We start from the raw sequence: 56,284 nt of genomic DNA on the forward strand, positions 1-56,284 counted from the left end.
CTCGCCGGTGAGCAGGGACTCGTCGATTTCGAGGCCGTCTGCTTCTACGCACTCGCCGTCCACGACGATCTTGTCGCCGGGGCCGATCTCGATCAGGTCCCCGAGGACGATCTCGGAGTTGCTGACCTCCGAGGCCACGCCGTCGCGGCGGACCGTCGGTTTGGCCTCGCCGATCACGGCGAGGGAGTCGAGGGTCTTCTTCGCCCGCCACTCCTGGATGATGCCGATGCCGGTGTTGGCGAGGATGACGTAGCCGAACAGGGTGTCCTGGAACGGGGCGACGAACATCATGATCAGCCAGAGGACGCCGATGATCGCGTTGAACCTGGTGAAGACGTTCGCGCGGACGATCTCGGAGATGCTACGGCTGCTGCGTACCGGGACGTCGTTGACCTCGCCGCGGGCGACGCGTTCGGCTACCTCGGTGGTGGTGAGGCCGGTGGCGCGGGGGGTGCTGCCGCGGGGCGTGCCGGGCAGGGGCAGGGGTACGGGGTGCACAGGATCGAGTTCGGCGCCGGCGTCGATGTGCGTCATGTGTTCGACGGTACGGGTGGATTTGGGGCTTCACCCGCTGAGTGCGGCAAAGATCCGACCTGGGGAGGAGGGGTGGGGTGGGAAATGGTGCGGTGGTTGTAGTCGGGGGTGTGTAGGGGGTGCGGGTCGTAGGGTTTTCGCCCCCGCCGCCCCTACCCGTCCCATCCCGTTCCTGGGGGCTGCGCCCCCAGACCCCCCTGTCGCGCTGAACGCGCTCGTCCTCAAGCGCCGGACGGGCTGGAATGGGACCGTCTGATCGCCGCGTCCCGTTTCCGGACGTACCAAATCCCGATCAGGCCCAGGCCCGCCCCGGCAAGGCACGTCCAGACCCACCACTCGTGGTTGTGGTCCGCGTACCAGCCGTAGAAGGGGAGCTGGGCCAGGAAGAGGACGAACCAGAGGATCGTGCCGCCTGTGATGGTGGCGACGACGGGGCCCTCCAGGGGTGCCGGCGCCTCGTGCTTCGGTGTCCACTTCGCCATGGGCACAGCTTACGAGGCCCGATTCGTCAATCCGGCCTCATATGTTCATACTGAAACGACTTGAGCCTGGCTCATTTCTTTCGTACGAAACGCCAACAGAAACATGAGCGCGCATGTCCACCTCGGCCCCCGCCACGGCCGCCCTCGACCGCTATTTCAAGATCTCCGAGCGGGGCAGCACGCTGTCCCGGGAGGTCCGCGGCGGGTTCGCCACCTTCTTCGCGATGGCCTACATCATCGTGCTGAACCCGATCATCCTCGGCAGCGCCAAGGACATGTACGGCCATCAGCTGGACAACGGTCAGCTGGTCACCGCCACCGCCGTGACCGCCGCCTTCACCACACTGCTGATGGGTGTTGTCGGCAACGTGCCCATCGCGCTGGCGGCGGGGCTCGGGGTCAACACCGTCGTCGCGCTCCAGCTCGCACCCCGTATGTCCTGGCCGGACGCCATGGGGATGGTCGTACTCGCGGGTTTTGTTGTGATGCTGCTTGTTGCCACCGGCCTGCGTGAGCGTGTCATGAACGCCGTGCCGCTCGGGCTGCGCAAGGGCATCTCCATCGGCATCGGGCTGTTCATCATGCTGATCGGGCTCGTCGACTCCGGGTTCGTGAGCCGGATTCCGGATGCCGCCCAGACCACCGTTCCGCTCCAGCTCGGCGCCGACGGTCATCTCGACGGCTGGCCGGTTCTCGTCTTCGTGCTGGGTGCTCTGCTCACCCTCGCGCTCATCACCCGCAAGGTGCCCGGCGCGATCCTCATCTCCATCGTCGCCATGACCGTGCTCGCCGTGGTCATCGATGCCGTCGCTTCCGTGTCCTCCTGGGGGCTCACCACCCCCGAGTGGCCCGGCAACCCGGTCGCCAGCCCCGACTTCGGGCTCATCGGCAAGGTCAGTCTGTTCGGCGGGTTCGACAAGGTCGGTGTGCTGACCGGCACCCTTTTCGTGTTCACCGTGCTGCTCTCGTGCTTCTTCGATGCCATGGGCACGATCATGGGCGTCAGTGACGAGGCCAGGCTGACGGACGCGCAAGGCAATATGCCTGGCATCAACAAGGTGCTCTTCGTGGACGGTGTTGCCGTTGCCGCCGGTGGCGTGAGTTCCTCCTCCGCCACCACCTGCTTCGTCGAGTCCACCGCCGGTGTCGGGGAGGGCGCGCGGACCGGGTTCGCGAACGTCGTCACGGGGGCTCTTTTCGCCGTCGCGCTGTTCCTGACCCCTGTGGCCACCATGGTTCCGTCCCAGGCCGCCACCCCTGCCCTGCTCGCCGTCGGCTTCCTGATCCTGGCCGGCTCGGTCAGGGAGATCGACTGGGCCGACCACACGATCGCCGTTCCGGCCTTCGTGACGATGGTGATGATGCCGTTCACCTACTCGATCACCAACGGCATCGGCATGGGCTTCATCACCTTCGTCGTGCTGCGACTGGCGGCCGGGCGGGGGCGTGACGTCCCGGTGGCCATGTACGTCGTCGCCGCCGTCTTCGGGTTCTACTACCTGATGCCCGCCCTGGGTCTCACGTGACCTCCGCTCACGTGACCCCGTAGAACCTCTCCGTCTCCTCGACCGCGGTCTGGAACCGCTCGTCGAAGTCGTCCCGGACGAGCGTCCCGACCACGTAGTCCTGGACGCTCATTCCCCTTTTCGCCGCATGGTCCCGGAGCCGGTCGAGCAGCTCCCCGTCTATCCGCAGGCTGAGCACACTGGTCCCCATGGAACGAGGGTCGCGGGCGGGTGCGGGGCGATGGGGGGCTTTTTGCGTTCGACTCACTCGTATGGGTGATGTGGAGATTCAGTGGCCCTTGTCACGGGCATCTCGGCGCGTCGTGAGTGGTCTTTAGTCAGGGTAATGAGTTATGCTAAAGAACATGCCGGACCTAACCCATGGCGACGACGCTGCCGCCGTGAACTCACTGCGCTCCGCCGTGATGCGCCTGTCGCGCCGACTCAAGCACCAGCGGGTCGACGAGTCGCTGAGCCCCACCGAGATGTCGGTGCTGGGCACCCTCGCCCGCTGCGGCTCGGCCACGCCGGGTGAGCTTGCCCGCAAGGAGCATGTGCAGCCGCCCTCGATGACCCGTATTGTCGCGTTGCTGGAGGGCAAGGGACTGGTCAGGCTGGAGCCGCACCCCGAGGACCGGCGGCAGAAGGTCGTCACCCAGACCGAGACCGCCGAGGCGATGCTCGAAGAGAGCCGCCGCAGGCGCAACGCCTGGCTGGCCGGCCTGGTCGAAGACCTCGACGAGGACGAGTGGGCCAAACTGCGCGCCGCCGCCCCCGTCCTCGAGAAGCTCGCGCATCTGTAGCCCGCGCATCTGTAGCCCGTGCGGCTGCAAGCAGGACCCCAGCAGGACCCCCAAGCAGGACCCCGCAAGGAGGCGAACCGTATTGAGTTCGGGACCCGGAGCAGATTCCGCCCCCGCACCAGCCACCCACGACTCCCCGCCCACCCCCACCCCCACGCCTGCCCCCACCGGACGCACCCGCAAGTCCGAGATGTTCAGCTCGCTGAAGGTCCGGAACTACCGCCTCTTCTTCCTCGGCCAGGTCGTCTCCAACACCGGCACCTGGATGCAGCGCATCGCCCAGGACTGGCTGGTCCTCAGCCTCACCGGCTCCTCGACCGCCGTGGGCATCACCACCGCGCTCCAGTTCCTGCCGATGCTGCTCTTCGGCCTGTACGGCGGTGTCCTCGTCGACCGGCTGCCCAAGCGCCCCACGCTGCTCGTCACCCAGACGCTGATGGCCCTCACCGGCCTCGCGCTCGCCGTGCTGACCCTCTCCGGCGACGTCGAGGTCTGGCACGTCTACCTCGCCGCCTTCGCCGTCGGTCTCGCCACGGTCGTCGACAACCCGGCCCGGCAGTCCTTCGTACCCGACATGGTCGGGCCCGAGCTGCTCCAGAACGCCGTCAGTCTCAACTCCGCGAACTTCCAGTCCGCCCGCCTCGTCGGACCCGCCGTCGCCGGTCTGCTGATCACCGGCGTCGGCACGGGCTGGGCCTTCCTCGCCAACGGGCTGTCCTTCGTCGCCCCCATCGCCGCCCTGCTGCTCATGCGCACCCGCGAACTGAACGCCGTGGAGCGGGCGCCGCGTGCCAAGGGGCAGCTGCGCGAGGGCCTGCACTATGTCGCCGGGCGGCCCGAGCTGATCTGGCCGATCGTCCTCATCGGGTTCATCGGCACCTTCGGCTTCAACTTCCCGGTCTTCCTGTCGGCGTACGCGGACGACGTCTTCCACGCGGGCGCCGGCGCGTACAGCCTCTTCAACACGCTGATGGCGGTCGGTTCGCTCACCGGCGCCCTGCTCGCCGCCCGGCGCGGTACGGCGAAGCTGCGCGTCCTCGTCGCGGCGGCCGTGGCCTTCGGCGCACTGGAGATCGTGGCCGCGGTGGCCCCGTCCCTGTGGCTGTTCGCGCTGCTGATGATCCCGATCGGGATCGCGGGCCTCACGGTCAACGTCACCGCGAACACCTCGGTCCAGATGGCCACCGACCCCGCCATGCGAGGCCGGGTCATGGCCCTGTTCATGATGGTCTTCATGGGCGGCTCGCCGCTGGGCGCGCCGATAGTCGGCTGGATCACGGACACCTACGGTCCCCGGGTCGGCCTCGCCTTCGGCGGCATCGTCGCGACGACCGCCGCCCTGACGATCGGCCTGGTCCTCACCCGCGTGGGCGGTCTGCGGGTCTCGGTCGTCTGGAACTCCGGGCGCCCGCGGGTCCTTCTCCTCAAGCGGGAGCCGCAGCAAGAAGGACAGCAACAGGACCAGCAGGAGGAGGAGTTGCGGGAGTCGGTTCCCTCGGCCGTACGCGTCAAGTGATCGACTTCATGCGTTCCAGGGCCAGTTGGAAGGCTGCCGGGTTCACCTTGAGGGTTTGGAGCTGTTGCCGTCGGCGCGTGCTCAAAGGTGTTCTGGTGAGCGGGAGTGGGTGCCGGAGGTCGGTGTCGTGTCGCGCGCCTCGGTCGGGGGTCGATTTTCGGTGGGGAACTGGTGTTCTTTCATCGAATGCGTGACCTTCACGGATGACGCTCGTTTCCCATGGCGGCGGGATCTTCGGGTGGGGGTGATGGAGTGGGGGAACTGAGGAGTGTGGCGGTACCGTTCGTCGCGTCCGGCCCGCATGGTGTGGCCGTCCGGACCCGCCTCAAGCAGCTGACGCCGGACGATGAGAAGGTGCTGCGGCTGGTGAGTGCGCATCTGGGGGCGCTGGCCTCGAAGGACCTCAAGGCCCGCTGCCGGGACGGCCTGGAGCACTCCGCTGAGATGTGGGCGGTGCGCAAGCGGGAACTGACGCCCCTCTCGTCCTCGCGGTGGGCGGGCAGCATCACCAAAGCCACGCATGACCAGTGGGCGCTGGCCCGCCGCTGCCAGTCGGCGCACATCCAGAACCTGGAAGCGGGCATCCGCACCATCGAGCACCGGTTGTCCCAGCAGGTCGGGCAGAAGGGAACCAAGAAGTCGCCCGGGGGTTATCGATCGCAGCGGGAATGGCATGCGAAGTCCCGGCGGCTGCGGGTGCTTCAGGACCGGCTGGCCGCCGCGCGGGCGGACCGCGAGGCCGGACTCGTCCACGTTGTACGGGGCGGCAAGCCTCTGGCCCGAACACGGCACCATCTGGACGTCGCCGGGCTCACCGAGTCCGCGTGGCGCGGGCGTTGGGAGGCGGAACGCTGGTTCTGCCAGGCCGACGGGGAGTCCGGCAAGCAGTACGGCAACGAGACGATCCGTATCAGCCCCGACGGGGTAGTGAGCCTCAAACTCCCCGCACCTCTCGCGCATCTGGCCAACGCCCCACGCGGGCGCTACGTACTCGCCTCCCGGATCACGTTCGCGCACCGGGGCACCGAGTGGGCCGACCGCGTCGCGGCCAACCGGGCGATCGCCTACCGCGTCCACCTGGATACGGGCCGGGGCCGCTGGTATCTGACAGCGTCCTGGCAGATCCCGCCCACCCCGACCATCCCGATCGAGGCAGCGCTCGCCCACGGTGTGATCGGTGTCGATATGAACGCCGATCACCTGGCCGCCTGGCGCCTTGATGTCCACGGCAACCCGACCGGCAGCCCGCGCCGTTTCTTCTACGACCTGACCGGCATCGCCGGACACCGTGACGCCCAGGTCTGCCACGCCCTCACCCGCCTGCTGCACTGGGCCCGCCCCTGCGGCGTCAAGGCGATCGCGGTGGAGGACCTGGACTTCGGCGCGGAGAAGACCCGGGAGAAGCACGGCCGCAGGAAACGGTTTCGGCAGCTGGTCTCCGGCATGCCCACGGGAAAGCTCCGCGCCCGGCTGACGTCCATGGCGGATCAGACAGGGGTCGCGGTTATCGCCGTCGACCCGGCCTACACCAGCAGGTGGGGCGCCCAGCACTGGCAGAAACCCCTCACCACCACAACCCGCAAGACCACCCGCCACGACGCAGCCGCCGTGGCGATCGGAAGGCGCGCCCAGGGACACCCGATCCGGCGACGGACGGCACCGCCCCCACACGACCGGAGTGATCGTGCGGGGCATCGGACCGCTCAGGCCGGACCAGGAGTCCTTGGGCGTGAGGGAACCCGCCCCCGCATCCCCGGACCACGGACACGATCCGTGCCGCCCGGACGCGGAGCGAACGCGGGCAACCAGAACGCCCAACACCGTCCGGGGCGTTCGGCTGAGCATGAGACCTGGCAACAGGACTCACTCCCGCTCAGTTCTTAGGAACGGTCCGCTGAACGGGTAGTTGAACAGACGATCAGCAGCATCACGCCCACGACGAACGTCAGTGAGAAGACCACGCCCGCGTGGGCGCGCAGGCTCTCCACGCCGAAGAGGTGGACGAACCCGACGGTGACCAGGGCGCCGAGGAGCAGAGCCGTCCACAGCAGGGCGGGTACGCCCGCCGTCGCCGCCTCGTTGACGCGCTCGCGGCGGGCCGTCCCCGAGCTGGGCGACGGCCTCCAGGGCACGGACCTGGTCCGCGCCCGTCTCCGGCTCCTGCGTGTTCACTAGGGAGCGGATCTCCGTGAACTGCTGCCAGGCCGCCGGATCGTCCCGCTGCTCGGCCAGCAGCGGCCACTCGTCGTCGATCACCGTGCCGGTGTACCGCTCGACCAGGGTGCCCAGGCGGGTGCGGTCGGGCTGGGGCAGCGAGCTGCTGTACCAGGTGAGCTGGAGCAGTGTGTTGGTCTCCGTGTACGTGTTCTCGTGGGCCTGCGAGCGGGTCTCCCACACACCGACGACGACCATGGCCAGGACGACGGCGTAGATCACGCCTATCTCCGCGTACACGAACCCGAGGACGTCGTTGTGGACCTTGCGCCGGGCCACCGGCACGAGCCGCGCGACCACGAAGACCGCCGCCGTCGCCATCGCCGAACCGCTCAGGAGCAGCACGATTCCGAGAATGGGCATGCAGACGTCCCCCGTTCCCCGGCTTCCGTTCCCCGGCTCCCGTTCCCCGGCTCCCGTTCCCCGTTCTCGGTCCATCTCCATGGTGCGGGTGGCTCGCCGGATGATCCATTCCCTGGAAGGGTGACGCGCATGAGACTCTTCGCCGCCGTGCTGCCCCCGGAGGACGTGACCCGTGAACTCGCCGCCGAGGTGGCCGGGTTGAGGAACCTGGCCGGTGCGGACGCGCTGCGCTGGACCGGCGTGCCCGGCTGGCACTTCACGCTCGCCTTCTACGGCGAGGTCGACGAGGACGTCGTACCGGAGCTGTCGGAGCGGCTGGAGCGGGCCGCGCGCCGTACGGAGCCGTTCGCGCTGGCGGTGCGCGGGGGCGGGCAGTTCGGGCACGGGCGGGCGCTGTGGGCGGGGGCTGCCGGTGAGCTGGACGTGTTGCGGCTGCTGGCCGGGCGGGCGGAGGCGGCGGGTCGGAAGGCGGGTGTCGAGATGGGGGAGCACCGGCACTACAAGCCCCACCTCACCGTGGCTCGCAGCCGCGACGCCTTTGAGGTGGGGCCGTACGTCGAGGCCCTGGACGCGTATACGAGCCGCACCTGGACGGTGGGCGATCTGGCGCTCGTGCGTAGCAATCTGCCGAAGTCGGGGGTGCGGGGGGAGCAGCCGCGGTACGAGGTGGTCGGCCGGTGGCCGCTGGGGTCTGGCCTGCGGGGTGGGGTGTAGGGGGGGTGTTTTTCGCCCCCGCCGCCCCTACCCGTTCCCATCCTTCTGGGGGCTGCGCCCCCAGACCCCCCTTTCGCGCTGAACGCGCTCGTCCTCAAACGCCGGACGGGCTGGAGGGTGGTGCAGGTGGGTGGGTGGGGAAGTCGTGCTGAACGGCCTCGTCCCTAAACGCCGGGCGGGCTGAGTGGGTGCCTGGGGCGGGCGGGGAGGGGGGAGAGGTGGCCCGTTAGGCTCGGGCGTGTGAATCCGAAAATCCGGAACCGGGTGATGGCCGGTGCGCTCGTGCTGATGTTCGTGGTGGTTGCCGTGGCGGCGGCGGTCGGGAAGTGATGGCCTAGCCCTGAGCCTGGCTCGCCTCGCGACCGCCGCCCGCCTGCTGCGGCTTCCTACCAGGCGAACGCCTCCGGGGACGGGCCCGGGCCCGGGAAGATCTCGTCCAGTGCGGTCAGTAGTTCTGGGGTCAGCTCCAGTTCGGACGCCCGTACCGCCGACTCCAGTTGCTCGGCCGTGCGGGGGCCGACGATCGGGCCGGTCACTCCGGGGCGGGTGAGCAGCCAGGCCAGGGCCGCCTCGCCGGGCTCGATGCCGTGCTTGTCGAGCAGGTCCTCGTACGCCTGGATCTGGGCGCGTGAGGTCGGGTCGGCGAGGGTGTCCGCGGCGCGGCCACTCGCGCGTCGGCCGCCCTGGACTTCCTTCTTGATGACCCCGCCGAGCAGTCCGCCGTGCAGCGGCGACCAGGGGATGACCCCGAGCCCGTACTCCTGCGCGGCCGGGATGACCTCCATCTCGGCGCGTCGCTCGGCGAGGTTGTAGAGGCACTGCTCGCTGACGAGGCCGATCGTGCCGCCGCGCCGGGCGGCGGTCTCGTTGGCCTGGGCGATCTTGTACCCCGGGAAGTTGCTCGAACCGGCGTAGAGGATCTTGCCCTGCTGTACGAGTACGTCGATCGCCTGCCAGATCTCCTCGAAGGAGGTCGAGCGGTCGATGTGGTGGAACTGGTAGACGTCGATGTAGTCGGTCTGGAGTCGCTTCAGCGAAGCGTCCACCGCGCGGCGGATGTTGAGCGCGGAGAGCTTGTCGTGGTTGGGCCACGCGTCGCCGTCGGCCGCCATGTTGCCGTACACCTTGGTGGCGAGGACCACCTTGTCGCGGCGGTCGTCGCCCTTGGCGAACCAGTTGCCGATGATCTCTTCCGTACGGCCCTTGTTCTCGCCCCAGCCATAGACGTTGGCGGTGTCGAAGAAGTTGATGCCGGTGTCCAGGGCCGCGTCCATGATCGCGTGGCTGTCGGCTTCGTCGGTCTGGGGGCCGAAGTTCATGGTCCCGAGCACGAGCCTGCTGACCTTGAGTCCTGTGCGTCCGAGCTGCGTGTACTTCATGACTCCTCAGCCAACGTCGTGGAGTGCGCTCTAAGCAAGGGTGGGCTGGGCGGCCACATCGGACCTTGACGCTAACTTGTGGTTAGTGCTTACGTATGCACAGCGTTACTCGCTTTAAGTTTCAATATCTTAAGGACTCTGTGTATGCCTGCACGCCGTACCTTCCTCTCCGTGCTCGCCGCGTCCGCGCTGCTGGGTGTCGCCGCCGTGCCCGCCGCCGCCTCGCCGTCCGTCGGTGACGGCGCCCGGCTCGACTACCAGAAGGGGGTCGTCGTACGGGTCCTCAAGGGCGTGTTCGAGCGCGGGGACACCGCTGTCGTGGACCGGTTCGTGCGGGCCGACTACATCCAGCACAACCCCCTCGCGGCCGATGGCGCCGAGACGCTGAAGGGCCTGGCCGCCGGGGTGCACCAGCAGTTCCCCGAGGCCAGGTACGACATCGAGCGGGTCATCTCCGAGGGCGACCTCGTCCTCGTGCACTCCAACGTCGTGCTGACGCCGGGGAGTCGGGGCTCGGCCGTCTTCGACATCTTCCGGTTCCGGGGTGGGAAGATCGCCGAGCACTGGGACACCGGGCAGAACGTCCCGGACAGCAGCGTCAACGGCAACGACATGTTCTCGACGGTCAGTTGGCCGCGGAGCGGGCAGCCGGGGCCGCGGTGGCTCACCGACCACAACAAGCGGCTCGTGACCAAGGCGTTCGACCGGCTCATCGTCGACAAGGACCTGTCCGCGCTGAACGTGTACTGGGGGTCCGAGTACCACCAGCACAATCCCGGCATCGCGGATGGTGTGGCCGGTGTGCGGGAGGGGCTCGGGGCGTACTTCCGGGCGTTCCCCGAGTTGGCCGTCTCCCGTAAGCGAGTTGTGGCGGAAGGGGATCTGGTCGCCGTCCACAGCCACTACGTCAACGCGCCCGGCGAGCGTGGGCAGGCCGTCGTGGATCTGTTCCGGGTGCGGGGCGGGAAGATCGTCGAGCACTGGGACGTGCTCCAGGACGTTCCGGCCACCTCGGCCAACGACAACACCATGTTCTGACGGCGGTACGAGGTTCTGGGTTCTGGGTTCTGAGTTCTGACGGTCGTCGGGCGACGCCAGTGTGGCCGGCGTCGCCCGATCGCGTTCGTCCTGGCCGGAGTTGGGCCCAGGCTGTGCTCAGAGCTGGGCGAACATACCGGGCTGGTAGTCGCCGGCCGGCTGCTGGACGATGACGTTCATCCGGTTGAAGGCGTTGATGAGCGTGATGGTGAGGACCAGGGCGGCGAGCTGCTCCTCGTCGTAGTACTTGGCGGCGTTCGCCCAGGCCTCGTCCGTGACCCCGCCGGCCGCGTCCGCGATACGGGTGCCCTGCTCGGTCACTTCCAGGGCGGCGCGCTCGGCGTCGGTGAAGACCGTGGCCTCACGCCAGGCCGCGACCAGGTGGAGGCGCTGCGCGGTCTCGCCGGCCGCGGCGGCGTCCTTGGTGTGCATGTCGGTGCAGAAACCGCAGCCGTTGATCTGGCTGGCGCGGAGCCGTACCAGCTCCTGCGTCGCGAGCGGCAGGGCCGAGTCCGTGGCCGCCCTGCCCGCCGCGACGAGGTGCTTCGTGGCCTTGGTCACGACCGGGTTGGCGAAGAGGTTCAAGCGGGCTTCCATGGTGGGCTCCTCCGTCTTTGTGCTGCCTCTGTCGGGCGTTACACATGAACGACGGAACGGCTCACGCGGACGTGACATGGATGGATGTGACGTGGGTCACCGCGGGGTCGGTCTGGGTGGAGGGGGCGGTGGGGGAGGCGGTGGAGGAGGTGGAGGCGGTGGCGGTGGCTCGTTGCGGAGCAGGGGGATCGGCGCGCGCAGCCGCATCGTGCCGGGGAGGTCCAGCCGTCCCTGTCTTTCGGCCAGCACGATCCGCTGCACGGTGAGCGTGCCGTCGATCGTGCACTCCCCGCTCCGTACGCGGACCAGACAGGCGTCCCGGACGACGGCGACGAGCCCCGCGACCTGGTAGCGCAGGGTGAGTTCGACGTCCAGCGTGCCGATTCTGGTGCCGTCCACGAACACGTCCACGAACGGGCGGTGGCTGGAGGTGATGCCGTGTGTCGCCAGCGCGACGACCTCCTCGCTGCCCGGCACGGAACGGGTGCGCCGTGCGGCGGCCGTCAGCTCCGCGTGCTTGCGCCAGCCGCCGGACGCCAGGTCGAGCAGGTCCAGGCCGAGGAAGCTGTCGATGACGGTCGCCAGTTCGCGCTCGACCGCCTGGTCGGCCGCCGGTGTCAGGGAGGGCACTCGGCTGAGGAGGGTGCGGGCCAGCCCGTGGGAGCGGACCGGGTCGACGAGCGCGTCGGCGGAGTCCTGCCGCCCGTCCGAGTCGAGCAGGAAGGCCCGTACGGTCAGGGGTTGCAGTGCGTGGGTCGTGGTCATGGCGTCGCCTCAGCCTCTGTCGGTGCCGTCGACGCTCTGGTCGCCGGGGTCGAGGTGCGGTTCGAGCCGTACGGTGCGGGTCGGTGGACCGGTGTCGTACGGCTCACGCACGGCGGACCTCGCGGTGCCGGGGCGCAGTGCGGTGCTGACGTGGTCGTGGACCCAGCGCGGGCCGCGTTGGCGGTGGCGCACCAGGGCGAGTCCGGCGGCGGCCAGGAGCAGTACGCCGCCGAGGGCGGGCCCGACGACCAGTCCGACGGGGGTCGAGCTGTCCACGGAGCCGGTCCCGCCGACCGTACCGCCGTCGCTTGTACCGCCGTCGCTGGTGCCGCCGACCTGACCGTTGGTGCCTGTGCTGGTCTCGCCGTTGGTTTCGCCGGTGGTGCCTGTGGTGGTTTCGCCGTTGGTTTCGCCGGTCGTGCCTGTGCTGGTCTCGCCGTTGGTTTCGCCGGTCGTGCCTGTGCTGGTTTCGCCGGTGGTGCCTGTGGTGGTTTCGCCGTTGGTCTGGTTGCCGCTCGTGGTCTCGTTCGTCGGGGAGGTGAGCACCGTGAAGTCGGCGTCGTCATCGCCGTACTTCGCGTAGTCCGTGCAGACGGCCCGCACGGTGTGCGTGCCTTCGGACGCCCCCTCCGGGACCTGGAGCCGCTCGGTGAACGTTCCCGTTTCGGACACGGGGACGGCGGTGGCGAGTGATTCGGTGTCGTCCCATGCCACATCCACACTGGAGCAGTTGAATGCGGAACCGTCCGCGACGAACTCCGCCTCCGGGCGGCCTTCGGCGGGATCGAGGGTGAGGGCGGCCTCCTCCTTGGTGTCAACGGTGAAGGTCTTCTCGGCTTTGCTGTACGGGCCGGTGACGCATTCGGCTGTCACCTGGTGATCGCCCGGCTCGGCGTCGTCCGAGACCGTGAGGCTGGACTCGAAGGTGCCCGCCTCGGCGGTGCTCTCCGGGTCGTTGACGGATACGTGGGTGGCGGGAGCCGCGTCGCCCATGGAGAGTTCGACCGTGCCTGGCTCCCAGTCGGTGGTTTCTCCCTCCGAGTCCTCGTCGCTTTCCGGATAGCAGTCGTCGAAACCCCCGCCCCGAACGCCGATGACTGTCCCCGGCGGTCCATGCGTCTCGTTGATCTCGATGTACGCGCCCGGCGCTGCCATCGCGCCCGGCCCCGAGAACGCGGTCGGGCCCAGTGCGACCGCGGTGCTCAGCAGCACCGCTGTCAGCAGTCGGCCGAGGGTTCGCGCGACGGAGGACATGAGTCACGGAGCAGGGGAGGAGGGAGAAGGGGGAGAGAAGGAGCTGACGCGGCACGAGAGGGCCCGGGCGTTGGGCCCGGATCGCCGCCCTTCGCGCATCACCCCCCATTCTCCTCCGCCCTCCCGGTATTCGCTCGTCGTCCGGTGCCGGCTCCCGGCGCTGATGCCGCATCAGTCCGTGCCCGGTCGGGCCGAACTCGGCGCACCGGAGCGGCCCTTCGGGGAGTTCGTATGTCTCCTGCTCCGGAATGCGATCACGTACCGGGGCGCGGAGACTGGAGGTATCGCCCATGCGCCGGGCCCGCTGCGGCCGTCCACTTCACGGAGGCGCGGAACGGAGGCGCAGAGATGCCCGCAGAGACGCCCGTGGTGTTCTTCGACATCGGCGCGACACTCGCCGACGCCGCCTTCGAAGTTGACGGTTCATTGACTCTGCGGCCGCGGCCTCGTGTCTTCGAGGTGCTCGACGCGCTCGCTGGGGTGCGCAGGGGAATCGTGTCGAATCCGGGTGAGGGGGCGGCCGCCCGGGCCCGTGCGAAGGCCGCGCTGGACGAGGCCTTCGCGGGCCGCTTCACCGACGACGGCCTCATCCACTGGGGTCCGAAGACCGCGCGCGGGATCTTCGACGACGCGGTGACGGGCGCGGGTGTCGCGGCCGACGACTGCGTCTTCGTGGGTGAGGACGCCGACGAGCGCGCGGTCGCCCGCGAGGCCGGTCTGCGCACGGCGGCCCATCCGGTCTTCGCGCGTGCGGCCGTCGAGGGCCGGCCCGTCTTCTGGGCGAGGATCGAGCTGCCGGAGGGACGGAGCCTGGCCGACCTGGAAGCGGTGGCGGGCGGCGCCGAGGTCGTTCCGGTGCATGTCGCCGACGGCGGGCTCGTCCTCGCCATGACGACCGTGCGGGGTGTGGAGGCGCTCGAACAGGGCGGTTTCACGGTCCGCCTCCAGGACCAGGTGGAGGAGACGGCGGCCTTCCTCGTACGGGACGACCGCCCCGTCGTGCCTGCTGCGCCCCTCGCGGACACCTCGGCCGAAGGGCGGGCGCGGGTCGAGGCGGACCTGCGGGCCTCGGCCGCGTTCGACTTCGTCGCGAGCGAACTCGCCGGGACGGGGCGGGCCGGAGGGCCGGGGCGAGGCCTGCGGGACGAGCGGACGGTCGTGTCGCTCGGGCCCGCCCCGGGCGGTGTCTACCTCGCCGCGGCGGCCGGTGTCCCCGTCGAGCAGGTGCACATCGAGGGCGCGAAGCCCGGCCACACTGAGCGGCTGCTGCCCGACCCGGCGCTGCTGTCCCGCCCGGGCGAGCCGGATGCCGAGGGGCTCGTCCAGCGGGCCCGGGGACTCGCGCCGGCCGCCGGACTCGCCGGCGCGCCCTCCGCCGCGACGGTCGCCTCGGTACGCGCGGCCGTCACCCCGGATGTCATCCGTGCCCATGTCGCCCGGGTCTCGGGCGCAGCCCCGCTGGTCGACGACGGGCCGTGGAGGGTCCGCAGCCGTGACGCGGCGAGCGACGACAACCCGGTCGTGGCCGACGCACTCGCCCGCCGGCTCCACGACCTCGGCCTCACGGTCAGGCTCCACCGGTTCACCTGGCGGGGCCACCGGCTCACCAATGTCGAGGCCGAGTTCCCCGTCGAGGGCTCGGACGGCGCCGTACTCGTCACGGCACACCTCGATTCGACCGCCGACCAGGGCGAGTACGTCGACGAGAACGGTCGCCGGCGCCCGTACGACCCGGCCATGGACCCGGCGCCGGGTGCCGACGACGACGGGAGCGGGGTGGCGGCGGTCATGGCGGCGGCGGAATGCCTGAGCGCGATCGTCAAGAGCGACAGGAAGCCGACCCGGACCGTGCGGTTCGTGCTCTTCAACGCCGAGGAGCAGGGGCTCGTCGGCAGCAAGGTCTACGCACGTGCGGCGGCAGCGGCCGGGGACAGCATCGCGGGCGTCCTCCAGATGGACATGATCGCGGGCTTCCAGCGTGACGGGGGCGGCGGGGCGAACGGTGCGCGGCCGGTCGAGATCCACGCGGGTTCCGCTGTTCCCGGCCCCGCGGTGGGCGCTTCGGAGACGCTCGGCGACCTCGTCGTGACGGCCATGGGGGAGGTCGAGCCCGGCCTCACGACGCAACGCCTCACGGGTGCCGACGACCCGGCCGCCGGCCGCAGCGACCACGCGAGCTTCCACGAACGCGGCTGGGCCGCCGTCGCCGTGTGCGAGAACTTCTTCGACGACACCGCGCCCGCCACCGGCACCCAGCAGTACCACAAGCCGGGCGACACCCTCGACGACCGGGACCACAACACGGACTACGCGGCCTCGATCGCGCGCGGGGTGACCACGGCGGCCCTGACGCTCGCGGGTCTGTGAACCCGACCCCTCACCCCCGTCCCCACTTCCCTCATCCCCACCTCCCCGTCCCCATTCCTGTCCTCGAAGGCAAGGAGCGGAAGCCATGACCAGGACGATCGACAGAAGGGACACCGGCTACGACCACCTCGCCAGCAGCGCCGGCGCCGCCTCCTTCCTCGACGAGACCGACCGGGTGGCGGCCGAGGTCGACCACACCCTCACCGCCGAGCCCGGCAAGGTGAACCGCTTCACCGGGCATCTGACCGAACTGCGGGTGGACGGCGCCCCGGGCTTCACCGACGCCGACATCGCGAGCATCGAGGCCGGCGGGCAGCCCACGGAGGACACCCGCGACGCCGGGTATCTCGCCAAGGCGAAGGAGTACGTCGCCTCGGTCTCGGAGGCGATCGGATTCGCGGCCGGTGAGCCCGTCGAGTTCGAGGCCGATCCGACGGTGACCAGGACGAGCGACGGCATGCGCGTCGTCAGCCTCCAGCAGAAGCACAACGGTATCGAGGTGTGGGGGATGCAGCCGAAGGTGTGGCTGCACCCGGACGGCACGGTCGACCGGGTCGTCGGCGACACGGTGAGTGTGCCGACGGGCGTCTCGGCGAGGCCCGCGGTTCCGGCCGAGGTGGCCCTGCGGGTGGCCGCCGAGAAGGCCGCCGAGCCGGTGACCCTCCAGGGGCCCTTCGGGGACAGCGAACTCCCGCGCCTCGACATCTCCTACGGTCTCGGGCGCCTGTCGGTGCAGTCGCAGGCCGACCAGCCGATGACCTTCGCCGGGGGAGCCTTCGAGGAGGCCATTCCCGCCCGGCTCGTGTACCTCTACATGGGCGGTGACATCCGCCTCACCTGGTTCTTCGCGTTCACCCGGCCGAACTTCACCGTCCAGTACCACGCCTTCGTCGAGGCCGACGAACGGACCGCGGACAAGGACGCGCCCGAACTCCTCTACTTCTACGACACGAACAGCCATGTCGTGGGCGGACTGGTCATCCGGGAGAACCCGGTCGACACCCCCTTCGGCGAGGTCGTCGCCTTCCCGCTGTCGCTGGACGCCTATCCCGTCCAGGTGACGCCCGAGGTGCGGCCCGAACTGCCCGACGGGTTCCCCCTGGCCTGGACGGTGGCCGACAACGGGACGCTGTCCACCGACGGCAACAACGTGCGCGCCGTGAACGGCAGGAACCTCCAGCCGTTCAAGGTCCCGGTCGACGCGGCGGGCGACGCGGTGTTCAACGCCGACGCGGACACGCCCGAGCAGCTCGTCACCAACATCTTCTACTTCTGCAACTACGCGCACGACTTCTTCATGATGCTCGGCTTCACGGAGAAGAACGGGAACTTCCAGTCCGTGAACAGACCGGGCCACGGGAAGGGAGCGGACGCGGTCCTCGCCCGTGCCCACCCGGGCGCGGTGCCGGGCACGGCCAACATGGCCACCAGGGCCGACGGACTCGCGGCCGTGATGAACATGGGGCTGGTCACGGGGACCGGCCGGCACACGGCCAACGCGTTCGACGTCGTCGTCCACGAGTACGTCCACGGCGTGACGAACCGTCTCGTGGGCGGGCTGTTCGACGCGAACGGCCTCTCGGAGGACCAGTCGATCTCCATGGGCGAGGGCTGGAGCGACTACTTCGCCCTGACGATCATCAACTTCGGACGCGAGAAGGAGCACGTCGTCGTCGGCGACTGGGTGGTCGCCAGACCGGGCGGCATCCGCCAGCGGCCCTACGACGAGGACTATCCGGGCACCTTCGGGGACATCGGCAAGAGGCGAGGCCAGGTCGAGGGTGCCGGCAACGCCGACCTCAGCTACCGGGAGGAGCACGACGTCGGCGAGATCTGGTGCGCGGCGCTCATGGAGCTGACCCGCCGGGTCACCGCCGCGCTGGACAGCAAGGAACGGGGCTACCGGCTGACCTGGCAGGCGGTCGTCGACGGTCTGAAACTCACCCCGAAGAACCCGTCGTTCCTCGGCGCGCGCGACGCGATCCTGCGGGCCTTCAAGGGGATGGAGGGCGGACGGCTGACCAGCGACGAGTACGAGGCGGTCCGGCGTGCAGCCTGGGAGGCCTTCGCCCGGTACGGAATGGGCTTCGACGCCTTCTGCCCGAACGCGTCCTTCGACGGCTGCCAGGGCGGCACCCAACTGCCCCCGCCGGGTCACACGGACTAGCGACGGACCAGGGCCGGTCAGTTCCCTCCGGTCCCGTACCGCTCCCCCAGATCCCACGCCTCGTACAGCGAGTCCGCGAACGCCCCCGCGATCTTGTGCTCGCCGCTCGCGTTGGGGTGCGTGCCGTCGTACGTGTCCTGGTGGATGTCGTACGAGGGCGGGGGCGACGTCAGGAGCAGGGGGGAGCGGGGTTCGTCCAGGTCGGCCGCCGTCTTCGCCAGGAGTTCGTTGAAGCGGACGACCTGGGTGGCGAAGGGCGGGTCCGTCTCCGCGCGGACGTTCGGGATCACCGGGAGCAGGGCGATGGCGATGCGCGGGTTGGACCGTCGTGCCTCGGCCACGAAGAGGCGGGCGTTCTCGGCCGTCTGTTCCGCGTCCGTGTAGAAGCCCAGGTCGATCAGGCCCAGGGAGACCAGGAGCACGTCCGGCTTGTGGGCGCGTACGGCGTCCGCGATCAGCGGGGTCATGTGGTGCCAGCCCTCGCCCCAGCCGGCCAGATGGGCGCGGGGGAACTCCGGGTCGGCGTACTCGTACGAGTCGGAGGCGTTCGTCGCCTTGTCGTACAGCGTCTCGCGCGGGCCGACGATCCGGAACGGGCCGCCGTACGTCTCCCGCAGGTGCTGCCACATCCGGTAGCGCCAGGTGTGTTCGCCGGCGCTGCCGATGGTCATGGAGTCGCCTACGGGCATCAACCTGAGCATCCGCTCATGATGCGGGATCGGGAGAGGCGTATGGGGCCGGTGCGGTGTGTGAGCCCGGCCACCCGGTGTCAGGTCTGTGTCAGCTTGTGGTCAGTTGGGTGTCAGTGAGCGGGCGCGGGAAGGGGTGAGCGGGCGTGGGCAGGCGTCATGGGCCTCGAATCGAACGCCGGGATGGCACGCTTGAGGGCATGCGCCGATCGCTCGCCCTCCTCGCCGGGGGCCTACTCGTCGGGGCGCTCGCCGCGCCCGCCTCCGCTGCCGATGGTGACAAGGACTTCACCATCAAGGACCCGCGGATCACCGAGTCCAGCGGTCTGGCCGCCTCCCGGCTGCACCCCGGCATCTACTGGACCCACAACGACAGTGACGACGGCGCCTATCTGTACGCGGTCGACAGCTCGACCGGGCAGACCGTCGCCACGATCACCATGACCGGCGTGGGTACGCCCCGCGACATCGAGGCCATCTCCATCGGGCCGAACAACCAGATCTACGTCGGTGACATCGGCGACAACGACGGTGTGACCTGGGATTATGTCTGGGTCTATCAGCTCACCGAGCCCAAGGTCCTCAAGGACCAGACGATCCGCGCCACCCAGTACGTCGTGAAGTACTCGGACGGCTCCCGAGACGCCGAGTCCCTCGTCGTGCATCCCAAGACCGGGCGCGTCTACATCATCGACAAGCAGGAGGACGGCGGGCATCTGTACGAGGGCCCGGCCAAGCTCTCCTCCTCCGGCACCAACGTCTTCCGGCCCGTCGCCGCCGTAGACATGTGGGCCACCGACGCCGCCTTCTCGCCCGACGGTCAGCAGTTGGCCGTACGCGGCTACTTCGGCGGTGTCGCCTACGCCTGGAACGGCGGAAAGCTCAAGCGGGAGGGGCAGCTCGACGTGCCCCTCCAGGGGCAGGGGGAGTCGGTCACGTACAGCCGTGACGGGTCGAAGATCATGTACGGCAGCGAGGGCGCCGAGAGCGGGGTCGAGGCCGAGGACGCGCCTTCGTACGATGCTTCCGGCAACCCCGAATCGCCCTCGGGGAACGGGAGTTCGGCTTCGGACGGGGACGGCGGCTCCGACGGGAACGTCAAGAACGGGGCCATCGCCGTCGCCGTGCTCTTCCTCGGCTACTTCGGGTTCAAGCGGCTCCGGCGGAAGCCGGCGGCGTAGCCCACAGGTTGTTCAAGGGATTCCACAGGGAGTTCTCAGGTTCCTTTGAGGTGGCCCCGGTAGGTCTGGGGGTGTGACCAGTTCACCCCGGCTCCTCGTCGTCGACGACGAGCAGAACATCCGCGATCTGCTGTCCGAGACCTTCCGCCTCGTCGGCTTCGACGTCACCGTCGCCGCCGGCGGGGTCGAGGCGCTCAACGCCGTGCTCTCGGCGCCGCCCGACCTCGTCGTCCTCGACGTGATGCTGCCCGACATGGACGGCTACGAGGTCGCCCGGATGCTCCGGCACGACGGGCGGGAGGTGCCCGTACTGTTCCTCACCGCCCGCGACACCGTGCGGGACCGCGTGGAGGGGCTGTCGGTCGGCGGCGACGACTACGTCACCAAGCCGTTCAGCCTCGAAGAGGTCGTGCTGCGCGTGCGGGCCATCCTCCGCCGCACCCGGCGGGACGAGCCCACGCCCGACCCCGTACTGCGCTGCGCCGGGGTCGAACTCGACGCCGCCGCACACACCGTACGGCGCGACGGACGTGAACTGGAGCTGTCGGCAACGGAGTTCCGCATGCTCCGCTATCTGCTGGAGAACGCGGGGCGGGTCGTCAGCAAGACCCAGATCCTGGAGCGGGTCTGGGGGTACGACTTCGGCGGCGACACCCGGATCGTCGAGAGCTATGTCTACTACCTGCGCAAGAAGATCGACTCGGCCGGGGCCGCACCCCTCATCCACACCCTGCGCGGGGTCGGATACGTGCTCCGGGCGCCCAAGTGACCCGGCCCGGGCTCCGGTTGAGGCCCCTGCGGACTCTGAGCCACTGGTCCCTGCGTGCACGGCTCGCCCTCGCCGCCACCGGACTGGCTCTGCTCGCGCTGGTCGCCGCCAACGCCGTCGGGCTGGTGCTGCTGGAGAACTACCTCGTCGAACGGGTCGACAAGAACCTCGACATGACCGGCGGCGGCCCCGTCGACGCGGTGGTGGCCCAGCAACTCGTCGCCGAACGGCTCGACTTGGCCCAGAACGGCCGGGGCGGCCAGGACGAGGAGACCATCGTCGCCTTTCTCGCCGAGCGGTTCGGCGGTGACTTCCGGATGTTCCTGTACGGAGGTGACGTGGCGGGTGGGGGCGGGGTTGTCGGCATCCCCAGTGATCCTCAAGGGCCCGGGCCCCGGCTGCCCGACCGGGACGCGCTCGCCGAACGCGCCGGTGACGTGTTCACCGTGCCGGGGGAGTCCGGCGCCGACTGGCGGGTCGCCGTACAGGGGGCGGGAGTTGAGGCCGGAGGTGGTGGCGGCGGGGTGCTCGTCGTCACCGCCGTCTCCCTCGCCGACGTGGCCGAGACCACCGAACGGCTGCTGCTCATCGACGCGTTGGTGACCGTCGTCGTGCTCGCCGGGCTCGCGGGCGTCGCCGCCCTCGTCGTACGGGCCGGGCTGCGCCCCCTGACCCGGATGGAGGCCACCGCCGACGCCATCGCCGCCGGGGACTTCCGGCGCCGCGTCGAGGGCACCGACCCGCACACCGAACCCGGGCGGCTCGGCGGCGCCATGAACGCCATGCTCGCCCGCCTGGAACACGAGATCGCCGCCCGCACCGCCTCCGAACGGCGCCTGCGCCGCTTCCTCGCCGACGCCTCGCACGAACTGCGCACCCCGCTCACCTCCATCCGGGGCTTCGCCGAACTCAGCCGACGCGGTGGCGACCGCACGGACGCACTGCGCCGCATCGAGGCCGAGGCGGCCCGGATGGGGGTCCTGGTCGAGGACCTGCTGCTGCTCGCCCGGCTCGACGAGCGGCGCGAGCTGGAGCGGCGGCCGGTGGATCTGCTGGAGCTGGCCGCCGATGTCGTACGGGATCTGCACGCCCGCTCGCCCGGACGGGACGTACGGCTGGTGGGGGCGATGCGGCCCGTGGTGGTGCCAGGGGACGCGCTGCGGCTGCGGCAGGTGCTCGGGAACCTGCTGTCCAACGCCGACCGGCATACGTCTCCGGACGCGCGGATCAGTGTTCGGGTCGATGTCGTACGGCCGGTCGACCTCGGGCCGGTCGCGGCCGCCGCCGGGGAGCCGTTGCCGCCGGGGGTGCCCGTCGGGCTCGTCGAGGTGGCCGACAGCGGGGACGGGGTGCCGGCCGAGCATGCCCCGTACGTCTTCGAGCGGCTCTACCGGGTGGACGGGGCACGGGCGCGGGGCAGTGCGGAGATTGCTGGGAGCGGGCTCGGACTGTCGATCGTGGCGGCGCTCGCGGGGGCGCACGGAGGGCGCGTCGATCTCGCCGCGAGCGGGACGGCGGGCGCGGTGTTCAGGGTGCTGCTGCCGTTGGAGCGGGTGGGCGCGACGGTTCCGGCGCGGATTACCAGCTCCCTTTGAGGTTCGGCGCAGGGTCCCCTGACGCTGCGCCGCCAGCCTTCTTCTCGTCATGGAACACCCCGTGACGCGACGAGAAGAGGCGAGGATGCGCAGGAGGTTGACGCGCCGGATACCGGCCGCGACCGCCGCCGTACTGCTCGCGGCCGGGCTGCTGGCCGGCTGCGGCGGGGGCGGGGACGACGGGCCCGATATCGCTTCGGTGGCCGAGAGCGGCAGTGCGGGCGGTGGTGGGGAGACAGCTGCCGCCGCCGACAAGAGTGAGGTCGAGCAGGCGCAGGAGTTCGTGGACTGTCTGCGTGGCGAGGGGCTGGAGGTCGAGGACCCCGATCCGGTGACCGGCGAGCTGAACCTCCAGGCACTCGCCACCGCCGACGCCGACCGCGACACGCTGATGAAGGCCTTCCAGGTGTGCCAGGACAAGGCGCCGCAGTCCTTGCAGGACCAGGCGTCCCAGGCGCCGGACACCGAGCAGCAGAAGGAGTTCGCGCAGTGCATGCGTGACAACGGCGTCGACATGGACGACCCCGGACCGGACGGCTTCACCCCCGAGTCGGTGCCCACGGGCGACCCCGACTTCGACACCGCGCTGGAGGCATGCCGAGGCCAACTCGGCTTCGGCGGCGGGGAGGAGTCGCAGTGAGCGACCTGATCGAGGACGTCGAGAACACGGTCGCTGTGGCCCCCGACGGGGTGAGTGAGGTGGGCGCCGCTCGAACGGGCGGGCGCCGCCGGCCCCTCCGTATCGCCCTCGCCCTGCTCGCCTCCCTCGGTGTCACCGCCGTCGCCGTGGCCGCCGCGACCGGCGCCTTCGGCGGGAGCGACACGGAGGGTACGGAGTCGGGCGCGGCCTCCGGGCCCGCCAAGACCGCGACCGTCCAGCGCACCGACCTCACCCGCAGCGACACCCTGGACGGCACCCTCGGCTACGGCGACTCCACCCCCGTACAGGCCGCCGGGCAGGGCGTGTTGACCTGGCTGCCGAGTGCCGGGGACACCGTGAAGCGCGGGCAGCCCGTGTACCGGCTGAACGAGCAGGCGGTTCCCCTCCTGTACGGGGCCACCCCGCTCTACCGCACCCTCGACGTCGACGCCGAGGGCCGGGACGTCGAGGTGCTGGAGAAGAACCTCGCCGCGCTCGGCTACACCGGGTTCACCGTGGACGACACGTACACGGAGGGCACCGCCGACGCCGTACGGGACTGGCAGAAGGACCTCGGGAGGGCGGAGACCGGCACGGTCGGCGCCGGGGACGCGGTGGTCGCGCCGGGCGCGCGGCGGGTCGCCGAGGTGCAGGGAACCCTGGGCGGACAGGCCGGCGGTGCGGTCCTCACCTGGACCGGCACCGTACGGACCGTGACCGTCGAACTCGAAGTCAAGGACGAGGACTTGGTGTCCGGCGACGACACGAAGGCGAAGGTGAAACTGCCCGACGGCCGTACCGTCGAGGCTGAGGTCACCGAGGTCGGTACGGCCGTCACGGCAGCGGCCACCGCCTCCACCGGGGGCCAGTCCTCCGACCCCACCCTGCCGGTCACCCTCACCGTCGACGACCAGCAGAAGCTGGGGCGTTACCAGGCCGCCCCCGTCGACGTCGACTTCGAGGCGGAGACCCGGAAGAACGTCCTCGCCGTGCCGGTCGAGGCACTGGTCGCCCTGCGCGAGGGCGGATACGCGGTGGAGCGGGTCACCGCCACCGGGAGCGAGTATCTCGCCGTGGATACCGGGCTGTTCGCCGGTGGGATGGTCGAGATCTCGGGCGCCGGGGTCACCGAGGGTCTGAAGGTCGGGGTGCCCGAGTGAGCCGTCAAGTCCACACCGCCATCGTGGAGTTGGCGGGCGTGTCCAAGTCGTACGGCGAGGTGGCCGCCCTGCGCGGTGCCGGGCTCGTCGTCGATCGGGGTGAACTCCTCGCAGTGGTCGGCCCGTCGGGCTCCGGCAAGTCAACCCTCCTGAACATCATGGGGACTCTGGACCGGCCGACCTCCGGGACCGTGCGCATCGACGGCCATGAGGTGGCGCGGCTCAGCGACCGTGAGCTGTCCGCGCTGCGTGCCCGGACCATCGGCTTCGTCTTCCAGCAGTTCCATCTGGCGCCCGGCGTACCGGCGTTGGACTGCGTCGCCGAGGGGCTGCTGTACGGCGGCCGGTCGCGCGGCGAGCGCAGACTGCTCGCCCGGCGGGCGCTGATCCGGGTCGGCCTCGGGCATCGGCTCGACCACGAGCCGCACCAGCTCTCCGGCGGTGAGAAGCAGCGCGTCGCCATCGCCCGCGCGGTCGCCGGAGACCCGCCGCTGCTCCTGGCCGACGAACCGACCGGCGCCCTCGACTCCCGCTCCGGCGCGGTCGTCATGCAGTTGCTGCGCGATCTGAACCGGGCCGGCACGACGGTCGTCGTCATCACCCACGACCGGGACATCGCGGCCTCCCTGCCGCGCGAGGTGCGGGTGCGGGACGGGCACATCGAGCATGACGCGGACCGACTGGGTGAGGGGGTACGGGCATGACCGTGACCCTTGTCCCCGTACGCCCGCCCCGGCCCGCGCGCCTCCGCCCCGCCGACGTCGTCCGGGTCGCCGGATCGGGGCTGCACTCCCGCCCCATGCGGGTGTTCCTCTCCGCGCTCGGCATCGCCATCGGCATCGCGGCGATGATCGGCGTGGTCGGCATCTCGACGTCCAGCCAGGAGGAGCTGAACCGGAAGCTCGACGCGCTCGGCACCAACCTGCTGACCGTGGCGCCGGGGCAGTCCTTCGGCGGGGGCGAGGCCCATCTCCCCGACGCCGCCGAGGACATGGTCGGCCGGATCGGTCCCGTCGAGTCCGTCTCGGCGGTCGGGCTGACCGACGCCAAGGTGTACCGCAACGACCATGTGCCCACCGAGCGTAGCGGCGGCATCGGCGTCTACGCGGCCCGTACGGGACTGCCCGCGACCGTCGGGGCCGAGGTCGCCGAGGGACGGTGGCTGAACGCGGCCAACGCCCGCTATCCGGCGGTGGTGCTGGGCTCGGCCGCCGCCCAGCAACTCGGCGTGCACGACACGGGAGCGGAGGTCCAGGTCTGGCTCGGTGGACGCTGGTTCACGGTCGTCGGGATCCTCGCGTCCAACGAGTTGGTGCCCACCATGGACTCGGCGGCCCTGGTCGGCTGGCCCGTCGCCGGGGAACTGCTCGGCTTCGACGGATACGCGACCACCGTGTACACGCGGGCCGCGCAGGGCTCCGTCGCCGACGTCCAGTCCGTGCTGGGTGCCACCGCCAACCCCGAGGACCCGTCCGCCGTCCAGGTCTCCCGGCCCTCCGACGCGATCGCCGCCAAGGAGGCCACCGACGAGACCCTCGCCGGGCTGCTGCTCGGGCTGGGCGCGGTCGCCCTGCTGGTCGGCGGGGTCGGCGTCGCCAACACCATGGTCATCTCGGTCCTGGAGCGCCGCTCCGAGATCGGGCTGCGCCGCTCCATGGGCGCGACCAAGGGGCAGATCCGTACGCAGTTCCTGTGCGAGTCGCTGCTGCTGTCGGCGCTGGGCGGGCTCGGCGGGCTGCTGCTCGGCATCGGCGTCACCGGCGGCTACGCCTCCTACCAGGGCTGGCCGGCCGTCGTACCCGCCTGGGCGATGGCCGGCGGTATCGCCGCGACGCTCGTCATCGGCGGCCTCGCGGGCTTCTACCCGGCGGTCCGGGCGGCCCGGCTGCCGCCCACGGAGGCGCTGGCGTCGGCGTGACGGGACAGCCATGAGGTGAGGGTCCTCCGGGCACCGGCACCGGGGGACCCTCGGCGCGTCACTCCTCCCGGACTTCCCGGACTTCCCGTACCTCCTGGATCTCCCGTACCTCTCGTACCCGCAGCTCGTAGTGGAGCGTCGGGGTCCCCATCACCTTGTGGGCCAGCGGGACCAGGACGCCGTGGGTGACCGGGTACTTGCGGCGCAGCAGCTTCGCCGCGTGCCGGTCCTCGGGGCTGTCGTGGTCGAGCAGCCGGGCGCGGGCGGCGATCTCGGGCCCGGTCGGGGCGCCGCGCAGGGTGGAGGGGGCGATCTCCACCTCCGGGTTGTTGCGCAGGCGCTTGGTCTTCCAGGCGCTGCCGGGCGTACGGAAGTAGGCATGGTCACCCTCGACGGCGATGTTCACCGGGGTGCCGACGCCGCTGCCGTCCTTCTTGTGGCTGGTGAGCAGGACGGCCCATTGCTTGACGAAGGGGGCGAGCCGGGGACTGGGACTCGGGCTCGGGCCTGTCGGAGTCGGAGTGCTCATACCTTCATCCATGCACCGGACGCCCGGTTTGTCACCCTCGCGTGCGCCGTTCGACCCAGACCTCCAGGCCGTCCAGGATGCGCTGGAGACCGAACTCGAAGTGGTCGAAGCCGGGGGCGAAGGTGTCCTCGGAGAGGGTGGCGAGGACGGGATAGCGGCCCGAGGCCATCGCCCTTTCCAGGACCGGGAGTTGGGCCCGCCAGAACTCCTGGTCCGTGAGGCCCGTGCGGCGCTCGGCCTCCTGCTGGTGAACCTGGGCACGGGCCGCCCCGACGACGTACCCGTCGACCATCACGACCGCCGAGACCAGCTCGGGGTCGGTCAGCCCCATCGGTTTGATGCGCGCGAGCACGCTCTCCATGCCGTCGAGGGAGCTGGGGCCGAGGACCGGGCGGGACTGGTTGACCTGGAGCAGCCAGGGGTGGCGGCGGTAGTGGGCGAGGGTGGAGCGGGCCATCGCCTCCAGGGTGGCGCGCCAGTCCCCGTCGCCCAGTTCCTCCGGGGCGGGGCGCTGGACGCGGTCCAGCATCAGGTCGAGCAGCTCGGCCTTGCCGGGGACGTACCGGTACAACGACATGGCGCCGGTGCCGAGTTCGGTGGCGACGCGGCGCATCGACAGGGCCTGGACGCCCTCGGTGTCCGCGATGCGCACGGCCGCCTCGACGATCCCGTCGAGGGTCAGACCGGGCTTGGGGCCACGGCTGGGACGGGGGCCGGTCGCCCACAGCAGTTCGAGGGTGCGCGCGATGTCACCACTGCCGCTGGTCTCCGTACCGCCGCTGCCCCTGGTCATACGCCGAGCTTAGAACCCCGCGAGCATCGTTCGCACGCGAACTGGGTACGTCGTACGCGAAAACGAGTACGGTGTACTCAGTTCAAGACGGCAGGGGTGGGCGCGGGAAGACCGGGAGGGCGTCATGGACGACTGGGTGGTGCGGGCGGAGGGCCTGGAGAAGCGGTACGGCGAGAAACGCGCCCTCGACGGGTTCGACCTGCTCGTCCGCCGGGGCACGGTGCACGGACTGCTCGGCCCCAACGGCGCCGGCAAGACCACCGCCGTACGCATCCTGGCCACGCTGCTCCGGCTGGACGGCGGACAGGCCACGGTGGCCGGACTCGACGTGGCCACACAGGCGCGCCAGGTCCGCTCCCGGATCGGGCTCACCGGGCAGTACGCGGCACTGGACGAGATCCTCACCGGCCGGCAGAACCTGGAGATGTTCGGACGGCTCTTCCACCTCGGCGGGAAGCGGGCGCGGCTACGGGCCGCCGAACTCCTGGAGCGCTTCGGCCTGGTGGCCGCCGCCGACAAGGGCGTCAAGGGCTACAGCGGTGGTATGCGCCGCCGTCTCGACCTCGCCGCCTCGATGATCCTGGCCCCGGCTGTCCTCTTCCTCGACGAGCCGACGACCGGGCTCGACCCGCGCGGCCGGATCGAAGTCTGGGACGCCGTACGGGCGTTGGTGGCCGACGGCACGACGGTGCTGCTCACCACGCAGTACCTGGAGGAGGCCGACCGGCTCGCCTCCCGGGTCACCGTCATCGACCAGGGGCGCGCGATCGCCGACGACACCCCGGACGGGCTGAAGCGGCGTGTCGGCGGCGACCGTATCGAGGTCGTCGTCGGGCAGCGGGACCGGATTCCCTGGGTGGTACGGGCAGTTGCCCAGGTCGCGGACAGCGAACCGGAGGTCGATCTGGACGGCCTGAGCGTCCACGCGCCGGTGACCGACCGGGTGGCCGCGCTCACCCATGTGGCCCGCACGCTCCAGGACTTCAGGGTCCCGGTGGAGGACATCGGGTTGCGCCGACCGAGCCTCGACGACGTGTTCCTGCGGCTGACCGGCCGTCGTACGGAGGAGACCGCGGACGTAGAGGGTGTAGAGGAGACAGCCGCGTGAGCGCGGTGGAGGCGCCCCGGACGGGCGGCGGCCGGCGCGGGGCCCGTCGCGGCGGCCGGAGCCATGGCCGGCTGTACTGGACGCTCGCCGACTGCTGGAACGTCGTACGCCGGGGCCTCACCCACTACAAGCGGCAACCCGTCAGCATCCTCTGGCAGTTGGGCTTCCCGATCCTGTCCGTGCTGCTGTACGGCTATGTCTTCGGCAACGCGATCCAGGTGCCGGGCGGCGGGGACTACAAGGAGTTCCTGATGCCGGGGATGTTCGTGATGACGATGGCCCTCGGGTTCGTCACCACGGCGACGGTCGTCGTCTACGACTCCAGCAAGGGCGTCATCGACCGCTTCCGCTCCATGCCGATGGCCCCTTCGGCGGTGGTCGCCGGGCGCGGGGGAACGGACCTGATCGTGGCCTGCGCCGAACTGGGCATCATGATGGTCACCGCGTACGGCATGGGCTGGCGGCCCGACGGCGGACTCGGCTTCGTGCAGGCTTTCGGGCTGCTGCTGTGGCTGCGGTTCGCGCTGATCTGGGTGGGGATCTGGCTCGGCCTGGTCGTGCCCAGCCCCGAACAGGCGGGCGGGCTGTTCGCGGTGGTCTTCCCGGTGACGATGGTCTCCAGCATCTATGTGTCGCCCCAGCTGATGCCCGACTGGCTGGGCCAGGTCGCCCTCTGGAACCCGATCTCGTCCACGGCGTCGGCCGCCCGCGAGCTGTTCGGGGCGCCGGGGGTGACCGGGAACTCGTGGGTCGAGCAACACGCGCTGCTGATGGCGGGCGTGTGGCCGCTGATCCTGACGGTGGTGTTCCTGCCGCTGGCGGTACGGAGGTTCAAGAGGCTGAGCCGGTGAGCTGATGAGCCGGTGAAGTCGGCGTTGCCGGATGTCTTGACGTGGTGATGGTGTGTCAGTTTCCTGGAGGTGCGCGGTTCGTGGGAGCGCTCCCATATGTTCCGGGGCCGCGCCTCCCCGAAGGGAACGAGCGACATGTTCCGCAGCTTGCGAAGAGCGCTGTGTGCGATGGCCGCCGTGCTGCTGTTACCGCTGGGAGCCGGTGCGCAGACGGCCCACGCGGCGGACGTCCGTGCGGCGGACGCCGGCGCCGGCTACTGGCACACCAGCGGACGCCAGATCCTGGACGCGGCCGGGCAGCCGGTCCGGATCGCCGGCATCAACTGGTTCGGCTTCGAGACCGCCAACTACGTGGTCCACGGCCTCTGGTCACGCGACTACAAGAGCATGATCGACCAGATGAAGTCGCTCGGCTACAACACCATCCGGATGCCGTACAGCGACGACATCTTCAAGTCCTCCACGGTCCCCAACAGCATCGACTTCAGCAACGGCAAGAACGCCGACCTACAAGGCCTCAACTCCCTCCAGATCATGGACAAGTTGGTGGCGTACGCCGGTCAGAGCGGCCTCAAGGTCATCCTGGACCGGCATCGGCCGGACGCGGCCGGGCAGTCGGCGCTCTGGTACACGTCGGCGGTGCCCGAGTCGACATGGATCGCCAACTTGCGGACGCTGGCGGCGCGTTACTCCGGCCAGGACGCGGTCATCGGCATCGACCTGCACAACGAGCCGCACGATCCGGCCTGTTGGGGCTGCGGCGACACGACGAGGGACTGGCGGCTGGCGGCACAGCGGGCGGGCAACGCGGTGCTCTCCGTGAACCCGCAGCTCCTGGTGTTCGTGGAGGGCGTGCAGACGTACAACGGGGTCTCCGGCTGGTGGGGCGGCAACCTGATGGGGGTCGCGCAGTACCCGGTGCAGCTGGATGTGGCGAACCGGGTGGTGTACTCGGCCCACGACTACGCGACGAGCGTGGCCCAGCAGAGCTGGTTCAGCGACCCGACGTTCCCCGCCAACATGCCGGGCGTCTGGGACAAGTACTGGGGCTACATCTTCAAGCAGAACATCGCGCCGGTGTGGGTGGGGGAGTTCGGCACGACGCTGACCTCGACGGTGGACCAGCGCTGGCTGGCGGCACTGGTCGACTACCTACGGCCCACATCGACGTACGGCTCGGACTCCTTCCACTGGACCTTCTGGTCCTGGAACCCCAACTCCGGCGACACGGGCGGAATCCTGAAGGACGACTGGTCGACGGTCGATACGGTGAAGGACGGCTACCTGACGAGCGTGAAGGCACCCGGGTTCCCGGGCACCGGTGGCGGCGGAGGAGGGGGAGGCGGCGGCAGTACGGCGACCTGCGCCGCCTCCTACGCGGTCAGCAGCGACTGGGGCGGCGGATTCAACGCCGAGGTGAAGGTGACCAACACGGGGACGGTGGCCCTGAAGTCCTGGCAGGTGACGTGGACTTGGAGCGGTTCACAGACGGTCACGAGCATGTGGAACGCGACGTACACCCAGACCGGCGCGACGGTGACGGCTGTGAACGCGGCTCACAACGGGAGTGTGGCGGTGGGGGGTTCGGCGAGTCTCGGCTTCGGGGGAGCGCCGGGGGGTGGGGGTGTGCCAGCAGTGACCTGTACGGCGACGTGAGGGCGTGAGGGGCTGCGGGCATGAGATGGGGGGCGCCCGGTGTTCGCCGGGCGCCCCCCATCGACGTATACGGAGTGAGGCACCTTGCGAAGCCTGGCCCTCCTGCCGAAGGCCCATCTGCATCTCCATCTGGAAGGCGCGATGCGTCCTGCCACGCTCGTGGAGCTGTCGGGCGAGCATGGTGGACAACAGCCGTCCGGCTCACGCGACTTCAAGTCGTTCGAGGACTTCACGTCCTTGTACAGCCTCGCCGCGAGGCTGGTGCGCGAGGGCCCGCGGGAGAACCTTCTGCGGCTGGTGCGCGAGGTCGTCGAGGACGCCGCCGCGGACGGAGCGGTGTGGATCGAGCCGCATGTGAACCCCCTGACCTACGAGGAGGATCCGGACGCCGCGCTCGACGTGCTGGACATGGTCATCGACGAGGGCCGTCGTACCGCTGCCCGGCTGGGCATCGGCTTCGGCGTCCTGGTGTTCGCCAGGCGCAACGCGGACCCTTCGCAGGCCGTCGCGACCGCCCACCTCGCAACCCGGCGGGCAGACAACGGGGTCGTCTCCTTCGGCCTGGCGGGAGATGAGGCTCAGTTCGCACCCGAGCCGTTCGCCGAGGCATTCGCCATCGCTCGCGATGCCGGGCTGATTTCCGCTCCACACGCAGGGGAACTCGCCGGTCCGGCCGGCGTGCGCGCCGCACTCGACGTACTCGGCGCGCGACGGATCGCCCACGGTGTACGGGCGGTCGAGGATCCGGCTCTCGTCGCCCGCCTGGCTGCGGAAGGCGTGGTCCTCGACGTCTGCCCCACCTCCAACGTCGCCCTCGGCGTCGTGGACTCCCTGTCCGACCATCCCCTCCCGCTTCTGCTGCAAGCCGGCGTACGGTGCACCCTCAACGCCGACGACCCGCTGCTTTTCGGCCCCGGGTTGCTGGAGGAGTACGAGACAGCCCGCACGGCCTTCGCCCTCACCGACCCCCAACTCGCCGCGATAGCCCGCACCTCGGTCGAATCCTCCGGCGCGCCGCGCGTAATGGTGGAGGACGCGATCGCGCTCATCGGTGAATGGCTGGCCCAGGACTGTGCGGTGGTCAGGTGATCTTGGTGAAGCCGCCTTCGGGGAGTGGTTCGACCATGGCGTTGCCTGCTGGGGTGGTTGCCGCGTCGAGGGCAGAAAGAGGAAAGGGGCGCCGGTGCTTACCGGGCGCCCCCATCCTCGTACGGACTCGCGGTGTTGTTACAGCTTCTCGATCACGTAGTCGATGCACTTCGTCAGTGCCTCGACGTCCGTCGGGTCGATCGCCGGGAACATCGCCACGCGGAGCTGGTTGCGGCCGAGCTTGCGGTAGGGCTCCGTGTCGACGATGCCGTTGGCGCGCAGGACCTTGGCGACGGCGGCGGCGTCGATGTCGTCCGTGAAGTCGATCGTGCCGATGACCTGGGAGCGCTTGGCCGGGTCGGTGACGAACGGCGTCGCGTGCTTGGAGTCCTCGGCCCAGGAGTACAGGCGGGTCGAGGAGTCCTTGGTGCGGGCTGTCGCCCAGTCCAGGCCGCCCTGGCCGTTGATCCACTCCAGCTGCTCGTTGAGGAGGAACAGGGTGGCGAGGGCCGGGGTGTTGTACGTCTGGTTCTTGCGGGAGTTGTCGATCGCCGTGGGGAGGCTGAAGAACTCCGGGATGTGGCGTCCGCTCGCGTGGACGCGCTCGGCGCGCTCGATCGCGGCCGGGGAGAACGCGGCGAGCCAGAGGCCGCCGTCCGCCGCGAAGGACTTCTGCGGGGCGAAGTAGTAGACGTCGGTCTCGGCGATGTCGACGGGCAGACCGCCGGCGCCGGACGTGGCGTCCACGAGCACGAGGGAGCCGGCGTCGGCACCCGCTACGCGCTTGATCGGCGCGGCGACACCCGTGGACGTCTCGTTGTGCGTGTACGCGTACACGTCGACGCCCGCCTCGGCCTCCGGGTCCGGGTGGGTGCCCGGGTCGGAGGAGATGACGGTCGGGTCGGCGAGCCAGGGGGCGAGCTTGGCGGCCTTCGCGAACTTCGAGCTGAACTCACCGAAGGTGAGGTGCTGCGACTTGTTCTCGATCAGGCCGTGCGTCGCGACGTCCCAGAACGCGGTCGAGCCGCCGTTGCCGAGGATCACCTCGTAGCCCTCGGGGAGGGAGAACAGGTCCCGGATGCCCTCGCGCACCTTGCCGACCAGGTTCTTGACCGGGGCCTGGCGGTGGGAGGTACCGAGGAGGGAGCTGCCGGTCGCGGCGAGGGCGTCCAGCGCCTCCGTCCGCACCTTGGAGGGGCCCGCGCCGAAGCGTCCGTCGGCGGGCTTGATGTCAGCGGGGATCTGGATGTCAGCCACGGGCGCGAGCCTATCGGCTCCACGAAACGTGGGTGAAACGTCGTCCGTCGGATGAGACGGGGGCCGTCGGAGGAGGCGGGGGGCTGTCGGACGAGGCGGGGGGTCAATCCGTACGGGTGCTGCCTGTGTCGTCGGGGTCGATGTCCCGTGCCCGGTCGCTCATCTGGTCCCAGAAGCGGCGCATGCCGGCGACGGGCACCTTGCGCTGCCAGGGAGCCTCCCGGCGGAAGCGGAAGGAAGCCCACGCCCAGGGCTGCCACTTCCTCAGCAGGTCACGCTGGTGCAGGCAGAAGACCTCGCTGAACTCCATCCGCAGGCTCTCCACCTTGGCCGGGTAGGGGCACATCTTCATCCGGCACTCGTCCGTGCAGCTGGATCCGGGCTGCGCCGCGCGTTCCGCCCCCCGGACGGGGTTCAGCCGGGTGCGGTCCTTGCGCAGGCAGGACGGCATCTGGGCCGGCTCGCGGGAACGGAGCTCCATCCTGCGGAACGTGTCCTTCGGCCGGTAGGACCGCTCGCCGAGCACCAGCAGCAGCAGTACGTCCGCGAGCAGCTGCTGTGCCGTGGGGTCCAGGGTGCTCCACCCCGTGGACGGCGGGATCCACAGGTTGTGGGCCCGCTGCTCCCCGGGCAGTCCGACCTCCGTGCCGATGCAGGAGACCAGGGCCGCCTCGTCGATCCACAGGAACCGTTCGGGCCGCCGGGTCTGAAGAGCGCGGACCGCCAGCTTCGCGGCACTCTCGACCAGCGGGTGCTCCGCCCGGTTTCCGTCGCCCTGCGACAGCCACTCCCTCACCTGGCCCCTCGGGTCCGCCCCGTGGCCGCGGATCGGCTGGGCGGCGTTGACGTCGTCGGGCAGGCTCCACAGGGTCAGGGCGTGCAGAAGCGTCAGGCGCGTGTACCAGAACGTGCTCTGGTTCAGCAGTTCCTGGGCCTGCTTGACGAGGAACTCGCGGGCCTTCTGGTTGGGCCGGGAGCCGGGCCGCCGGTTGGCGGCGTACTTGAATCCCTGGGCCAGCGCCGACCCCAGACCGATGGGTGCGCCGGGACCGTCCTGCCGAATCCTGGCGCCGGTCGATTCCCCTGTTCCCCCGGTTCCCCCTGTCCCTCCGGTTCCCCCTGCTTCCCCGGTCGCCATCCGAACCCAGTTGTCCAGGTCGTCACGAGGGCTGGCGAGATGGCGGGACATCATGGAGGAGTCGACGAGCAGCGGGAGGAGCCAGGCGCGCATGGTGTTGCAGGCCCAGTTCCCCTTCTCCGCCAGGGCCTCCTCCTCGGCGTACCGCCGATCCCGTCGCTCCCTCTCTTCCTTCAGGTCCCGCTGCGACCTGAGGTCGTCCGTGTCCGCCTCCCCGAGGAAAAAGCCCGTGGGCTCCAGGGGCTCCATCGCCTGGCTGTCGCACTCGCGGCGGGTCACGAGCGACGCGCAGGCCGCGGAGAGCCTGTCGCACAGCGCCTGGTACGCCGGTTCGCCACCCGCTCCTATCTCCTTGACCAGCGCCTCACGCACCCGGCGGTCCGTTTCCTTGCGGCCGATCTCGAACAGGACGCCGTAGGGCGCGTACGCCGGGTGGTCGTACCCGGAGTTGTGGCTCTGGGCGGCGGCCACGCGGCGTACCGCTGTTCCGCACTGCTTCACCAGGGCGAGTTTCGCCTCGCGGAGCCTGGCGGGGTCCTCGTTCTGGCCGAGACGGTGCCAGTCCTTCGAGATCTCCGAGATGAGTTCGTACTGTCTCGGGGCGGTCCGGACGCTGTCGATCTCCACGGCGGCGCCGTAGATCTCGAGCGCCCTCAACCGTGGACCGCCGCGTTCGTCGGGCTCGCCGTTACCGGTCGCCGGGAGCTGTCCGGCCACCTTCTGGGCGCATTCCGCGTACGTCAGCAGGTTCTCGGCCTGCTTCCGCAGCAGCCCGCACATCGTGTTCACGGGGCATGGCCGCTTGCTCTCCGCGGAGCCGCCGCAGGTGCACTTCCCGTGCCGCGACCGGGAGTACAGCGTGAGAGCGATGAGGAGTTCCCGTCCGCCCCGCCGCAGAGCCCGGGTGATGTGGTCCGGCCGGCTGTCGGCCGTCGCGTTCTCGAACATCCTGTCCAGGAAGCGGGATCCGAGATAGGCCTGCACGATGCTGTGCTGAAAGCGGACCTTGTCGCCGTTCTCGTGGACCAGGCCCATCCGGGTGCCCCAGGTCGCGGCGATCCGGGCGTCCACCCTGGGGCCCAGCCACCGGCCGGCGCCGTCCTGCGTTCCCCGGCAGGGGTGTTCCTTACCCTGCCCGCAGGCGCCGCGCTTGTGGCCGTACTCCTTCGGCGACCACCGCAGGTCCGCCATCCGGTCGTCCAGTTTCCGCGCGGCGCGCTTGTTCCACGGTTCGTCCGAGGTGAGTTCCCCGAGTTCGACGTCGGCGCTGTCCGAGGCCAGGCCGATGCACGCCAACGCGGAGATGTACTCCACCACCGCCAGCCTCGTGTCGTGGTCGATGGGGAGTTCGGGGTGGACGTCCCCGTCGACCAGCGCGTGGATCCACGTCTCCATGAGTTCCGCCCGCAAGGTCCAGCTGTCATGGAGCTGGAGGTCCGGACTCCCGCCCCCGGTCCACAGGGGTTCCAGCAGGTCCTTGCTGTGCAGATCCTTGGCGATCTTCAGATAGATGGGGGATTCCGCCATGTTGGCGGTTTCCACGATCCGGTCGAGCAGGGTCTGATCGGAGCGCCAGCTGCCGCTGCGGGCGATGTAGCACAGGGCCGCCTCGTTGCTCAGCGGCTCCAGTTCCGAGACGGCCGCCTGCATCGCGCGCAGCGGTTCGTGCGGCCGCGAGGCGATGACGAGGGGCAGGCCCTCCTGGCCGGCCCTGCGTATCGCGTCGCGGATCAGATTGTCGCGTCGGCCGCGCATGTCGTCCTGGCCGAACGCCTCCTCCAGGCCGTCCGCGAGGACCACGATCCGGTCGGCTCGCTGCCTGAGCCACCGCCAGATCCGGTCGATCTCGCCGTCCGACCGTACTCTCGACCGGACGATGTCGCGGAAACGCGCAAGCGCCATCTCGTCGAAGTCCAGCGGCTCGTCACCCTGCGCGTCGCGCAGCCGTATCGGGATGGGTACGGCCCCCACGGCCGCGAGTTTCTGGGCGAGCCGGACCAGCAACGCCGTCTTGCCGACACCGACGCCCCCGACGACGACGTGGGGCCGTCGGACCTTCTTGTCGCCGAGGTTCTTCATGATGGCGTTGCAGAGCTGGTCCCGCCCGACCACCTCGTCCATCAGACTGCCCGCGGTCTCCACCAGGCGGCTGGGCTCGTGCCTGGCCTGGTACGTGCAGTACCGGCGGACGTGCCAGAGTCGCCAGGAGAGGAAGAGGAGGGTGGAGGCGGCGACCACGAACACCGGCAACATCACACCGGTGACCGCATCGCAAGCGGCGTCCTTCTTCGACTGGCAGACCTCGTCCGGGCTGTATGCCCACTCCTGCCCGACGACGGCCATCAATCCGTTGAACGTGAACACGACGAGCGCCAGACTCAACAGGACTACGACCACGACCAGCACGGTCGTCCCCGGCGGATTCCACCACCGTCTGGCGTGCGTGACGCCCCGGTGGATCAGCCATCGGGTGCGGAGGTGCCAGAAGACGGCGACGAACGGGCGCCGGCCGTGCGCCCACAGTTCCCGCAGGGGGCCTCCCTCCGCCGGGCCCGTGACGATCTTGACCTTGCGCTGGTGGAGTGCGTATCCCATTGACCACCACTCCGTCGGCTCCGCCGGGATCGGCCGGGGGCCGACGCTTCCGGGTACGGGGTGTAGAGGCGGAGGGATCCCTGCATCCAGTTCACCAGCCCCTGCCTGGCCTCGCCACTTGGATTCGCCCCCGCCGCCCCTACCCGTTCCCATCCCTGGGGGCTGCGCCCCCAGACCCCCGCTGTCGGCCTGAACGGCCTCGTCCTCAAACGCCGGACGGGCTGAGATGGCTGGCCCGGGTGGGTAGAAGGTCGCGCTGAACGCGCTCGTCCTCAAACGCCGGACGGGCTGGATGGTGCCGGCCGAGGGTGGAGGGTGGCCGTCGGGGCTTGATCTTTCAGCCCAGGCCCAGGTTTTTCAGCCCGTCCGGCGTTTGAGGACAAAGGGGGGTCTGGGGGCGCAGCCCCCAGGGATGGGTATGGGTAGGGGCGGCGGGGGCGAGGAAAAAGGGCCCTACGTCGGTACGACCCCCACCGCCGGCGTAGGCGTGAACCGCACCGGCAGCTCCGTGAGGCCCCGCAGCCACGGGGACGGGCGGCGGGTCAACGACTCAGCCGGGACCGCCAGGTCGATGTCCGGGAGGCGGTCCAGGACGACCTCGATGCCGGTGCGGGCGATGACCTCCGCGACCTCCTGCGCCGGGAACGGGCACCGATGCTCCCCGTGCCCGAAGGAGAAGTGCGCGTTGTTGCCCCCGGTGAGTGCCGAGCCGTCCGTACGGACCTGCGGGTCGGAGTTGGCGCCCTGGAGGCCGAGGAGAAGCAGATCGCCCGTACGGATGTGCCGCCCGCCCAGGCGGGTGTCACGGGACGCCCACCGCCCCGGCATGGTCTGCACGGGCGCGTCCTCCCACAACACCTCGTTCATCGCCTCGGCGACACTGCTGCGCCCCCCGAACAGAGACGCCGCGAACCGCTCGTCCGTGAGCATGAGCCGCAACGAGTTGCCCATCCAGCCGGCGGTCGGCTCGTTCCCCGCCGCGACCATGATCATCAGGTCGTGGGCGATCTCCTCGTCCGTGAAGCCGTACGGGTTGGAGAGGAGACGTGAGACCACGTCGTCGGCGGGGCGGATTCTGCGGGACGCCAGCAACTGGCCCATCGCCATGACCAGATGACGCTGGCCCGCCGGCCCGGCCTCCTGCCCGTCTACCATGTCGTTCGCCGCACCGACCAGCCCCGGCGCCTCCTCGTCGGTGAAGCCGAACAGCCGCGCCATGACCCGTACGGGCAACCGCATCGCGTACTCCTTGACGAGGTCCGCCTCGCCCCGGGCACAGATCGAGTCGATCAGCTCGTCCGCGAACTGCTCGGTGTACGCCCGTAGTTCGACCGGATCGGTCTCCTCCAGCGCGCTCCCGATCATCGCGGCCCGCTCACGGTGGCGTTCGCCGACCGTGTAGAGGATCGACGGCTGGCCACGGCCGATCATCGGCAGGTGCGGCCAGTCCGCGGGGATCCTCTCCCACTGGTTCCACAGCTCCGAGTCCCGGCTGAACAGCACGGGATCGCCGGTGACTTGGTGCAGCTCGCGATAGCCGAGCACCAGCCACGCCGGTACGTCCCCGTCGAGCAGCACCGGTGTCACCGGACCGTGCTCGCTCCGCATCTCCCGGTACAGCCGGTCGGGTTCGTTCCTGAACCGGGGGCCGTCGAGCGGGACATGGGCGCTCACCGGGGCAACTCCTCTGGTCGTACGGGCACTTGACCATCGTACGAACGCGGGCTGGGGCGTGAGCTCCGGTAGCGGTGTTTCGCGTGTTCCACGAGGGCGATCAGGACCCCCTTGCTCGAACTCCGGGCGCGGGCATCGCAGTTCACCAGCGGTACGTCGGGATCGAGGTCGAGCGCCTCGCGGACGGCCCCCGGGGCGAAGTCGGGGCCACCGAAGTCGTTGCGGGCTACGACGAAGGGGGTGCCGTGCTGTTCGAGGCGGTCGATGGCGTACCAGGAGTCGTCGAGGCGGCGCGTGTCGACCAGGACGACCGCGCCGAGCGCGCCCGCGAACAGCCGGTCCCAGAGGAACCAGAAGCGTTCCTGGCCGGGCGCGCCGAACAGGTACAGCACGTTGTGCGCGTCGAGCGTGATGCGGCCGAAGTCGAAGGCGACGGTCGTCGCGTTCTTGTCGCGCACCGCGCTGACGTCGTCGAGGGCCTCGCCGGCCCGCGTCATCGTCTCCTCGGTACTGAGCGGACGTATCTCGCTGACCGAACGGACGAGCGTCGTCTTGCCGGCCCCGAAGCCCCCGACGACCACGATCTTCAGCCCGTTGTCGGCGGAGGCACGAAGGGGCGGACGCGCGTCGAGGGCAGGGGCAGGGGCAGAGGGCGGGGGTGTGGAGCCAGCAGTCGTGGAGCCAGCCGTCGTGGATTCAGAGGTTGCGGAGTCAGAGGTTTCGGAGTCCAACGAGCACCTGCTCAAGGATGTCGGGGTCGGTGACGGCCGTCCGGCGCGGATGGCGGGCGCTGACGCGGCCCGCGGCGAGCAGGTCGGAGAGCAGGACCCGGGTGATGCCCACCGGCAGCCGCAGCATCGCGGCGACCTCCACCACCGCCATGGGACGCTCGGTGAGCCGCAGGATCGCGGCGTGCTCCGACTGCATCCCGGGCGCCGGATCGCACTCGGCGACGACCAGCGTCACCAGGTCGAACGGACTGTCGGGCGCGGAGCGGCTGCGTCCTCCGGTGAGGGTGTAGAGGCGGTCCGGAGAATCGTCCCTCCCCGGGCGGTTGCCCTGTCCCGCTGTTCGGTTCATGCCGTACGGGGCTGAGCTGTCCGGAGCTGGTCCGTTCCGGGCTGGTCCGTTCGAAGCTGGTCCGTTCGGGGCTGGGCGCGCAGGTGGTCCCCGAGCTGCTCGACGAGTTCGCTCATGTTGTGGCCGACGAGCCCGGCGTCCGCGTCCTCGGCGGTGACCACGGCGAGGTGCGCGCCCTGGCCCGCCTCGACGATGAACAGCACCCCTCCGTAGAACTCCGTCATCGCGGTACGCACGCCTCCGCTGCCGTCCCCGAACTCCACGGACGCGCCGTGCGACAGCGACTGGATCCCGGCGGCGATCGCGGCGAGCTGGTCCGCCTGGTCGACGGACAGCTCCGGCGTACGGCACAGCTTCAGGCCGTCCCGGGACAGCACGAGCGCGTGCCGGGCACCCGGGGTGCGCTCCAGCAGGCCCTCGATGAGCCAGGACAGCTTCTCGTCGGCGGTCGTCGGGCCGGGGCCGAGGCCAGTGCCGGTGCCGGTCATCAGGTGGGGTCGCCTTCCGGGTGGGAGCTGGGGGAGAGGGGACGTGAGGGTGCGGCTTCCGTCGGGGGTGCGGGTGTGTTCGTGAGGGTCGTGGCGGAGGTCGATGTCGAAGTCGATGCCGATGTCGACGTGGGGTCGGGGGCCGGCTCCGGGTTCGTACTGCCCTGGAGGGCCGCCTGGTCCGGCAGGGCGCCGCGCACGGCCTGCCGGAAACTCCCGAAACGTGCCACCCGCGCGCGCGTGTCCTCGGGATCGGGGTCGGGCGCGAGCGGGACGGACCACCTCGACTCGTCGGCCCGTGCCGCTCCCCGGGCGCGCTCGGCCTCGGCGAGGGTACGGCCCCGGCGCCGCTTCGGCAGCACGGCGGGGGATTCCTCCGAGGCGGTGCTCTCCGGGTGCTCCGGTGCGTGACGGTCGGGGGACTCGTGGGTGGGTACGGGGTCCGGGTCCAGGTCACTGACGGCGGCGCGGGCGGCGGCGTACGACTGGTCCGCGCGGGACTGGTCTCCGTACGGCTCGTCTCCGTACGGCTGGTCTCCTCCGTACGAGGGGTCGGTCCCGTACGAGGCGTCGGTTCCGTACGACTGGTCCTCGCGCGGCTGCTCCGCGTACGGCTCCGGCGTGGAGGGGCTGTCCCCGTACGCCGCCTCCGCGTACGCCGCCTCCGCGTACGCCGCCTCCGCGTACGCCGCCTCCGCGTACGCCGCCTCCGCGTACGCCGCCTCCGTGTACGACCCCTCCGCGTACGACGTCTCCGGGTACGGCCATTCCGGGTGGGCCTCTTCGGCGTACGACACGCGCGGACGCTGTTCCTGCCGCCGCTGCTCCTCCTGCTGCTCCTTGGAACGTGCCTCCCAGGGTTCACCGGGCGTGGGCACCGGGGCCGCGGGAGTCTCCGGTACCGGCTGTGCCGCGCGCGTGGGCGGTGTCGGCAGCGGCTCCGCGGTCACCGCGCCCCCGGCCAGGATGTCCTGCGGGATGAGCACCAGGACGCCGGTGCCGCCGCGTGCCGAGGGGCGGAAGGAGACCTTGAGGCCGTACTTGCGGGCCAGCCGGCCGACGACGGAGAGGCCGAGGCGGGTCCCGGTGAGGCCGCCGAGGCCGATGGCGTCGGCGTTCCTGCCCTTCCGCCCGTTGCCCTTGCCGCGCTGGCCGCCGTCTCCGCGTGTCCCGGGTTCGGCATGGTCCCCGGGCTCCCCGTCGTCGCCGGAGACGGCCCGTTCGGCGCGGCGCAGCTGTACCTCGCTCATGACCAGGCCGCTGTCCTCGACGGACACGATGACCCCGGAGGGGACCTCCTCCACGTACACGTGGACCTCGGCCGTCGGCGGCGAGAAGTTCGCGGCGTTGTCGAGGAGTTCGGCGAGCGCGTGCATGACACCCTCGGCGGCGTGTCCGGCGACGGCGGCGGTGCTGGCGGAGTGCACGCGCACGCGCTGGTACCCGCTGATGCGGCCCATGGCGCCGCGCAGGATCGACTCCATGACGATCGGGCGGGCCCAGCGGCGGCCGGAGCGGGCGCCCGAGAGGACGGCGATCGAGTCGGCGAGCCGGCCCGCCTGGGCGGTGCGGTGGTCGAGGTGGAGGAGGTCGGCGACGACGTCGTCGTCCGAGTGCCGGTCCTCCATGGCGCGCAGGTCGGCGAGGGTGCCGGTGGCCAGCGCCTGCATACGGCCGGCCGCGTTGGCGGTGGCCGCGAGGATCGCCGCGCGCTCCTGGCCGGCCCGGCGCAGCTCCTCGGTCAGCCGGGCGTTGTCCTCGGTGAGCAGGGTGATCTCGTACGCCTTCTCCTGCTGGAGGCGGGTCAGCTCCTGGGCGGAGGCCTCGGTGAGGCGGGCGCGTTCGCGGGCGAGATCGGCGGACACGCGCGCGCGTTCCCGTTCCAGGTCGGCGGTGAGGCCGGCCCGTACCTGGTTCAGCTCCTCGGTGAGGCGGGACCGGTCGTGCAGCAGGCGGCCGGCGTCGTCGATGACGCCCGCGAGCTGTTCGCGCAGCAGCCGGGTGGAGTGGATGCCGCGGGCGGCCATGGCGACGGCCGCGCACAGCAGCAGCGCGGCGCAGGCCCCGCCCAGGGCGAGCGGGACGCGCACCTCGTCCGGCGCCCGGGCGACCGCGCCGGCCACCGCGAGCGCGGCGAGTGCGGCGGTGAGCAGCGGGGCGGGCAGGAGGGCGCGGTAGGCGGGGCGTTCGCCGGGCTGTCGGGGCGCGGTCATCAAGCGGTCCTCGGTCGGTTCCTAGGGTCTGTCCCCGGTCTGTTCCTGGGTCTGTTCCTCGGTCGGTTCCGTGCTGCTGCTGCGCTGGGCCGTGGGGGTTCTGTGGGGCGCTTGTGTGATCAGTGCGATCGATTTGTGAGCGAGAAGTGACTGATGGTGTTCAACTCGCCGTCACTATAGGGGAGTTAGTGATCGAATTTGCGGTGTTCCGGTTCGGTTCCCACAAACTGTGCACGTTTCCCTGGCCGTCCGGACGGTCACTGTCAGTGGTGGGATGCATGCTGGGGTCATGACGGATCTTCGGCCGCTGGAGGCGGAACTGCGCGGGGCCGTCCGGGGCGAGGTCGGTTTCGACACCACGTCCCGGGCGCTGGCCACCATGGACGCGTCGAACTACCGGCGCGTCCCGCTGGGCGTGGTCGCCCCGCGCGACGCGGACGACGTGGCGGCGGCGCTGGCCGTCTGCCGGGCACACGGCGTCCCGGTCGTGGCGCGCGGCGGGGGTACGTCGATCGCGGGCCAGGCGACAGGCACAGGGGTGGTTCTGGACTTCACCCGGCACATGAACCAACTCCTCTCCCTCAACCACGAGGAACGGACGGCGGTGGTTCAGCCCGGTCTGGTCCTGGACCGCCTCCAGGAGGCCGCCGCCCCGCACGGGCTGCGCTTCGGCCCCGACCCGTCGACCCACGGCCGCTGCACGCTCGGCGGCATGATCGGCAACAACTCCTGCGGCGCGCACTCGGTCGCGTGGGGCACGACCGCGGACAGCGTGCGCGAGCTGACGGTGATCCGCGCGCGGGGCGACCGGCTCCGCCTGGGCCGGGACTGGGCGGGTGCCCCGGAGGGCCTGCGGCAGCTGGCGGAGGGCGAGTTGGCCCGCCTGCGCACGGGCTTCCCGGACCTCCCGCGCCGCATCTCCGGGTACGCGCTGGACGCGCTGCTCCCCGAGAAGGGCGCGGACGTCGCCCGCTCGTTCTGCGGTTCGGAGGGCACCCTGGGCATCGTCACGGAGGCGGTCGTACGCCTGGTGGAGGCCCCGCGCGCGCGTGCGCTGGCCGTGCTGGCGTACGCCGACGAGAGCGCGGCGGCGGAAGCGGCGGCGGGCCTGCTGCCGTACGGCCCGCTGACTGTCGAGGGCATGGCCGCCGACCTGGTCCGCACCGCCACGGACCTGCCCCGGGGCGGCGCCTGGCTGTTCGTGGAGACGGGCGGCGCGGATCCGGCGGAGGCACGCGCGCGTGCGGAGGCGATCGTGCGCGCGGCGGACGTCATGGACGCCCTCGTCATGTCCGACCCGGCCGGCCAACGCGCCCTGTGGCGCATCCGCGAGGACGCGAGCGGCACGGCGACACGCATGCCGGACGGCACGGAGGCCTGGCCCGGCTGGGAGGACTGCGCGGTACCACCGCCCCGACTGGGCGCGTACCTAAGGGACTTCAGGGGCCTCCTCCGGGCCCACAACCTCCGCGGCACGCCGTACGGCCACTTCGGCGACGGCTGTATCCACGTACGCATCGACTTCGACCTGCTGACGGCGCCCGGCGTGGCGGCCTTCCGCCGCTTCTCGGAGGAGCTGGCGGACCTGGTGGTGGCACACGGCGGATCCCTCTCGGGCGAACACGGCGACGGCCAGGCCCGCGCGGAACTTCTCCCGAAGATGTACGCCCCCGAGGTGATCGCCCTCTTCGAGCGCACGAAGGCCCTCTGGGACCCGGACGACCTCCTCAACCCCGGCATGCTGGTCCGCCCGGCCCGCCTGGACGAGAACCTCCGCTTCGCGGTCCTCCCGCGCAAGCCGGTGGACGTGGCCTTCGGCTACCCGGCGGACGGCGGGGACTTCTCGGCGGCGGTGAGCAGATGCGTGGGGGTGGCCAAGTGCCGTACACCGGCACTTGGCACAGGCGGCTCGGACGTGATGTGCCCGTCCTTCCGGGTGACGGGAGAGGAGGCGCACTCCACGCGCGGGCGGGCGCGGCTGCTGCACGAAATGCTCGTGGGCGAGGTGATCACGGACGGCTGGCGGTCGGAGGAGGTCCGCGACGCACTGGACCTGTGCCTCTCCTGCAAGGGCTGCCGCTCGGACTGCCCGGTCGAGGTCGACATGGCCACGTACAAGGCGGAGTTCCTCCACCACCACTGGTCCGGCCGACTGCGCCCGGCGGCCCACTACGCGATGGGCCGGCTGCCGGTGTGGCTGGGAGCGGTCGCGCGTACGCGCACGGCGCGCCTGGTCAACTCCCTTGCTGGGGTGGGCGTGTTGGCGGCACTGGCGAAGCGGCTGGGCGGCATCGCGCCCGAGCGGGAGATTCCGGGGGTGGCGGGGGAGCCGTTCAGCAGGTGGTGGCGGAAGACCGGGCGTGAGACTGGGGGGAGCGGGCCGACGGTCATGCTCTGGCCCGACACGTTCACGGAACACCTGACGCCGTCGGTGGGGCGGGCGGCGGTACGGGTGCTGGGGGCGGCGGGCCTGGGGGTGAGCCTGCCGCCGACCGGAGGGGCCCGGGTCTGCTGCGGCCTGACGTACATCTCGACGGGCCAACTGGACCGGGCCCGCAAGGTGCTGAGCCGCACGCTGGATGTCATGGAACCGATCCTGGACACGGGAACCCCGGTGACGGTCCTGGAACCGAGCTGCGCGGCTGCCCTCCGCACGGACCTGCCGGAACTGCTGCCGGACGACCCCCGAGCGCGCCGTCTGGCGGACGCGGTCCACACTTTCGCGGAGACCCTGGAACACCACGCCCCCGACTGGACCCCGCCGCGTGTGGACCGCCCGGTAGCGGGCCAGACGCACTGCCATCAGCATGCGGTCCTGGGCGATGAGCCGGACCGCCGCCTGCGCGAGGCCGCGGGCCTGACAGGCGAACTGGCGGGCGGCTGCTGCGGGTTGGCGGGCAACTTCGGCTTCGAGAAGGGCCACTACGAGGTGTCGGTGGCCTGCGCGGAGGAGCGGTTGCTACCGGCGGTGCGGGAGGCGGGGGAGGGGACGGTGGTGCTGGCGGACGGGTTCTCTTGCCGGACGCAGCTTGAGCAGCTGGCGGGGGTGCGGGGGCGGCATCTGGCGGAGGTGCTGGCGGAGGGGTTGGAGGGGGACGAGGTATGAGCGGGGCCGAGGCGAGGTGGGTGGCCGTTCTCTCCGGCGTCTGCCTTCGGGGTCAGTGGCCCAGGGGCGCCGCCGAGGATGCGCCGCCCTGCTTCTCGGCGTCGGAGAACAGGAGAGTGGGCTCGGCGAGGATGTCGCGGCCGGCCTCGCTCCGGTAGATCCCGTCGACGCTGCCGAACCGGGCCTCGGTGTAGTCGAGGTCGAGCAGCGCGGCGGCCTGGCGGACCGATGCCTCGTCGGGCCCCTCGATCTCCAGGAAGGTGGGGAGGCCGGGCCAGGTGTCGAAGTCGAAGGCGACTTCGCCCAGGCGCCACTCCTCGCGGTAGTTCTCCTGGTGGCGGACCTCGGTGCAGCCGACCCGGCGCAGGATGTCGGCCATGGCGTGCAGGTCGGAGACCTCGGTCTCGATCTCCTTGGTGCCGTCGATCGTCGTGGCATCCGTGACCTGCTTGAGCGTGAGCGTCGAGCGGCTGTCCTCGTCGCGCAGCCGGAGCCAAGCCCCACTGTCGAGGCGGTCACTCTCGAAGATCGTGCGGGTGAGGAGGGTACGGGGGAGCGCCTGGACAGCGCCGAGAGCCGTCAACTTGGCCTGGAGGCCCACGACATCGACGGCCAGGAACTTCGCTTCGTACTCGTGCTTCATGGGCCCTCTCTCGGAAGCGGTGCGCGAACTCCAAGGATGCGTGGGGGTGGCGGTATGGCGCACGCGGATTGCTGCGCGGAAGGGAGGGGCCCGGACACTCGCGGCTTCCTCCCTTCACCTCACCTCCCGCTCGGTTCAGTTCAGCCGGTTCAAGCGCTGCCCCCGGCTCTCGGCCACCCGAAGCGCGTCGTGCAGAGCTTCCGTCAACCGCTCGGCGAGGAAGCGGAGTTCGCCGCGTGGGGTGCCCGGGAGCAGCTCGCGGGCGTGGGCGAGGAGTTCGGCGCCCATGCCGAGCTGGACGGACTCCGTCGCGTCGGCCAGACGGGACACGGGGCCGCCGTGCTCGTCGGTGATCAGGTAACAGGGCTTGCCCTCCTGCCCGGTCCGGGGCAACAGGCGGGGCCCGTACGGCGACTCGGGTTCCACCTCCATCAGGCGGCCTCCATCCCGTGGATCCAGTACGGGCCGGGCATGTCCAGCCCGAGGGTGGCCATCGCCGACTCCCGTCGCCGCAGCCGTTGTTCATGGGCGGTGAGGTACGGACGTACGGACCTGGTGGCGGTGCCGTCGAGCGGGGCGTTGGCGTCGGGGCCGTAGGGGCTGCGGTGGGTGGGGAGGGTGGCTCGGGCTGGGGGTGGAGTGGTGGGAGAGGGTGTGCGGTGGTGCGTGCTGGGTGGGATGAGCAGGGTGCTCACCCAGGCGATGAGGCGGTCGATAAGGTCGGTCACTGTCATCAGCTCCTGTCGGGAAATGCTGGTGGCCATGCCCCGGGGCGGCCGCAATCCGTCGCCGGGGTCTTTCAGAGCTACACCCTACTGCGGTCTACTGCTGTATGAGCGGTAGACTGTGAATCGCGCAGAATACTGCCGTCTGCGCATGGTGGTGCGGTGATGGAATTTGCTGCCGACATCCCCCGCTGGCGCCAGGTGGCCGAGGTGATCCGCCGCCGTATCGAGGACGGCACGTACCCGCCGCGGACCCGCATCCCGTCCGTCGTGGAGATCACCGCGGAGTTCGGCATCGCCGCCGTGACCGCGCAGAAGGTACACAAGGGCTTGCGCGCGGAGGGGCTCATCTATACCGAACCCGGCCTGGGTTCCTTCGTCGCCGAGCGCCCCGAGGGATGATCGGTCGGCTTCCTCTCGATGAGCAGCTCGGCGCTCTGCGCGAGGTGTTGTCCCGCAACGACGTGCTCGTCGAGGTCCTGGCCCGTGCCGCGACGCTGGATCTGCCCCGGTGGTACCTGACCGCCGGCTGTCTGTTCCAGACCGTGTGGAACGTGGTCACGGGCAGGCCGCCGACCCACGGGATCAAGGACTACGACGTCTTCTACTTCGATGACGGCGATCTGTCCTGGGAGGCCGAGGACCGGGCGATCCAAGCCGGGAGGGAGGTCTTCGCCGACCTGCCCGCCGAGGTCGAGATCCGCAACGAGGCCCGGGTGCACCTCTGGTACGAGGAGAAGTTCGGTGTGCCGTGCCCGCCGTACGCGTCCACCGAGGCGGCGATCGACAGCTTCGCGGCGACGACGTGCTGTCTGGGCGTACGACTGGAGCGGGACGGGCGGTGGCGGGTGTACGCACCGCACGGGCTGTCGGATGTCTTCAACCTCGTCGTCCGGCCGAACCCGGTGCTCGCTCCTCGGGCCGTCTATGAGGCGAAGGCGGCGCGGTGGCGGGAGCAGTGGCCCGAGCTGAGCGTGCTGGAGTGGCCTGGGTCGAGTGGTGTGGTGGCTGGTCCCGGCGACTGACGCGCGTGTCGCTGCTCGCGGGTCCAGGTCGGCCTAGCTCAGAGGCGCCGGAGCGCAGGCCGGGGCGCGTCGGTTGTACATGGGTTCGTATGCTCTCCCTGGTCCATTACTCTGGACGGGAAAGTGCATCGCATTGTACGGAGATCGCGCGTTAATCCTGGGAAGGCCCTGTGAAGATGCCCAGCGCTGAGCGTCTGCCCTCGTGGGCCGCCGTGGTCGGGCCGGTTGTGTCCGGCTCGGCTCTGCCTTCCGCGAATCTGCCCGCTGTCGTCGAGCCCGCCCCCGGGGGCTCTCGGGGGCGGCATCGAGGGGCGCGCAAGGGGTGGGGGACCCTCGGGGCCGTCGGGCTCGTGCTGTCCGGGGGGATATCCGTGCAGTTCGGCGGGGCGCTCGCCGTGACCCTGCTGCCCCGGGCGGGGGCCTTCGGCATCGTGACGCTGCGGCTGGTGGCCGCCGCCCTGATCATGATGCTGGTCTGCCGGCCCAAGGTGCGCGGGTACTCGCGCGGCGACTGGGGAGTGGTCCTGCTGTTCGGGCTCACCATGGCCGCCATGAACGGGCTGTTCTACCACGCCATCGGGCGGATCCCGCTCGGGCCCGCCGTCACCCTGGAGGTGCTCGGGCCGCTCGTGCTGTCCGTCGTCGCCTCCCGGCGTGCGCTCAATCTCGCCTGGGCCGGGCTCGCCCTCGCCGGGGTGTTCCTGCTCGGCGGAGGCGGCTTCGACACCCTGGATCCCGTAGGGGTTGCCTACGCCCTCGGCGCCGGTGCCATGTGGGCGGCGTACATCATCCTCAGTTCCCGTACGGGACGACGGTTCCCGCAGGCCGACGGGCTCGCGCTCGCCATGGTCGTCGCCGCCGTGGCGTTTCTGCCCCTGGGTGTCGTCGAGTCGGGCGGGAAGCTGCTCGACCCGACCACCGTGGCGCTGGGTGCTGCGGTGGGCGTGCTGTCGTCCGTGCTGCCGTACACCCTCGAACTCCTCGCCCTGCGGCGCCTGCCCGCCTCCACCTTCGCGGTCCTGATGAGCCTGGAGCCCGCCGTCGCCGCGCTCGCCGGTTTCCTGATCCTGCACCAGACCCTCTCCGCCCCCGAGGCCCTCGCCATCTCCCTCGTCATCGTGGCGAGCATGGGGGCCGTACGGACGCAGGTGGGGCGGAAGAAGGTCCCGGTGGTGGCGGGCGAGGAGTCCGCGGAATCGGCTGGATCAGCCGCATCGCCTCAGGTGCCCGCGCCCCGGAAACCCCTGGAGCTGGAGGCCTGACCGAGTGTCTGCCGCGCTCCGGTGAAGGTCAGGCGCCGCCGGTGCAGTTGACGTACTGGGCGTAGAACTGGATCGCCAGTGCCATGGCCTGGACGCGGGTCTGGTAGTCGGGTGCGGTCTGCGCCAGCAGTATGTACGTGTTGTAGGAGTCCAGGAACGCCTGGCAGGGGTCCGCCGCGGCGACGGCGGTGGTGGTCTGTGTGACCGGCGCGGCGCTCGCGGCGGGGGCGGCGACGACAAGCGCGCCCACGCAGCTCGCGGCGATGGTGAGTGAGGTGATGAGCCCTCGGACCCCGGTCATGCGCGTCATGCGCGTCATGCGCGTCATGCGTGTCATGCGTGTCATGGTGGCTTCCTTCCGCTGGGTCGCCGGACGGTTCCGGCGACCGGGCAGGAGCCTAGGTAGGCGCAGTGCGGAGGAAGTGGGCAAAGAGTGACCGCCGGTGCTCGCGCCGACGGTGCCGTCCTACGCCTCGATGTCCAGCGCCGTCCCGTACAGCCGGTGCGCCTTCAGGCGGATCACCAGTCTGCGCTCCGCCACCTGCTGCTCCAGGAACGCCTGTTCGTCCTCCGGCCTGGCTGCCACCGGGATCATCTCCAGCAGCTCCCGGCCTACCGCGTCACCCGGGACCGTCGTGACCTCGGATGCCTCCGCCTCGCCCTCCGCGACGGCGAACGACCACACGTCGCCGCCCGGGACATGCAGCGCCGCTCGCGGGTCGCGTCGCAGGTGTTTGACCTTGACTCGGTCGGCCGTCGTGGAGAAGCGGAGGGTTCGCGTGGCGGGGTCCCAGCTGTAGACCATGGTCGTCAGGTGCGGGTGACCGCTGCGTTTGTTGGTGGCCAGGGTGCCGAACTGCTGCTGGGTGAGGAGGTCGGAGAGTGCCTCGTCGGACAGGGTGCGCGGTGCGGGGCCTTGGGTCATGGTTGGGGTAACTGCCCAGGGTGTGCGCTGAATTCCGACGACAGAGTCACCTCGGTCGGCGTCGGCGTCGGTGTCGGTTCTGGTGCCGGTACCGCGAACAGGCGGAGTTGTAGGGCCAGCGTCGCGTAGTAGCCGACCAGGGTGGAGAGTTCGAAGAGGGTGCGCTCGCCGAGGGTGGCTCGGGCCTGCCCGTACTGGTCGTCGGTCAGGGTGCCGCCGTCGCGGACCAGGGCACGGGTGAGTTCCCAGGCCGCGTGCTCCACTGGGTCCGTCAGGCCGGGGTCGCCGCCCTCGCGCAGTGCCCGTAGTTCGGGTTCTGTCAGGCCTACGGCCGCGCCCACCCGTTCGTGGGCGTACCGCTCGAAGGCGCTGTCCCAGGACGCGGCCACCACCAGGATCGCGATCTCCCTTGTCCGTGGCGGGAGTTGGGAGGCGTACCGGATCGCCGCGCCCAGATCCTGGAGGGCCCTGCCCACGGCCGGGCTCAGCAGCATCGCGTTGAACGGGCCGTGCAGCCTGCCCTCGGGGTCCGTGAGGGCGAAGCGCTGAGGGCCCTTCGCGCGGGGGCCGCCAGCGATCGTCTCGTACAACTCCCGTTGGTCAGCGGTCAGTTCCGGGGGCGGGAAGAGGGGGAGGCGGGGGCTGCTCATCGGAATCGGATCTCCTCCGCCAGGGATGCCAGGTCCTCGTCCGTGGCCAGGCGGTTCTCCCGGCCCATCAACTCGCGTGCCTCGCCGAGGAGTTCATCCACCTGGGTGGGTGTGAGGTCGTTGACGCCCAGGGCCGTCAGGCGGTCGGCCAGGGTGTAGGGGCCGCTGTCCGGCGTGAAGGGGATCTCGCGTTCGTTGCCTACCAGGGTGGGTTCCAGGCAGTTGTGCAGGAGGGGGTCGATCGCTGTCTCCTGGGTGATGAGGTCCATGCCGCCCCAGCAGAAGGCGTGCGTGCCGGTCACCGGGTGGTTCCAGGCAGTTCGGTATCCCGTCAAGTCCTGTGCTGTACGGGCCAGTTGGGTCAGGCGGTCGGTTCGGATTCCCGTCCGTACGCCGTACAGCGCCTCGAAGGCCAGCGCGGTGGCCGCCAGGTCGGCGTTGCCGGGGCCGCCGCAGTAGCCGTTGACCGACAGCTCCACGGCGGTCGCGCCTGCCTGGACGGCGGCTACCGCGCAACCGACCGCCAGGCCGAAGGTGTTGTGCGGATGCAGGCCGACCTCGACGTCCGGAGCCAGTTCGCGCGTACGGCGGACCAGATGGCCGTACGCCTCCGGGCTCAGCGCGCCCGGGCCGTCGAACAGGGTCAGTTCGGTGGCACCGGCCGCGGCGAGCGCGGTGACCGACTCCGCGTGGCTCTCCTCGGTGGCGTACGAGACCATCAGCAGCGGGACGATCACGTCCAGGCCGGCGGAACGGGCGTGACGGATCAGGGCAACCGCCTTTGCCAGTACGGCCGTTCGGTCGCGCGGTGTTTCCGGGCGCCGCCACTCCTCGCCCCGCCAGGCTGCCGCGTAGACCGCCGGCTGGTAGATCAGGGACGTCTCGCCGAAGCCCTGCACCCAGACCTGTACGGCGTCGTAACCGGCCGCCGCCGCACGGTCGATGTCCTCCGGTGAGCGCATCAGGGGGCAGATCAGTCGACAGTTCGGGTTCTCGCCCTTCGCCAGGGCGACCTCGGCCTTCAGGGCGTCGTCGTCGCGTCCGGACAGTCCGGCGGTGACGACCTCCGGTACGCCCGTGCCCGCCAACTGCCGCAAGAACTCCGCCTTCTCGGCCGCGGAGGCCGTGACGCCCGGCAGGGTCTCCATCGAGCGCAGGGTGGCGTCCCGCAGTCGTACGGACGTCGGCAGTGAACCGACCACGTCCGTACGGCGGTTGAGCGGGCTCACCGACCAGCGGCCGGGCTCGTACGCGCCCGGTGCCCGGCGTGCGGCCAGCTCGGCGCGGAAGCGGGCGACCTCCTCGGGGGTGAACACGGGCGGCTTCTGCATCGGCGTCCTCCGGGAGTGGGGCTGGTTCGCACTCCCCATCCAAGCCCTCTGTCGACACCCTTGGCAATAGTCTCGCCTTTCACCGCTCACAGGTCCCTCGATGTTTACTTTCTGTCGACACTTGGCTAAGACTGTCGGCAGGTTCCGAAGCCGGACAGAGGTCCTGATCGAGGTCGACCCAGGGAGACTCCTGTGATCCAAGACGCGCCAGACGCCCACCCCGACCCCAGGCCGGGGGGAGCGCCGCCGGGGCGGCTCGCCGGGAAGGTCGCCGTCGTCAGCGGTGCCGGCAGTGTGGGGCCGGGCTGGGGCAACGGCCGGGCGACCGCCGTGATCTTCGCCCGTGAGGGCGCGACCGTGTACCTGACCGACCGGGACAAGGACTCGCTGGACGTCACCGCACAGCAGATCCGCGACGAGGGTGGCACCGTCCGCACCCATCTGCTCGACGTCACCGAACCGGCCGCCGTCCAGGCCTACTTCGACGAAGTCGAACGTCTCGCCGGCCGTATCGACATCCTTGTCAACAACGTCGGCGGGTCGCGGGCCGGTGGTGCGGTCGAGCTGAGCCTGGACGACTGGGACAGTCAGCTGCGTACCAACCTGACCAGCGCCTTTCTCGCCTGCAAGTACGTCATCCCGGTGATGCGGCGCGGCGGCGGGGGCGCCATCGTCAACACCGCCTCCTGCTCCGGGCTGCGCTGGACCGGCGCCGGGCAGGTCGGGTACGCGTCGGCCAAGGCCGCGGTCATCCAGCTGTCCCGGGTCACCGCCGTGCAGTACGGGCCGGAGGGCATCCGGGTGAACACCGTCGTCCCGGGGCAGTTGCACACCCCGATGGTCGAGGCCCGCCTTGCCGGGCAGCGCGCGGGCGGGGACGTGGAGAAGCTGCTGGCCCAGCGGCAGGCCCGGATCCCGCTCGGCTTCATGGGCGACGGCCGCGACACGGCGTACGCGGCACTGTTCCTGGCGTCCGACGAGGCGCGGTTCGTCACCGGTACGGAGATCGTGGTCGACGGTGGAATGACGGCCCGCTGTGACTGAGCCCACCGTCCAACCGGCGCCTGCCGCACCGCCCGTGTCCACGGTTCAGCCGCTGTCGGCACTTCAGCACATGCCCGCCGCCCAGGCCGCCGTACCACCCGCCGCCCCGACGCCCTCCCCCGGCTGTCCGCCCCCGCACCCCGCCCCGCGCACCCCCAACCTCCGTCTTCCGCCGGACAGTTGTGATGCGCACTGCCATATCTTCGGGCCCGCCGACGTCTTCCCGTACGCGCCCGAGCGCACTTTCACCCCGTACGACGCCCCCAAGGAGCAACTGCGGGCCCTGCACCGGCACTTGGGGCTCACCAGGGCCGTGGTCGTGCAGTCGTCCTGCCACGGGTACGACCACCGGGTGCTGTTGGACGCCCTGGCCGGCGGGGGCGGGCGGCTGCGCGGGGTGGCCCTGGTCGGTGAGCGGACGAACCGTGCCCAGGTCGAGGAACTGCACCGGGCCGGCGTACGGGCTTTCCGGCTCAACTTCCTTCCCCATCTGCGGACTCCGCCGACGCGGGACGAGATCGACGCGATCCTCGAACGCGTCGACGGGCTCGGCTGGGCGGCCCAACTCCATGTGCGGGGCGAGGAGATCGCCGTACTGGAGAGCCTCGTACGGGCCCTGCCGGGCCGGGTGGTCGTCGATCACATAGGGAGGGTCGACCTCGCCGCCGGCCGTGACGGACGGGCGCTGCGCAGTCTGCGCGCGCTTCTCGACACCGGGCAGGTGTGGGTCAAGGTCAGTGGCGTGGACCGGGTTTCGCGACAGGGGCCGCCGTACGCCGACGCCGTCGATCTCGCCGCGTCCCTGGTCGCCCACGCGCCCGAGCGGGTGGTGTGGGGGACCGACTATCCGCACGTCAACATCGTCGGCGACGCCCCGGACGACGGCCTGCTCGTGGACCTCGTCGAGCGGATCGCGCCGGACCCGGCGCATCTGAGACGCCTGATGGTCGACAACCCGGCTGAGCTGTTCGACTTTCCTGCCTGATTAGTGTCGGCAGATACACAGAATCTTTGAGTGTCGAACCCCTTGAAGGCGAAAAGTGTCGACAGTACTGTCCCGATTCCTACCCTCGTGAGGAAGAGCCGTTCCATGCAGACTTCGCAGACTCCGAGAAACCCCGGCCGCCGCGCCGTTCTCGCCGCCACCGCCTGTGCCGTCGTCCTGTCCATGGCCACCGCGTGCGGTGGGGAGGCCGCGACCGCGACCAGCGCGGACGGCAAGCCGAAGATCACCGTACTGCGGTCCAACGGCGCCATCTTCGAGCCGCTCTACATCGCCGAGCAGCAGGGCTACTTCGAGGACGCGGGACTCGACGTCACCATCAAGGCGGGCGCGCAGGACACCTCGCAGAACGCGCCCTCCGTCCTCAACGGCGAAGCCCAGTTCGCGATGACCGACAGCTCCGGGTTCCTCAAGGGTGCCGCCCAGGACATGCCGATCCGGATCGTGACGGGCCTTCAGTCCGCGACGACGAAGACCGATCCGACCGACGGTCTGCTGGTGAAGAAGGACAGCGAGATCACCTCGTTCGCCGATCTCGAGGGCAAGACGGTCGGTATCTCGGCGCTCGGCGGGACCATCCAGTTCATCTGCGAGTACCTCGTGCAGAAGGACGGCGGCGACCCGTCGAAGGTCAAGTTCGTTGCCCTGCCCACGACTTCGCTCACCGACGCCGCCACCTCGGGCAAGACGGACGCCGTCTTCTCCTTCGGCCCGTTCTACTTCGCCGCCAAGGACAGCGGCCTGCGCTCCATCGGCAACGGCATGAACGACCTGCCCGGCATGGTCCAGGGCGTGCTCTTCTCCAGCGAGGAGTACCTGTCCGCGAACGCGGCCACCGCGAAGAAGTTCATCGACGCCGTCGCCAAGGCGATCACCTACGCCAACGCCAACCCCGACGCGGTCAAGACCATCGACAAGAAGTACACCGAGGTGCCGGACGAGTTCATCGACGCGCACGACACCAACTTCTACGACAAGGACCTCGACACGACGGTCATGCGCACGGTGATCACCAAGATGCACGAGTTCGACCTGCTCGACAAGGAGCCGACGGACGACGCCGTGTACTGGGACCAGGCGCCGACCGTCACCGGCGAGGAGTAACACGATGGCGAGCAGTCCGACGGGGAGCAGTACGATGGGGAGTAGCTCCGCAGGAAGAGTACGACTGCTGCAACTCGGCGCCCTGGCCGCCGTGTTGGCGCTGTGGGCGCTCATCGCGGCGGTGGGCGTGGTGAGTTCGACCGCGCTGCCCGGACCGGCCTCCGTAGCCGCCGCGTTCACCGACCTCGTCGGCAGCGGGACCTTCTGGCAGGCCGTCGGCGACACCCTGCGCGGCGCGGTGACCGGGCTGGTCGTGGCCGTCGCCGTGGGAATCCCGGTGGGCCTGGTGACCGGGGTGTACGCGGCGGCCGAGGAGTCCTCACGGCTGCTGATGGAGATCCTGCGGTCGTTCCCGGTCATCGCCCTGCTGCCGGTGTTCCTGCTGGTCCTGGGCTCAACTCCCGGGATGAAGGCGACAGTTGTCTTCATCGCCTGCGTCTTCCCGGTGCTGCTCCAGGCCCAGTACGGCGCCCGCAGCGTGACCCCGGCGGTCCACGAGACCGTACGGTCCTACCGCGTCCCCCGCCTCCTGCGCTTCCGCCGCGTGATCCTGCCGGGCGCGGTCCCGTCGATCATGACGGGACTGAGACTGGCCGCGACCACCTCCGTGCTCGTCGCGATCGGCGTCGAGGTGCTGACGACCCTGCCCGGCATCGGCCACATGATCATGGAGTCCCAGCAGGCGGGCGTGTCGGCACGGGCGTACGCCTACATCCTCACCGCCGGAGCCATCGGGTACGCGATCACCATGCTGGCGCAGCTCGCCGAGCAGCGCCTGCTGCGCTGGCGACCGCCCACGCACCCGGGAGGGGAGTAGGCGCCATGAACCTCGCAACCTGGACGTTCTGGAAGCCGGTGCTGCGCCAACTCTGGCTGCCCGCCGTCGTGTTCGTGGTTCTCCTCGTCTCCACGGCGGGCAGCACCAGCTTCTACTTCCCGCCGCTGACCGAAGTCCTCGACGTGCTGTGGAGCGAACTGCTGCACGGCGGACTGGTCGAAGACCTGTGGTTCAGCCTCCGCAACATCGTCCTCGGCCTGGCCCTCGCCACGGTCGTCGGTGTCGGCGCGGGCCTCGTCATCGGCGAGGTACGCACCCTGCGCCTGGCCACCGGCCCCCTGCTCGACTTCGCCCGCGCCACCCCGACCGTCGGCTTCGTGCCGGTCATCATCCTCACCCTGGGGATCGGCTCCGGGCCCAAGGTCTTCCTGATCTTCCTCGGGTCCGTGTGGCCGATCCTTCTCAACACCGTCAGCGGCGTGCAGGCGATCGGCCCGGCGGTGCACGAGACCGTGCGCGGCTACCGCATCCCCTGGGCGCTGCGGATGCGCCGGGTCGTCCTGCCCG

The 56,284-nt window shown here is 70.5% G+C and carries 52 protein-coding genes and 1 pseudogene (2 of these 53 cut by a window edge); 28 read left to right on the top strand and 25 right to left on the bottom strand.

The annotated features are described in order from the left end of the window. Window positions 1-534: the start of a cation-translocating P-type ATPase gene (locus OG787_RS26815; RefSeq protein WP_369037402.1), read on the bottom strand. 1,887 nt of this gene lie to the left of the window's left edge; 534 of the gene's 2,421 nt are visible here — the first part of the coding sequence; it begins with the start codon at window positions 532-534; its stop codon lies beyond the left edge, outside the window. Window positions 535-755: 221 nt separating this feature from the next. Continuing rightward, entirely contained in the window at window positions 756-1,016 is a 261-nt protein-coding gene (locus tag OG787_RS26820; protein WP_369037401.1) for a DUF2530 domain-containing protein, read from the bottom strand. A gap of 113 nt (window positions 1,017-1,129) precedes the next feature. On the opposite strand from OG787_RS26820, the gene OG787_RS26825 reads away from it, so the two are divergent. Continuing rightward, the gene (locus OG787_RS26825; RefSeq protein WP_405536637.1) at window positions 1,130-2,542 is read left to right on the top strand and encodes an NCS2 family permease; all 1,413 of its coding nucleotides are present in this window, start codon (window positions 1,130-1,132) and stop codon (window positions 2,540-2,542) included. Window positions 2,543-2,549: 7 nt separating this feature from the next. Here the strand turns inward: OG787_RS26825 and OG787_RS26830 are convergent, their stop codons facing one another. Further along, complete coding sequence (locus OG787_RS26830) at window positions 2,550-2,732, bottom strand: ribbon-helix-helix protein, CopG family (RefSeq protein ID WP_369037399.1); 183 nt, start codon at window positions 2,730-2,732, stop codon at window positions 2,550-2,552. A 154-nt stretch (window positions 2,733-2,886) separates the two neighbouring features. On the opposite strand from OG787_RS26830, the gene OG787_RS26835 reads away from it, so the two are divergent. From OG787_RS26835 to OG787_RS26845, 3 genes and pseudogenes are all read left to right on the top strand, one after another. Next, complete coding sequence (locus OG787_RS26835) at window positions 2,887-3,324, top strand: MarR family transcriptional regulator (RefSeq protein WP_319095470.1); 438 nt, start codon at window positions 2,887-2,889, stop codon at window positions 3,322-3,324. A gap of 82 nt (window positions 3,325-3,406) precedes the next feature. Further along, window positions 3,407-4,840, top strand: coding sequence for an MFS transporter (locus OG787_RS26840; RefSeq protein ID WP_405536639.1), 1,434 nt, complete (start codon window positions 3,407-3,409; stop codon window positions 4,838-4,840). A gap of 252 nt (window positions 4,841-5,092) precedes the next feature. Then, window positions 5,093-6,724: pseudogene (locus OG787_RS26845) on the top strand (IS200/IS605 family accessory protein TnpB-related protein). On the opposite strand, the gene OG787_RS26850 reads toward OG787_RS26845, so the two are convergent. Continuing rightward, window positions 6,704-7,417, bottom strand: coding sequence for a hypothetical protein (locus tag OG787_RS26850; protein ID WP_405536640.1), 714 nt, complete (start codon window positions 7,415-7,417; stop codon window positions 6,704-6,706). The pseudogene OG787_RS26845 and the gene OG787_RS26850 sit on opposite strands and share 21 nt — an antisense overlap. A 129-nt stretch (window positions 7,418-7,546) precedes the next feature. On the opposite strand from OG787_RS26850, the gene thpR reads away from it, so the two are divergent. Beyond that, on the top strand, window positions 7,547-8,131 hold the full coding sequence (gene thpR / locus OG787_RS26855; RefSeq protein WP_405536642.1) for an RNA 2',3'-cyclic phosphodiesterase: 585 nt from the start codon (window positions 7,547-7,549) through the stop codon (window positions 8,129-8,131). 386 nt (window positions 8,132-8,517) lie between these two features. Here thpR and OG787_RS26860 read toward each other — a convergent pair whose 3' ends face one another. Then, window positions 8,518-9,510, bottom strand: coding sequence for an aldo/keto reductase (locus OG787_RS26860; RefSeq protein WP_369036443.1), 993 nt, complete (start codon window positions 9,508-9,510; stop codon window positions 8,518-8,520). 144 nt (window positions 9,511-9,654) lie between these two features. On the opposite strand from OG787_RS26860, the gene OG787_RS26865 reads away from it, so the two are divergent. Beyond that, on the top strand, window positions 9,655-10,548 hold the full coding sequence (locus OG787_RS26865; RefSeq protein WP_405536643.1) for a nuclear transport factor 2 family protein: 894 nt from the start codon (window positions 9,655-9,657) through the stop codon (window positions 10,546-10,548). Between the two features lie 117 nt (window positions 10,549-10,665). On the opposite strand, the gene OG787_RS26870 is transcribed toward OG787_RS26865, so the two are convergent. The 3 genes from OG787_RS26870 to OG787_RS26880 all read right to left on the bottom strand — a co-directional run bounded on the left by OG787_RS26870 (window position 10,666) and on the right by OG787_RS26880 (window position 13,164). After that, window positions 10,666-11,145, bottom strand: a complete 480-nt coding sequence (locus OG787_RS26870; RefSeq protein WP_405536645.1) for a carboxymuconolactone decarboxylase family protein — start codon at window positions 11,143-11,145, stop codon at window positions 10,666-10,668. A 96-nt stretch (window positions 11,146-11,241) separates the two neighbouring features. Continuing rightward, on the bottom strand, window positions 11,242-11,910 hold the full coding sequence (locus tag OG787_RS26875; protein ID WP_369036446.1) for a hypothetical protein: 669 nt from the start codon (window positions 11,908-11,910) through the stop codon (window positions 11,242-11,244). A 9-nt stretch (window positions 11,911-11,919) separates the two neighbouring features. Then, window positions 11,920-13,164, bottom strand: a complete 1,245-nt coding sequence (locus OG787_RS26880; protein ID WP_405536647.1) for a hypothetical protein — start codon at window positions 13,162-13,164, stop codon at window positions 11,920-11,922. Window positions 13,165-13,512: 348 nt separating this feature from the next. Here OG787_RS26880 and OG787_RS26885 point away from each other — a divergent pair, with 348 nt between their 5' ends. Then, the gene (locus OG787_RS26885; protein WP_369036448.1) at window positions 13,513-15,531 is read left to right on the top strand and encodes a M20/M25/M40 family metallo-hydrolase; all 2,019 of its coding nucleotides are present in this window, start codon (window positions 13,513-13,515) and stop codon (window positions 15,529-15,531) included. Between the two features lie 85 nt (window positions 15,532-15,616). After that, the gene (locus OG787_RS26890) at window positions 15,617-17,698 is read left to right on the top strand and encodes a M36 family metallopeptidase (protein ID WP_405536649.1); all 2,082 of its coding nucleotides are present in this window, start codon (window positions 15,617-15,619) and stop codon (window positions 17,696-17,698) included. Window positions 17,699-17,715: 17 nt separating this feature from the next. Here OG787_RS26890 and OG787_RS26895 read toward each other — a convergent pair whose 3' ends face one another. Continuing rightward, entirely contained in the window at window positions 17,716-18,399 is a 684-nt protein-coding gene (locus OG787_RS26895; RefSeq protein ID WP_369036450.1) for a GDSL-type esterase/lipase family protein, read from the bottom strand. Window positions 18,400-18,587: 188 nt separating this feature from the next. Between OG787_RS26895 and OG787_RS26900 the strand changes: the two genes are divergently transcribed. From OG787_RS26900 to OG787_RS26930, 7 genes are all read left to right on the top strand, one after another. Continuing rightward, entirely contained in the window at window positions 18,588-19,568 is a 981-nt protein-coding gene (locus OG787_RS26900; RefSeq protein WP_405536650.1) for a WD40 repeat domain-containing protein, read from the top strand. Between the two features lie 73 nt (window positions 19,569-19,641). Beyond that, window positions 19,642-20,337 carry a response regulator transcription factor gene (locus OG787_RS26905; RefSeq protein WP_369036452.1) on the top strand — a complete coding sequence of 232 codons (696 nt, stop codon included), beginning with the start codon at window positions 19,642-19,644 and terminating at the stop codon, window positions 20,335-20,337. Next, a complete protein-coding gene (locus tag OG787_RS26910) occupies window positions 20,334-21,932 on the top strand; it encodes a sensor histidine kinase (RefSeq protein WP_369036453.1) in 1,599 nt (532 codons plus the stop codon). Before OG787_RS26905 ends, OG787_RS26910 begins: the two co-directional genes overlap by 4 nt. A gap of 61 nt (window positions 21,933-21,993) precedes the next feature. Beyond that, window positions 21,994-22,572 (top strand): hypothetical protein, encoded by a 579-nt coding sequence (locus OG787_RS26915; RefSeq protein ID WP_405536651.1) that lies wholly within the window; start codon window positions 21,994-21,996, stop codon window positions 22,570-22,572. After that, entirely contained in the window at window positions 22,569-23,732 is a 1,164-nt protein-coding gene (locus tag OG787_RS26920) for a peptidoglycan-binding protein (RefSeq protein WP_405536653.1), read from the top strand. The genes OG787_RS26915 and OG787_RS26920 overlap by 4 nt, the downstream gene beginning before the upstream one ends. After that, on the top strand, window positions 23,729-24,436 hold the full coding sequence (locus OG787_RS26925; protein WP_369036456.1) for an ABC transporter ATP-binding protein: 708 nt from the start codon (window positions 23,729-23,731) through the stop codon (window positions 24,434-24,436). Before OG787_RS26920 ends, OG787_RS26925 begins: the two co-directional genes overlap by 4 nt. Then, the gene (locus OG787_RS26930) at window positions 24,433-25,650 is read left to right on the top strand and encodes an ABC transporter permease (RefSeq protein ID WP_369036457.1); all 1,218 of its coding nucleotides are present in this window, start codon (window positions 24,433-24,435) and stop codon (window positions 25,648-25,650) included. Before OG787_RS26925 ends, OG787_RS26930 begins: the two co-directional genes overlap by 4 nt. Window positions 25,651-25,708: 58 nt before the next feature. Here OG787_RS26930 and OG787_RS26935 read toward each other — a convergent pair whose 3' ends face one another. After that, window positions 25,709-26,179, bottom strand: a complete 471-nt coding sequence (locus OG787_RS26935; RefSeq protein WP_369036458.1) for a PPOX class F420-dependent oxidoreductase — start codon at window positions 26,177-26,179, stop codon at window positions 25,709-25,711. Between the two features lie 31 nt (window positions 26,180-26,210). After that, window positions 26,211-26,972 carry a TetR/AcrR family transcriptional regulator gene (locus OG787_RS26940; protein ID WP_369036459.1) on the bottom strand — a complete coding sequence of 254 codons (762 nt, stop codon included), beginning with the start codon at window positions 26,970-26,972 and terminating at the stop codon, window positions 26,211-26,213. 124 nt (window positions 26,973-27,096) lie between these two features. On the opposite strand from OG787_RS26940, the gene OG787_RS26945 reads away from it, so the two are divergent. The 4 genes from OG787_RS26945 (at window position 27,097) to add (ending at window position 31,676) form a co-directional block, all read left to right on the top strand. Beyond that, window positions 27,097-28,080: an ATP-binding cassette domain-containing protein gene (locus OG787_RS26945; RefSeq protein WP_369036460.1), complete on the top strand. Its 984-nt coding sequence runs from the start codon at window positions 27,097-27,099 to the stop codon at window positions 28,078-28,080. A gap of 5 nt (window positions 28,081-28,085) precedes the next feature. Then, entirely contained in the window at window positions 28,086-28,931 is an 846-nt protein-coding gene (locus tag OG787_RS26950) for an ABC transporter permease (RefSeq protein ID WP_369036484.1), read from the top strand. Between the two features lie 135 nt (window positions 28,932-29,066). Then, window positions 29,067-30,587 (top strand): cellulase family glycosylhydrolase, encoded by a 1,521-nt coding sequence (locus OG787_RS26955; RefSeq protein ID WP_369036461.1) that lies wholly within the window; start codon window positions 29,067-29,069, stop codon window positions 30,585-30,587. An 84-nt stretch (window positions 30,588-30,671) separates the two neighbouring features. Continuing rightward, window positions 30,672-31,676 (top strand): adenosine deaminase, encoded by a 1,005-nt coding sequence (gene add, locus OG787_RS26960; RefSeq protein ID WP_369036462.1) that lies wholly within the window; start codon window positions 30,672-30,674, stop codon window positions 31,674-31,676. 138 nt (window positions 31,677-31,814) lie between these two features. Here the strand turns inward: add and serC are convergent, their stop codons facing one another. The 7 genes from serC to OG787_RS26995 form a co-directional block, all read right to left on the bottom strand. Then, a complete protein-coding gene (gene serC / locus OG787_RS26965) occupies window positions 31,815-32,933 on the bottom strand; it encodes a phosphoserine transaminase (RefSeq protein WP_405536656.1) in 1,119 nt (372 codons plus the stop codon). A gap of 103 nt (window positions 32,934-33,036) precedes the next feature. After that, window positions 33,037-36,666 (bottom strand): NACHT domain-containing protein, encoded by a 3,630-nt coding sequence (locus tag OG787_RS26970; RefSeq protein ID WP_405536657.1) that lies wholly within the window; start codon window positions 36,664-36,666, stop codon window positions 33,037-33,039. Between the two features lie 453 nt (window positions 36,667-37,119). Then, a complete protein-coding gene (locus tag OG787_RS26975; RefSeq protein WP_405536658.1) occupies window positions 37,120-38,340 on the bottom strand; it encodes a cytochrome P450 in 1,221 nt (406 codons plus the stop codon). After that, a complete protein-coding gene (locus OG787_RS26980) occupies window positions 38,337-38,921 on the bottom strand; it encodes a GTP-binding protein (protein ID WP_405536659.1) in 585 nt (194 codons plus the stop codon). The genes OG787_RS26975 and OG787_RS26980 overlap by 4 nt, the downstream gene beginning before the upstream one ends. A 130-nt stretch (window positions 38,922-39,051) precedes the next feature. Then, complete coding sequence (locus OG787_RS26985) at window positions 39,052-39,420, bottom strand: DUF742 domain-containing protein (RefSeq protein WP_369036466.1); 369 nt, start codon at window positions 39,418-39,420, stop codon at window positions 39,052-39,054. Next, a complete protein-coding gene (locus OG787_RS26990; protein WP_369036467.1) occupies window positions 39,417-39,908 on the bottom strand; it encodes a roadblock/LC7 domain-containing protein in 492 nt (163 codons plus the stop codon). The genes OG787_RS26985 and OG787_RS26990 overlap by 4 nt, the downstream gene beginning before the upstream one ends. Then, on the bottom strand, window positions 39,908-42,121 hold the full coding sequence (locus OG787_RS26995; RefSeq protein WP_405536660.1) for an ATP-binding protein: 2,214 nt from the start codon (window positions 42,119-42,121) through the stop codon (window positions 39,908-39,910). Before OG787_RS26995 ends, OG787_RS26990 begins: the two co-directional genes overlap by 1 nt. Window positions 42,122-42,410: 289 nt before the next feature. Here OG787_RS26995 and OG787_RS27000 point away from each other — a divergent pair, with 289 nt between their 5' ends. Beyond that, on the top strand, window positions 42,411-45,227 hold the full coding sequence (locus OG787_RS27000) for an FAD-binding and (Fe-S)-binding domain-containing protein (RefSeq protein WP_405536661.1): 2,817 nt from the start codon (window positions 42,411-42,413) through the stop codon (window positions 45,225-45,227). Between the two features lie 52 nt (window positions 45,228-45,279). On the opposite strand, the gene OG787_RS27005 is transcribed toward OG787_RS27000, so the two are convergent. The 3 genes from OG787_RS27005 to OG787_RS27015 all read right to left on the bottom strand — a co-directional run bounded on the left by OG787_RS27005 (window position 45,280) and on the right by OG787_RS27015 (window position 46,598). After that, window positions 45,280-45,870 carry a class IV adenylate cyclase gene (locus OG787_RS27005; RefSeq protein WP_405536662.1) on the bottom strand — a complete coding sequence of 197 codons (591 nt, stop codon included), beginning with the start codon at window positions 45,868-45,870 and terminating at the stop codon, window positions 45,280-45,282. 135 nt (window positions 45,871-46,005) lie between these two features. After that, window positions 46,006-46,302 (bottom strand): hypothetical protein, encoded by a 297-nt coding sequence (locus OG787_RS27010; protein ID WP_405536663.1) that lies wholly within the window; start codon window positions 46,300-46,302, stop codon window positions 46,006-46,008. Next, complete coding sequence (locus tag OG787_RS27015) at window positions 46,302-46,598, bottom strand: hypothetical protein (RefSeq protein ID WP_405536664.1); 297 nt, start codon at window positions 46,596-46,598, stop codon at window positions 46,302-46,304. Before OG787_RS27015 ends, OG787_RS27010 begins: the two co-directional genes overlap by 1 nt. A gap of 162 nt (window positions 46,599-46,760) precedes the next feature. Here OG787_RS27015 and OG787_RS27020 point away from each other — a divergent pair, with 162 nt between their 5' ends. The 3 genes from OG787_RS27020 (at window position 46,761) to OG787_RS27030 (ending at window position 48,882) form a co-directional block, all read left to right on the top strand. After that, entirely contained in the window at window positions 46,761-46,997 is a 237-nt protein-coding gene (locus OG787_RS27020) for a winged helix-turn-helix domain-containing protein (protein WP_329282983.1), read from the top strand. Next, window positions 46,994-47,620: a nucleotidyltransferase family protein gene (locus OG787_RS27025; protein WP_405536665.1), complete on the top strand. Its 627-nt coding sequence runs from the start codon at window positions 46,994-46,996 to the stop codon at window positions 47,618-47,620. The genes OG787_RS27020 and OG787_RS27025 overlap by 4 nt, the downstream gene beginning before the upstream one ends. Window positions 47,621-47,796: 176 nt before the next feature. Further along, window positions 47,797-48,882, top strand: coding sequence for an EamA family transporter (locus OG787_RS27030; protein ID WP_405536666.1), 1,086 nt, complete (start codon window positions 47,797-47,799; stop codon window positions 48,880-48,882). A 28-nt stretch (window positions 48,883-48,910) separates the two neighbouring features. Here the strand turns inward: OG787_RS27030 and OG787_RS27035 are convergent, their stop codons facing one another. From OG787_RS27035 to OG787_RS27050, 4 genes are all read right to left on the bottom strand, one after another. Further along, the gene (locus OG787_RS27035; protein WP_405536667.1) at window positions 48,911-49,219 is read right to left on the bottom strand and encodes a hypothetical protein; all 309 of its coding nucleotides are present in this window, start codon (window positions 49,217-49,219) and stop codon (window positions 48,911-48,913) included. A 129-nt stretch (window positions 49,220-49,348) separates the two neighbouring features. Next, window positions 49,349-49,807 carry a TIGR03618 family F420-dependent PPOX class oxidoreductase gene (locus tag OG787_RS27040; RefSeq protein ID WP_369036475.1) on the bottom strand — a complete coding sequence of 153 codons (459 nt, stop codon included), beginning with the start codon at window positions 49,805-49,807 and terminating at the stop codon, window positions 49,349-49,351. After that, window positions 49,804-50,457, bottom strand: coding sequence for a carboxymuconolactone decarboxylase family protein (locus OG787_RS27045; protein WP_405536668.1), 654 nt, complete (start codon window positions 50,455-50,457; stop codon window positions 49,804-49,806). The genes OG787_RS27040 and OG787_RS27045 overlap by 4 nt, the downstream gene beginning before the upstream one ends. Next, entirely contained in the window at window positions 50,454-51,788 is a 1,335-nt protein-coding gene (locus OG787_RS27050; RefSeq protein WP_405536669.1) for a hypothetical protein, read from the bottom strand. The genes OG787_RS27045 and OG787_RS27050 overlap by 4 nt, the downstream gene beginning before the upstream one ends. A 192-nt stretch (window positions 51,789-51,980) precedes the next feature. On the opposite strand from OG787_RS27050, the gene OG787_RS27055 reads away from it, so the two are divergent. From OG787_RS27055 to OG787_RS27075, 5 genes are all read left to right on the top strand, one after another. Beyond that, entirely contained in the window at window positions 51,981-52,832 is an 852-nt protein-coding gene (locus OG787_RS27055; RefSeq protein WP_369036478.1) for an SDR family NAD(P)-dependent oxidoreductase, read from the top strand. After that, window positions 52,825-53,817, top strand: a complete 993-nt coding sequence (locus tag OG787_RS27060; RefSeq protein ID WP_405536670.1) for an amidohydrolase family protein — start codon at window positions 52,825-52,827, stop codon at window positions 53,815-53,817. Before OG787_RS27055 ends, OG787_RS27060 begins: the two co-directional genes overlap by 8 nt. Window positions 53,818-53,922: 105 nt before the next feature. Further along, entirely contained in the window at window positions 53,923-54,939 is a 1,017-nt protein-coding gene (locus tag OG787_RS27065; RefSeq protein ID WP_405536671.1) for an ABC transporter substrate-binding protein, read from the top strand. Window positions 54,940-54,973: 34 nt separating this feature from the next. Further along, complete coding sequence (locus tag OG787_RS27070) at window positions 54,974-55,756, top strand: ABC transporter permease (RefSeq protein WP_405536673.1); 783 nt, start codon at window positions 54,974-54,976, stop codon at window positions 55,754-55,756. A 5-nt stretch (window positions 55,757-55,761) separates the two neighbouring features. Then, on the top strand, window positions 55,762-56,284 hold the 5' portion of the coding sequence (locus tag OG787_RS27075; protein ID WP_405536674.1) for an ABC transporter permease. The gene runs 320 nt beyond the window's last position; only the first 523 of its 843 coding nucleotides appear in the window; the start codon lies at window positions 55,762-55,764; its stop codon lies beyond the right edge, outside the window.

Source organism: Streptomyces sp. NBC_00075 (assembly GCF_045041225.1).
GTDB lineage: Bacteria > Actinomycetota > Actinomycetes > Streptomycetales > Streptomycetaceae > Streptomyces > Streptomyces adonidis.

Bases quoted from the DNA above. Each gene is read 5' to 3' on its own strand.
- OG787_RS26820 (WP_369037401.1), bottom strand. From the start codon at position 1,016: ATGGCGAAGTGGACACCGAAGCACGAGGCGCCGGCACCCCTGGAGGGC.
- OG787_RS26825 (WP_405536637.1), top strand. From the start codon at position 1,130: ATGTCCACCTCGGCCCCCGCCACGGCCGCCCTCGACCGCTATTTCAAG.
- OG787_RS26830 (WP_369037399.1), bottom strand. From the start codon at position 2,732: ATGGGGACCAGTGTGCTCAGCCTGCGGATAGACGGGGAGCTGCTCGAC.
- OG787_RS26835 (WP_319095470.1), top strand. From the start codon at position 2,887: ATGCCGGACCTAACCCATGGCGACGACGCTGCCGCCGTGAACTCACTG.
- OG787_RS26850 (WP_405536640.1), bottom strand. From the start codon at position 7,417: ATGCCCATTCTCGGAATCGTGCTGCTCCTGAGCGGTTCGGCGATGGCG.
- thpR (WP_405536642.1), top strand. From the start codon at position 7,547: ATGAGACTCTTCGCCGCCGTGCTGCCCCCGGAGGACGTGACCCGTGAA.
- OG787_RS26860 (WP_369036443.1), bottom strand. From the start codon at position 9,510: ATGAAGTACACGCAGCTCGGACGCACAGGACTCAAGGTCAGCAGGCTC.
- OG787_RS26865 (WP_405536643.1), top strand. From the start codon at position 9,655: ATGCCTGCACGCCGTACCTTCCTCTCCGTGCTCGCCGCGTCCGCGCTG.
- OG787_RS26870 (WP_405536645.1), bottom strand. From the start codon at position 11,145: ATGGAAGCCCGCTTGAACCTCTTCGCCAACCCGGTCGTGACCAAGGCC.
- OG787_RS26875 (WP_369036446.1), bottom strand. From the start codon at position 11,910: ATGACCACGACCCACGCACTGCAACCCCTGACCGTACGGGCCTTCCTG.
- OG787_RS26880 (WP_405536647.1), bottom strand. From the start codon at position 13,164: ATGTCCTCCGTCGCGCGAACCCTCGGCCGACTGCTGACAGCGGTGCTG.
- OG787_RS26885 (WP_369036448.1), top strand. From the start codon at position 13,513: ATGCCCGCAGAGACGCCCGTGGTGTTCTTCGACATCGGCGCGACACTC.
- OG787_RS26890 (WP_405536649.1), top strand. From the start codon at position 15,617: ATGACCAGGACGATCGACAGAAGGGACACCGGCTACGACCACCTCGCC.
- OG787_RS26895 (WP_369036450.1), bottom strand. From the start codon at position 18,399: ATGCTCAGGTTGATGCCCGTAGGCGACTCCATGACCATCGGCAGCGCC.
- OG787_RS26900 (WP_405536650.1), top strand. From the start codon at position 18,588: ATGCGCCGATCGCTCGCCCTCCTCGCCGGGGGCCTACTCGTCGGGGCG.
- OG787_RS26930 (WP_369036457.1), top strand. From the start codon at position 24,433: ATGACCGTGACCCTTGTCCCCGTACGCCCGCCCCGGCCCGCGCGCCTC.
- OG787_RS26935 (WP_369036458.1), bottom strand. From the start codon at position 26,179: ATGAGCACTCCGACTCCGACAGGCCCGAGCCCGAGTCCCAGTCCCCGG.
- OG787_RS26940 (WP_369036459.1), bottom strand. From the start codon at position 26,972: ATGACCAGGGGCAGCGGCGGTACGGAGACCAGCGGCAGTGGTGACATC.
- OG787_RS26945 (WP_369036460.1), top strand. From the start codon at position 27,097: ATGGACGACTGGGTGGTGCGGGCGGAGGGCCTGGAGAAGCGGTACGGC.
- OG787_RS26955 (WP_369036461.1), top strand. From the start codon at position 29,067: ATGTTCCGCAGCTTGCGAAGAGCGCTGTGTGCGATGGCCGCCGTGCTG.
- OG787_RS26970 (WP_405536657.1), bottom strand. From the start codon at position 36,666: ATGGGATACGCACTCCACCAGCGCAAGGTCAAGATCGTCACGGGCCCG.
- OG787_RS26985 (WP_369036466.1), bottom strand. From the start codon at position 39,420: ATGAACCGAACAGCGGGACAGGGCAACCGCCCGGGGAGGGACGATTCT.
- OG787_RS26990 (WP_369036467.1), bottom strand. From the start codon at position 39,908: ATGACCGGCACCGGCACTGGCCTCGGCCCCGGCCCGACGACCGCCGAC.
- OG787_RS26995 (WP_405536660.1), bottom strand. From the start codon at position 42,121: ATGACCGCGCCCCGACAGCCCGGCGAACGCCCCGCCTACCGCGCCCTC.
- OG787_RS27000 (WP_405536661.1), top strand. From the start codon at position 42,411: ATGACGGATCTTCGGCCGCTGGAGGCGGAACTGCGCGGGGCCGTCCGG.
- OG787_RS27005 (WP_405536662.1), bottom strand. From the start codon at position 45,870: ATGAAGCACGAGTACGAAGCGAAGTTCCTGGCCGTCGATGTCGTGGGC.
- OG787_RS27010 (WP_405536663.1), bottom strand. From the start codon at position 46,302: ATGGAGGTGGAACCCGAGTCGCCGTACGGGCCCCGCCTGTTGCCCCGG.
- OG787_RS27020 (WP_329282983.1), top strand. From the start codon at position 46,761: ATGGAATTTGCTGCCGACATCCCCCGCTGGCGCCAGGTGGCCGAGGTG.
- OG787_RS27025 (WP_405536665.1), top strand. From the start codon at position 46,994: ATGATCGGTCGGCTTCCTCTCGATGAGCAGCTCGGCGCTCTGCGCGAG.
- OG787_RS27030 (WP_405536666.1), top strand. From the start codon at position 47,797: ATGCCCAGCGCTGAGCGTCTGCCCTCGTGGGCCGCCGTGGTCGGGCCG.
- OG787_RS27035 (WP_405536667.1), bottom strand. From the start codon at position 49,219: ATGACACGCATGACGCGCATGACGCGCATGACGCGCATGACCGGGGTC.
- OG787_RS27040 (WP_369036475.1), bottom strand. From the start codon at position 49,807: ATGACCCAAGGCCCCGCACCGCGCACCCTGTCCGACGAGGCACTCTCC.
- OG787_RS27045 (WP_405536668.1), bottom strand. From the start codon at position 50,457: ATGAGCAGCCCCCGCCTCCCCCTCTTCCCGCCCCCGGAACTGACCGCT.
- OG787_RS27050 (WP_405536669.1), bottom strand. From the start codon at position 51,788: ATGCAGAAGCCGCCCGTGTTCACCCCCGAGGAGGTCGCCCGCTTCCGC.
- OG787_RS27065 (WP_405536671.1), top strand. From the start codon at position 53,923: ATGCAGACTTCGCAGACTCCGAGAAACCCCGGCCGCCGCGCCGTTCTC.
- OG787_RS27070 (WP_405536673.1), top strand. From the start codon at position 54,974: ATGGGGAGTAGCTCCGCAGGAAGAGTACGACTGCTGCAACTCGGCGCC.